Source organism: Bradyrhizobium sp. PUT101 (assembly GCF_052043945.1).
Taxonomy (GTDB): Bacteria; Pseudomonadota; Alphaproteobacteria; order Rhizobiales; family Xanthobacteraceae; genus Bradyrhizobium.
The window spans coordinates 5101245-5158102 of sequence record NZ_CP197207.1 but is presented as its reverse complement, the minus strand read 5'-3'; the positions used below and the strand labels follow the sequence as shown (position 1 = coordinate 5158102).

General features: G+C 64.4%; 50 protein-coding genes (2 of these 50 cut by a window edge). 27 read left to right on the top strand and 23 right to left on the bottom strand.

Annotated features, from left to right (window positions below; all coding sequences use genetic code 11):
* On the bottom strand, positions 1–663 hold the 5' portion of the coding sequence (locus tag ACSHT2_RS24830) for a L,D-transpeptidase (RefSeq protein WP_319338840.1). 138 nt of this gene lie to the left of the window's left edge; 663 of the gene's 801 nt are visible here — the first part of the coding sequence; its start codon is at positions 661–663; its stop codon lies beyond the left edge, outside the window.
* A 314-nt stretch (positions 664–977) separates the two neighbouring features.
* On the opposite strand from ACSHT2_RS24830, the gene ACSHT2_RS24825 reads away from it, so the two are divergent.
* Positions 978–1757 (top strand): protein phosphatase CheZ, encoded by a 780-nt coding sequence (locus tag ACSHT2_RS24825; RefSeq protein WP_440637143.1) that lies wholly within the window; start codon positions 978–980, stop codon positions 1755–1757.
* A 168-nt stretch (positions 1758–1925) separates the two neighbouring features.
* On the opposite strand, the gene ACSHT2_RS24820 is transcribed toward ACSHT2_RS24825, so the two are convergent.
* Positions 1926–2447 (bottom strand): hypothetical protein, encoded by a 522-nt coding sequence (locus tag ACSHT2_RS24820; protein WP_061879002.1) that lies wholly within the window; start codon positions 2445–2447, stop codon positions 1926–1928.
* 316 nt (positions 2448–2763) lie between these two features.
* Between ACSHT2_RS24820 and ACSHT2_RS24815 the strand changes: the two genes are divergently transcribed.
* The 3 genes from ACSHT2_RS24815 (at position 2764) to ACSHT2_RS24805 (ending at position 6202) form a co-directional block, all read left to right on the top strand.
* Positions 2764–3060 carry a co-chaperone GroES gene (locus tag ACSHT2_RS24815; protein WP_025033779.1) on the top strand — a complete coding sequence of 99 codons (297 nt, stop codon included), beginning with the start codon at positions 2764–2766 and terminating at the stop codon, positions 3058–3060.
* Between the two features lie 156 nt (positions 3061–3216).
* Positions 3217–4848: a chaperonin GroEL gene (gene groL / locus ACSHT2_RS24810; protein ID WP_440637142.1), complete on the top strand. Its 1632-nt coding sequence runs from the start codon at positions 3217–3219 to the stop codon at positions 4846–4848.
* A 142-nt stretch (positions 4849–4990) separates the two neighbouring features.
* Entirely contained in the window at positions 4991–6202 is a 1212-nt protein-coding gene (locus ACSHT2_RS24805; RefSeq protein WP_440637141.1) for a hypothetical protein, read from the top strand.
* A 254-nt stretch (positions 6203–6456) separates the two neighbouring features.
* On the opposite strand, the gene ACSHT2_RS24800 is transcribed toward ACSHT2_RS24805, so the two are convergent.
* Positions 6457–6855, bottom strand: coding sequence for an META domain-containing protein (locus tag ACSHT2_RS24800; protein ID WP_440637140.1), 399 nt, complete (start codon positions 6853–6855; stop codon positions 6457–6459).
* A 131-nt stretch (positions 6856–6986) separates the two neighbouring features.
* Positions 6987–8651 carry an L-lactate permease gene (locus ACSHT2_RS24795; protein WP_440637139.1) on the bottom strand — a complete coding sequence of 555 codons (1665 nt, stop codon included), beginning with the start codon at positions 8649–8651 and terminating at the stop codon, positions 6987–6989.
* A 311-nt stretch (positions 8652–8962) separates the two neighbouring features.
* On the opposite strand from ACSHT2_RS24795, the gene ACSHT2_RS24790 reads away from it, so the two are divergent.
* Complete coding sequence (locus ACSHT2_RS24790) at positions 8963–10717, top strand: ABC transporter ATP-binding protein/permease (RefSeq protein WP_440637138.1); 1755 nt, start codon at positions 8963–8965, stop codon at positions 10715–10717.
* Positions 10718–11032: 315 nt separating this feature from the next.
* Here the strand turns inward: ACSHT2_RS24790 and ACSHT2_RS24785 are convergent, their stop codons facing one another.
* The 5 genes from ACSHT2_RS24785 to ACSHT2_RS24765 all read right to left on the bottom strand — a co-directional run bounded on the left by ACSHT2_RS24785 (position 11033) and on the right by ACSHT2_RS24765 (position 17025).
* Positions 11033–12046 (bottom strand): TorF family putative porin, encoded by a 1014-nt coding sequence (locus ACSHT2_RS24785; protein WP_440637137.1) that lies wholly within the window; start codon positions 12044–12046, stop codon positions 11033–11035.
* A gap of 402 nt (positions 12047–12448) precedes the next feature.
* Positions 12449–12835 carry a histone gene (locus ACSHT2_RS24780; RefSeq protein ID WP_440637136.1) on the bottom strand — a complete coding sequence of 129 codons (387 nt, stop codon included), beginning with the start codon at positions 12833–12835 and terminating at the stop codon, positions 12449–12451.
* Positions 12836–12921: 86 nt separating this feature from the next.
* Positions 12922–14244 carry a glycolate oxidase subunit GlcF gene (gene glcF, locus ACSHT2_RS24775; RefSeq protein WP_440637135.1) on the bottom strand — a complete coding sequence of 441 codons (1323 nt, stop codon included), beginning with the start codon at positions 14242–14244 and terminating at the stop codon, positions 12922–12924.
* Complete coding sequence (locus ACSHT2_RS24770; RefSeq protein ID WP_440642922.1) at positions 14241–15479, bottom strand: FAD-binding protein; 1239 nt, start codon at positions 15477–15479, stop codon at positions 14241–14243. The genes glcF and ACSHT2_RS24770 overlap by 4 nt, the downstream gene beginning before the upstream one ends.
* Positions 15480–15531: 52 nt before the next feature.
* A complete protein-coding gene (locus tag ACSHT2_RS24765) occupies positions 15532–17025 on the bottom strand; it encodes an FAD-linked oxidase C-terminal domain-containing protein (protein ID WP_440637133.1) in 1494 nt (497 codons plus the stop codon).
* 259 nt (positions 17026–17284) lie between these two features.
* Here ACSHT2_RS24765 and cycA point away from each other — a divergent pair, with 259 nt between their 5' ends.
* Positions 17285–17680 (top strand): cytochrome c-550 CycA, encoded by a 396-nt coding sequence (cycA, locus tag ACSHT2_RS24760; protein ID WP_440637131.1) that lies wholly within the window; start codon positions 17285–17287, stop codon positions 17678–17680.
* Between the two features lie 118 nt (positions 17681–17798).
* Here cycA and ACSHT2_RS24755 read toward each other — a convergent pair whose 3' ends face one another.
* Complete coding sequence (locus ACSHT2_RS24755) at positions 17799–18755, bottom strand: alpha/beta fold hydrolase (RefSeq protein ID WP_440637130.1); 957 nt, start codon at positions 18753–18755, stop codon at positions 17799–17801.
* Positions 18756–19075: 320 nt separating this feature from the next.
* On the opposite strand from ACSHT2_RS24755, the gene ACSHT2_RS24750 reads away from it, so the two are divergent.
* Positions 19076–19258, top strand: a complete 183-nt coding sequence (locus tag ACSHT2_RS24750; protein ID WP_028180446.1) for a hypothetical protein — start codon at positions 19076–19078, stop codon at positions 19256–19258.
* A 12-nt stretch (positions 19259–19270) separates the two neighbouring features.
* Here ACSHT2_RS24750 and ACSHT2_RS24745 read toward each other — a convergent pair whose 3' ends face one another.
* The 3 genes from ACSHT2_RS24745 to ykgO all read right to left on the bottom strand — a co-directional run bounded on the left by ACSHT2_RS24745 (position 19271) and on the right by ykgO (position 20569).
* Positions 19271–19531, bottom strand: a complete 261-nt coding sequence (locus tag ACSHT2_RS24745) for a hypothetical protein (protein ID WP_440637128.1) — start codon at positions 19529–19531, stop codon at positions 19271–19273.
* Between the two features lie 173 nt (positions 19532–19704).
* Entirely contained in the window at positions 19705–20337 is a 633-nt protein-coding gene (locus ACSHT2_RS24740) for a tetratricopeptide repeat protein (RefSeq protein WP_440637127.1), read from the bottom strand.
* Positions 20338–20443: 106 nt separating this feature from the next.
* Complete coding sequence (gene ykgO, locus ACSHT2_RS24735) at positions 20444–20569, bottom strand: type B 50S ribosomal protein L36 (RefSeq protein WP_006611362.1); 126 nt, start codon at positions 20567–20569, stop codon at positions 20444–20446.
* Positions 20570–20874: 305 nt separating this feature from the next.
* Between ykgO and ACSHT2_RS24730 the strand changes: the two genes are divergently transcribed.
* Positions 20875–21759 carry an amidohydrolase family protein gene (locus tag ACSHT2_RS24730; RefSeq protein ID WP_440637125.1) on the top strand — a complete coding sequence of 295 codons (885 nt, stop codon included), beginning with the start codon at positions 20875–20877 and terminating at the stop codon, positions 21757–21759.
* 144 nt (positions 21760–21903) lie between these two features.
* Here ACSHT2_RS24730 and ACSHT2_RS24725 read toward each other — a convergent pair whose 3' ends face one another.
* Positions 21904–22638 (bottom strand): SDR family NAD(P)-dependent oxidoreductase, encoded by a 735-nt coding sequence (locus ACSHT2_RS24725; protein ID WP_440637123.1) that lies wholly within the window; start codon positions 22636–22638, stop codon positions 21904–21906.
* Positions 22639–22798: 160 nt separating this feature from the next.
* Between ACSHT2_RS24725 and ACSHT2_RS24720 the strand changes: the two genes are divergently transcribed.
* From ACSHT2_RS24720 to ACSHT2_RS24710, 3 genes are read left to right on the top strand one after another with little or no spacing between them, the layout of a single operon-like run.
* Positions 22799–23158 (top strand): winged helix-turn-helix transcriptional regulator, encoded by a 360-nt coding sequence (locus tag ACSHT2_RS24720; protein WP_440642921.1) that lies wholly within the window; start codon positions 22799–22801, stop codon positions 23156–23158.
* Between the two features lie 57 nt (positions 23159–23215).
* On the top strand, positions 23216–23947 hold the full coding sequence (locus ACSHT2_RS24715; RefSeq protein WP_440637121.1) for a haloacid dehalogenase type II: 732 nt from the start codon (positions 23216–23218) through the stop codon (positions 23945–23947).
* Positions 23948–23988: 41 nt separating this feature from the next.
* A complete protein-coding gene (locus tag ACSHT2_RS24710; RefSeq protein WP_440637120.1) occupies positions 23989–24456 on the top strand; it encodes a YbaK/EbsC family protein in 468 nt (155 codons plus the stop codon).
* A gap of 106 nt (positions 24457–24562) precedes the next feature.
* On the opposite strand, the gene ACSHT2_RS24705 is transcribed toward ACSHT2_RS24710, so the two are convergent.
* Together ACSHT2_RS24705 and ACSHT2_RS24700 are read right to left on the bottom strand one after the other, a co-directional pair.
* A complete protein-coding gene (locus tag ACSHT2_RS24705; RefSeq protein WP_440637118.1) occupies positions 24563–24913 on the bottom strand; it encodes a hypothetical protein in 351 nt (116 codons plus the stop codon).
* A gap of 94 nt (positions 24914–25007) precedes the next feature.
* A complete protein-coding gene (locus ACSHT2_RS24700; protein ID WP_440637116.1) occupies positions 25008–25409 on the bottom strand; it encodes a tripartite tricarboxylate transporter substrate-binding protein in 402 nt (133 codons plus the stop codon).
* Positions 25410–25493: 84 nt separating this feature from the next.
* Here ACSHT2_RS24700 and ACSHT2_RS24695 point away from each other — a divergent pair, with 84 nt between their 5' ends.
* Entirely contained in the window at positions 25494–25751 is a 258-nt protein-coding gene (locus ACSHT2_RS24695) for a hypothetical protein (RefSeq protein ID WP_199752229.1), read from the top strand.
* Here ACSHT2_RS24695 and ACSHT2_RS24690 read toward each other — a convergent pair.
* Complete coding sequence (locus tag ACSHT2_RS24690; RefSeq protein ID WP_440637114.1) at positions 25748–26692, bottom strand: LysR family transcriptional regulator; 945 nt, start codon at positions 26690–26692, stop codon at positions 25748–25750. The two genes, ACSHT2_RS24695 and ACSHT2_RS24690, sit on opposite strands and share 4 nt — an antisense overlap.
* A gap of 169 nt (positions 26693–26861) precedes the next feature.
* On the opposite strand from ACSHT2_RS24690, the gene ACSHT2_RS24685 reads away from it, so the two are divergent.
* Positions 26862–27560: a pirin family protein gene (locus ACSHT2_RS24685; RefSeq protein ID WP_440637113.1), complete on the top strand. Its 699-nt coding sequence runs from the start codon at positions 26862–26864 to the stop codon at positions 27558–27560.
* Positions 27561–27697: 137 nt separating this feature from the next.
* The gene (gene wrbA / locus ACSHT2_RS24680; RefSeq protein WP_440637111.1) at positions 27698–28297 is read left to right on the top strand and encodes an NAD(P)H:quinone oxidoreductase; all 600 of its coding nucleotides are present in this window, start codon (positions 27698–27700) and stop codon (positions 28295–28297) included.
* A 406-nt stretch (positions 28298–28703) separates the two neighbouring features.
* On the opposite strand, the gene ACSHT2_RS24675 is transcribed toward wrbA, so the two are convergent.
* Together ACSHT2_RS24675 and ACSHT2_RS24670 are read right to left on the bottom strand one after the other, a co-directional pair.
* Positions 28704–29849 carry a GNAT family N-acetyltransferase gene (locus tag ACSHT2_RS24675; RefSeq protein ID WP_440637109.1) on the bottom strand — a complete coding sequence of 382 codons (1146 nt, stop codon included), beginning with the start codon at positions 29847–29849 and terminating at the stop codon, positions 28704–28706.
* Between the two features lie 121 nt (positions 29850–29970).
* Entirely contained in the window at positions 29971–31323 is a 1353-nt protein-coding gene (locus ACSHT2_RS24670) for an O-antigen ligase family protein (RefSeq protein WP_440637108.1), read from the bottom strand.
* A 314-nt stretch (positions 31324–31637) separates the two neighbouring features.
* Between ACSHT2_RS24670 and ACSHT2_RS24665 the strand changes: the two genes are divergently transcribed.
* Positions 31638–32624 (top strand): glycosyltransferase, encoded by a 987-nt coding sequence (locus tag ACSHT2_RS24665; RefSeq protein ID WP_440637106.1) that lies wholly within the window; start codon positions 31638–31640, stop codon positions 32622–32624.
* Positions 32625–32639: 15 nt separating this feature from the next.
* Here the strand turns inward: ACSHT2_RS24665 and ACSHT2_RS24660 are convergent, their stop codons facing one another.
* Complete coding sequence (locus ACSHT2_RS24660; protein WP_440637105.1) at positions 32640–33668, bottom strand: glycosyltransferase family 2 protein; 1029 nt, start codon at positions 33666–33668, stop codon at positions 32640–32642.
* Between the two features lie 386 nt (positions 33669–34054).
* On the opposite strand from ACSHT2_RS24660, the gene ACSHT2_RS24655 reads away from it, so the two are divergent.
* The 5 genes from ACSHT2_RS24655 (at position 34055) to ACSHT2_RS24635 (ending at position 39994) form a co-directional block, all read left to right on the top strand.
* Positions 34055–34855: a class I SAM-dependent methyltransferase gene (locus ACSHT2_RS24655; RefSeq protein WP_440637104.1), complete on the top strand. Its 801-nt coding sequence runs from the start codon at positions 34055–34057 to the stop codon at positions 34853–34855.
* A 291-nt stretch (positions 34856–35146) separates the two neighbouring features.
* Positions 35147–37519, top strand: coding sequence for an exopolysaccharide transport family protein (locus tag ACSHT2_RS24650; protein WP_440637103.1), 2373 nt, complete (start codon positions 35147–35149; stop codon positions 37517–37519).
* A complete protein-coding gene (locus ACSHT2_RS24645) occupies positions 37512–38315 on the top strand; it encodes a WecB/TagA/CpsF family glycosyltransferase (RefSeq protein WP_440637102.1) in 804 nt (267 codons plus the stop codon). The genes ACSHT2_RS24650 and ACSHT2_RS24645 overlap by 8 nt, the downstream gene beginning before the upstream one ends.
* A 19-nt stretch (positions 38316–38334) precedes the next feature.
* Positions 38335–39327: a UDP-glucose 4-epimerase GalE gene (gene galE, locus ACSHT2_RS24640; RefSeq protein WP_440637101.1), complete on the top strand. Its 993-nt coding sequence runs from the start codon at positions 38335–38337 to the stop codon at positions 39325–39327.
* A gap of 325 nt (positions 39328–39652) precedes the next feature.
* Positions 39653–39994, top strand: coding sequence for a hypothetical protein (locus ACSHT2_RS24635; protein ID WP_440637100.1), 342 nt, complete (start codon positions 39653–39655; stop codon positions 39992–39994).
* Here ACSHT2_RS24635 and ACSHT2_RS24630 read toward each other — a convergent pair.
* Positions 39968–44083 carry a bifunctional diguanylate cyclase/phosphodiesterase gene (locus ACSHT2_RS24630; protein ID WP_440637098.1) on the bottom strand — a complete coding sequence of 1372 codons (4116 nt, stop codon included), beginning with the start codon at positions 44081–44083 and terminating at the stop codon, positions 39968–39970. The two genes, ACSHT2_RS24635 and ACSHT2_RS24630, sit on opposite strands and share 27 nt — an antisense overlap.
* Positions 44084–44378: 295 nt before the next feature.
* Here ACSHT2_RS24630 and ACSHT2_RS24625 point away from each other — a divergent pair, with 295 nt between their 5' ends.
* Genes ACSHT2_RS24625 through ACSHT2_RS24615 form a run of 3 tightly spaced genes read left to right on the top strand, consistent with a single transcriptional unit; the run spans position 44379 to position 47618 of the window.
* Positions 44379–45431, top strand: a complete 1053-nt coding sequence (locus ACSHT2_RS24625; RefSeq protein ID WP_440637097.1) for an Ldh family oxidoreductase — start codon at positions 44379–44381, stop codon at positions 45429–45431.
* Positions 45432–45452: 21 nt separating this feature from the next.
* A complete protein-coding gene (locus ACSHT2_RS24620; protein WP_440637095.1) occupies positions 45453–46820 on the top strand; it encodes an LLM class flavin-dependent oxidoreductase in 1368 nt (455 codons plus the stop codon).
* Positions 46821–46832: 12 nt separating this feature from the next.
* Positions 46833–47618, top strand: a complete 786-nt coding sequence (locus ACSHT2_RS24615; RefSeq protein WP_440637094.1) for a fumarylacetoacetate hydrolase family protein — start codon at positions 46833–46835, stop codon at positions 47616–47618.
* A 29-nt stretch (positions 47619–47647) separates the two neighbouring features.
* On the opposite strand, the gene ACSHT2_RS24610 is transcribed toward ACSHT2_RS24615, so the two are convergent.
* Positions 47648–48103 (bottom strand): Lrp/AsnC family transcriptional regulator, encoded by a 456-nt coding sequence (locus tag ACSHT2_RS24610; protein WP_440637092.1) that lies wholly within the window; start codon positions 48101–48103, stop codon positions 47648–47650.
* A 153-nt stretch (positions 48104–48256) separates the two neighbouring features.
* On the opposite strand from ACSHT2_RS24610, the gene ACSHT2_RS24605 reads away from it, so the two are divergent.
* On the top strand, positions 48257–51706 hold the full coding sequence (locus ACSHT2_RS24605) for an indolepyruvate ferredoxin oxidoreductase family protein (RefSeq protein WP_440637090.1): 3450 nt from the start codon (positions 48257–48259) through the stop codon (positions 51704–51706).
* 76 nt (positions 51707–51782) lie between these two features.
* Positions 51783–53207 carry an indoleacetamide hydrolase gene (gene iaaH, locus ACSHT2_RS24600; RefSeq protein ID WP_440637088.1) on the top strand — a complete coding sequence of 475 codons (1425 nt, stop codon included), beginning with the start codon at positions 51783–51785 and terminating at the stop codon, positions 53205–53207.
* On the opposite strand, the gene ACSHT2_RS24595 is transcribed toward iaaH, so the two are convergent.
* Positions 53202–54113 (bottom strand): LysR family transcriptional regulator, encoded by a 912-nt coding sequence (locus ACSHT2_RS24595; protein ID WP_028180577.1) that lies wholly within the window; start codon positions 54111–54113, stop codon positions 53202–53204. The genes iaaH and ACSHT2_RS24595 overlap by 6 nt on opposite strands.
* 140 nt (positions 54114–54253) lie before the next feature.
* Here ACSHT2_RS24595 and ACSHT2_RS24590 point away from each other — a divergent pair, with 140 nt between their 5' ends.
* Both ACSHT2_RS24590 and ACSHT2_RS24585 read left to right on the top strand, forming a co-directional pair.
* Complete coding sequence (locus tag ACSHT2_RS24590; protein ID WP_440637086.1) at positions 54254–55405, top strand: HlyD family secretion protein; 1152 nt, start codon at positions 54254–54256, stop codon at positions 55403–55405.
* Positions 55406–55507: 102 nt separating this feature from the next.
* On the top strand, positions 55508–56858 hold the 5' portion of the coding sequence (locus ACSHT2_RS24585; RefSeq protein WP_440637084.1) for an MDR family MFS transporter. 257 nt of this gene lie beyond the right edge of the window; 1351 of the gene's 1608 nt are visible here — the first part of the coding sequence; it begins with the start codon at positions 55508–55510; the stop codon falls past the right edge of the window.

Genomic DNA, 56858 nt, shown 5'->3' with positions numbered 1-56858 from the left:
CGTCGAGCCGAGATACATCGCGCGGGCGCCAAGAGGATTTTCCGGGCCGCCTTCCATGTGCCGGGGCAGATCGGGACGGCGCGCGAGCATTTCCTTCGGCGGCGTCCAGTCCGGCCATTCGCGCTTGGCGGTGATCGACTTCACCCCGGACCAGGTGAAGCCGGGACGGCCGACGCCGATGCCGTAGCGCATCGCCCTGCCGTTGCCCTCGACGAGATAGAGGAACTTGTTCGGCGTATCGACCACGATCGTGCCGGGACTTTCGTTGCCGTTATAGTCAACGAGTTGTTTCTCGAATCTCGGATCGAACGGACGCTGCCGCGGGTCGACCGCCTCTTGCTGGAGAGCTGCACCTTGCATCTGCGGCTCGCCCATCGGCGGCAGGCGGCGCTGATCGTAATAGGCCGGCTGCTGCTGATACACCGGCTGCTGCGGCGCGTAGGCCGGACCGCGGCCGGGACCGTCGCCGAACAGGAACTCGATGAAGCCGCCACCCATGTTCGAATTGGAAGCGACGCGCACCGGCGCCGGCGGCACCTGCGGCGCGTAGAGCACCGCGGGCGGATCGTTCGGCACGCTGTTGTCGAAGGCGCTGGCGTCGTTGGCGCCGGCCATGAAGGTGCAAGCGCTGCCGAGCAGCGCGACAGACATTTTCTTGAACATCGACGTACTCTGTACTGTTTCGTCTAGATCACATGCGCCGTGGAAGCTGCCTGGCTGATCGGCGCCCGCGACGTGGTCAATAAAGAGCAAAAGCCGTTGCGTTTGGTAAACGGATCAGGCGTTTGGATTCACCACGTCGCAAGTGACGGCGCAATTTGGCGATCAACGTTTATTTTCCATGAATGCCGCGCGTCCATGGTTAATCGCTTCTTCGCGCAGCGTCGCGCGCAGCCGCCCCGCAGTTCCCGCTGTGAACTTCGTGTTAAATCGCTTCTGCCTACAAAGACGCGTGAATGAGGTGGGGGAGTATCCTGATGGCTGTTCACCGCAAACGTTTTCGTGTCGAGGATATCGTCGGTGGCGAGATGCCCATTCTAGACGTAACTGAAGAGGCCCCCCCGATGCATAGCGAGATCATGGCCGAGCTGCGCGCGATCCGCGCACAGATGGCGAAGGGTACTGCACCGCTGTCCGGCAGCGCAGCCATGGCGGCGATCGATGCCTCGACGGCCCACGAGCTTGCCGAAGCGCGCACCATGCTGGAGACCTACCGGGCACAGATCGAGCAGTGCGAGAAGCTGAAGGTCGAGCTCGACCTCATCCACGACGCCATCGACCGCACCAAGCGCGAGATCGCGACGCTGCACGGCAAGAGCTTCGACGGCGGCGAAATGGCCAAGGTCAATGGCGAGCTCGGCGCGGTGGTCGGCGGCACCGAGCAGGCGACCCAGCAGATCCTCGAGGCCGCTGAATCGATCGACCAGGCCGCCAGCGCAATGTCCAAGGTGGACTCGGCCGATCAGCAGAAGCGACTGGCCGACGACATCCAGGAACGCGTCATCTCGATCTTCGAAGCCTGCAACTTCCAGGACCTGACCGGCCAGCGCATCAGCAAGGTCATGACCACGATGAAGTTCATCGAGCAGCATATCAATGCGATGATGGAGATCTGGGGCGGCGTCGACGCCATCAAGGCCCATGTGCCCGCGCATGTCGACAACCGCAGCGAGGACGAAAAGCTCCTCAATGGCCCGAAGCTCGCCGGCGACGTCGGCCATGCCTCGCAGGACGATATCGACGCGCTGTTCGACTGAGCGGCCACGAATTGCGGAAAAACAAAACGCCGGCGGGAGCCGGCGTTTTTCGTTTGGCCATTCCGGGGCGATGCGTCAGCATCGAACTGTGGTGCGCGGTTGCGTACCTGAGAAGTTCGAGGTCCCGGGTTCGGTCCTGCGGACCGTCCCGAAACGACAATCAGAACATCACGCTCGCGGCGCGCAGCGGACGTAGACCATGTTGCCGTAGCGGGTGGCGGCGTCCTTGTCGATGAAGCGGGTGATCAGGACGCGGCCGTCGAAGGAGATGATCTCGCGATCCTGCTCGCCAGGGGTCGGCCCCGCCGGTCCGATGTAGTTCTTGCCGCTCGGCGAGCCCTTCAGCCGCAGTTCCTGCGGCGTCGCCTGGTCGGCCAGATGCATGATCACGCCGCCGGAGGAGCCGGCGGTGATCACATAGGGGTTCTTGCACTGCGCCCGGGCGGCAGCCTCGGTGCGGGCGCGGTCGGCCGGGTTCTGGAACGAGGCGAGACCCCAGCGGCCGACGATCTCGTCGGCGCGGATGGTGGCCGGCATTTCCGGAGCTGTGCCGGGTTCGGCCTCGGGCGGCGGAGAGGACGACGAGAAGGACGGCAGGCTCATGCCGCCGCCGCAGGCGCCCAGCAACAGCGCCAGACAGGAGGCTGCCGCCAGATTGGCAACCGTGCGCGCGTGAGCTGAACTGATCATGGCATTCCCCCGAACAAGACGACGGCCGCACCCCTCCCGCAGCCAAGCGCAAAACCGCTGCCGGAGCAATGACGTCCTTCTGTACGCCGACGCCCCGAACAAGTTTCCAATGCCACCATCCTATATCCGCCTCAACAATCGCTTAACCACCTTTGCTTGACAGGATCGCGGCCAAGCCATATTTCCGGGCCCACTATTAGCACTCGGAAAGCCCGATTGCTAAGCGCGCCGTTCGATCCCTCAGGGAGAGGGTGGACGGACGCGCCGCCCCACCGACTTCCACCACTTCCGAAGCGAGCCTCCAAAGGGAAACGTCATGGCTAAATCCAAATTTCGTCCGCTGCATGACCGTGTCGTGGTCAAACGTATCGACGCCGAGGAAAAGACCAAGGGCGGCATCATCATTCCCGACACCGCCAAGGAAAAGCCGTCGCAGGGCGAAGTCGTCGCCGTCGGCCCCGGCGGCCGCGATGAGACCGGCAAGCTGATCCCGATCGACCTCAAGGTCGGCGACCGCGTGCTGTTCGGCAAGTGGTCGGGCACCGAGGTCAAGATCGACAATGAAGAGCTCCTGATCATGAAGGAGTCGGACATCATGGGCGTGCTGGCCTAAGGCCATCTGCCTGAACGGCCGCTGAATGCCATCTCGTCATGCCCGGGCTTGCCCCGGGCATCCATCACTTTTCGCAAGATGATCGATTGCCGGGTCAAGCCCGGCAATGACGAAGAGAAGCGGCAGGAACAACACGAAACACGAGGGATTGCAGACATGGCTGCCAAAGACGTCAAGTTTTCCGGAGACGCGCGCGATCGCATGCTGCGCGGCGTCGACATTCTCGCCAACGCCGTCAAGGTGACGCTCGGCCCGAAGGGCCGCAACGTCGTCATCGAGAAGTCGTTCGGCGCGCCCCGCATCACCAAGGACGGCGTCACCGTCGCCAAGGAGATCGAGCTCGAGGACAAGTTCGAGAACATGGGCGCCCAGATGCTGCGCGAGGTCGCCTCCAAGACCAACGACACCGCCGGCGACGGCACCACCACCGCGACCGTCCTGGCCCAGGCCATCGTGCGCGAAGGCGCCAAGGCGGTTGCCGCCGGCATGAACCCGATGGACCTCAAGCGCGGCATCGACACCGCGGTCGCCGCCGTCGTCAAGGACATCGAAAAGCGCGCCAAGCCGGTCGCCGCCTCCTCCGAGGTCGCCCAGGTCGGCACCATCTCGGCCAATGGCGATGCCGCCATCGGCAAGATGATCGCTCAGGCGATGCAGAAGGTCGGCAACGAGGGCGTCATCACCGTCGAGGAAAACAAGTCGCTCGACACCGAGGTGGACATCGTCGAGGGCATGAAGTTCGACCGCGGCTATCTCAGCCCCTACTTCGTCACCAACGCCGAGAAGATGACCGCCGAGCTCGAGGACGCCTACATCCTCCTGCACGAGAAGAAACTCTCGGGCCTGCAGGCCATGCTGCCGGTGCTGGAAGCCGTGGTGCAGTCGGGCAAGCCGCTCGTCATCATCGCCGAGGACGTCGAGGGCGAGGCGCTGGCCACCCTGGTCGTCAACCGCCTGCGTGGCGGCCTCAAGGTTGCCGCCGTGAAGGCGCCGGGCTTCGGTGACCGCCGCAAGGCCATGCTGGAGGACATCGCGATCCTGACCGGTGGCCAGCTGATCTCCGAGGAGCTCGGCATCAAGCTCGAGAACGTCACGGTGAAGATGCTGGGACGCGCGGGCAAGGTGGTGATCGACAAAGAGAACACCACGATCGTCAAGGGCGCCGGCAAGAAGCCCGACATCGAGGCGCGCGTCGGCCAGATCAAGGCCCAGATCGAGGAGACCACCTCGGACTACGACCGTGAGAAGCTCCAGGAGCGCCTCGCCAAGCTTGCCGGCGGCGTCGCGGTGATACGCGTCGGCGGCGCCACCGAGATCGAGGTCAAGGAGAAGAAGGACCGCGTCGAGGACGCGCTGAACGCCACCCGCGCTGCGGTGCAGGAAGGCATCGTCCCCGGCGGCGGCGTCGCGCTGCTCCGCGCCAAGAAGGCGGTGGGCCGTCTCACCAACGCCAATGACGACGTCCAGGCCGGCATCAACATCGTGCTGAAGGCGCTGGAAGCCCCGATCCGCCAGATCTCCGAGAACGCGGGCGTGGAAGGCTCGATCGTCGTCGGCAAGATCCTGGAGAACAAGTCCGAGACCTTCGGCTTCGACGCCCAGAGCGAGGACTATGTCGACATGGTCGAGAAGGGCATCATCGATCCCGCCAAGGTGGTGCGCACCGCGCTCCAGGACGCCTCCTCCGTGGCCGGCCTGCTGGTGACCACCGAGGCCATGGTCGCCGAGCTGCCGAAGAAGGAAGCTCCGCCGGCCATGCCGGCCGGCGGCGGCATGGGCGGCTTCTAAGCCTCCGTTCCATCGCAGTATTGCGAAGGCCGCCTCCGGGCGGCCTTCTTTTTTGCCGACCCTGCCTCTCCGCTTTCCAATTCAACCGGCAGCCAAAAACCACTACGGTGGCGCCGATTCTGATTGCTCGAGGTCTTCGTCGATGCGCGCGCTTCTGGTTTGTTCGACTGCCCTTCTGGCGGCTCTGCTCGCCGTCTCGCCCGAGTTCGCCTCCGCCCAGATGAAGCTGTCGCCGAAGGCGACAGTGCCGGGCGGACCCGAGACGCGCTATTTCACGTCGATCGACGGGCTGATGGACGGCAATGCCGACGTGATCCTGAAGGAGACGCGCCAGGGCAGGACGGTCACCGCGGCGGTGCTCGACGTCTGCTACCCGATCGCGAAGAATTCCGACCGCAAGGACCGCTTCGTCGTCAATCTCCAGGTCGCCGGCCAGACGCTGACGGGAACGACGCAGAGCCTTGGCGAGAAGTCGCCGGTCAGCGTCAAGCTGCTGCGCAAACAATCCGGCGACACCTTCGAATTTCGCGGCCAGATCGCGATCGGCCAGGCGGTGACCGAGGTCACCTCCCCCGACAATTCCGATCTCAGCGAGAAGGAATTTCTGGACAGCCAGACCTCCGACGACGGCATCACGCCGCAGCCGAAGGATTTCACCGACGTCTCGCCGGAAGCAATCGCAGTCAAGGTCAAGCTCGACGCTGCGACCGACTTCCTGAAGAGCCTGAAGGGCCAGGAGGTCGAGGTGACGCTGGCGAGCCTCACCGTCGGCTGCGACGCACTGCGCGCAGGCGAGCAGACCATCAACATGTCGGTCGATCCCGAGCGCGCGGGAGCGCTGCTGTCGAAATTCAAGGCGATGCCCGGCGTCACGGCCGCAGGCTGGACCGCGGGCATGATCGAGATGGACCGCACCATCCGCTTCCCCGCGGCAGACTGGCGCGAGGGTGACAGGATCAACAAGGGCAAGCTTGCAACTGCGGTGGCAAGCGTGCTGAGCAGGACGCTCGCGGCAAAGCCGGTCTCGCAAAACTTCAACCCCGCGACCGGCAAGCTCAAGCTGGTGTTCAAGCGGCCGAATCAGGATTTTCCGACGCTCGAGCTCACCGACACAATCGAGGTCGCCGGGCTCCTATCGCCCGACAAGCCGGGCACCACCGACAAGCTCATGCTCTGGATCGGCAGCCCCGCGACCACGACCGCCGACGAGAGCAGCGGTGCCAAGCTCAATCTGTCCGACGATGCGAGCCTGGACGAAGAAGGCGATCTGCCTGACGACAACGGGGCGATCGAGGCGCTCGCAACCGAGCTGAAGGGCCAGCGCTGGGACGCCGACAAGTCGGTGTGGAAGTAGGCTTCTCGTGCCACGGACGTAGCGCGAAGCGCTGCGAGCCGGGGCCCAGAGGCCGCAAGCGGAATCGCGGAGAGAAAACTGGGTCCCGGCTCTGGGTCGCATCGCTTAGGCGATGCGCCTTGTCCGGGACACGAAAGGAACGTTCGCGAGACCCTAAAGCGCGATGCGATTAGGATGAATCGTCATCGCGCTTTAGGTTGTTGTTTGAGCATGATCTCTTCGGAAAACCGCTGCGCACTTTTCCGGATCATGCCCTAATTCCCGTTGACGCGAAAGCGCAGCGGCTTGGGGCCGAGCAGCGTCAGCACGTCGCCCTGTCGCCTCCAAGTCTCGACGCTGCCGAGCGCGGCCACGAGCTCGTCGTCGGCCTGCACCTTCGCCGGCGGACAGGAACGGTCCTGGATCTGGCCGGGGACGAAGATCACGGTGTTGCCGGCGACCGAGAACTGGCCCTTGCCGCCCTTGCACCAGAGCTCCAGCACGACTTCGCCATGGTCGCCGATCTCGATGTTCGGAATCCGCTTCGAGCCGGGCTGCGGCAATGCTTCGAGCGTCATCTCGGTGCCGAACGGGAATCCGTCCTCGGCACGAGCGAGCGTGGACATCGCGAGCATTGCAAGTGCCGCACACACCAATCGCCTGAGTGAAACCATGAGACCTCTCGACCGACCTGATTTGCGGCACCTTCTATAAGATGGCGGGGCCATTGAGAAGGTTCGCCCAGATGCAAAAATCCCCGCGGGGCGAACCTCGCGGGGATTTGCGTCGAACGAGGCGCTGCCGGCTATTTCAGGACCATCGCCGTGAACGGCCAGACATAGGCCTGCAACGTCACGAGCACACCGACGAGGCACGCCAGCACGATCGAGTGCCAGAACACGAAGCGCAGGATGGTGCCCTCATGCCCGTACCAGTTGGTCGCGGTGGAGGCGACCACGATCGACTGGGCGTCGATCATCTTGCCCATCACGCCACCGGAGGAGTTCGCCGCGCTCATCAGGATCGGGGACAGGCCGAGCTGCTCGGAGGTGATCTTCTGCAGGTTGCCGAACAGGATATTGGACGACGTATCCGATCCCGTCAGCGCCACGCCGAGCCAGCCGAGCAGCGTGCCGAAGAAGGGATAGAGCACACCGGTCGCGGCAAAGGCGAGACCCAGCGTTGCGTCGACGCCGGACAGGCGGGTGAGCGTGCCGATCGCCAGCATCGCCGAGATCGTGATCAGCGAGATCGCGCACAGCCGGATGGTGCGGCCATACTGGGCGATAAGCCCGCCGGGACCGACCCCCATCAGGATGCCGGAGATGATCGCCGCGATCAGCATGCCGGTGCCGGTGAAGGAGAGATAGGTGAAGGCAAACACCGCGCTCTCTTTCGTCGGCCCTGGCGCGACCGGCGGCATCTTGTTGATCATCTGGTGCAGCTCGGGCACGGGATAGTTCCAGACGAAGATCGAGTTCGCCCAGGTCTTGAAGGCGCCGTTGCCCCAGATCAGCATCACGATGCAGACGATGATCCAGGGCAGGAGCGCATTGAAGAGCTCGGCCTGCGTCAGCGGCGTCTTGTCGAGCGGCCTTGCCGCCGCCATCGTCGAGGCCGATTCATCGCGGCCGCGCAGCGCCGGGGACAGCCAAAGCTGCTTCGGTTGCCACACCTTCAGGAACAGGATCAGCGCCCCCATCGAGATCAGCGACGCGCCGATGTCGACGATCCAGGGATTGATGTAGTTCGAGATCACGAATTGCGGGACGGCAAACGATATGCCGGTGACGAGGACCGCCGGCCAGACATCCTTCATGCCCTTCCAGCCCGCAAAGGCCCACACCACCCAGAACGGCACGATGAGCGAGAAGAACGGCAATTGCCGGCCAACCATCGCACCCAGGATGTAGGGATCGAGTCCCGTGACTGAAGCGAGCCCCTGGATCGGCGTGCCCAGCGCGCCATAGGCGACCGGCGCGGTGTTGGCGATCAGCGACAGGCCGGAAGCTGCGAGCGGCGAGAAGCCGAGCCCGATCAGCACGGCGCCGGTGATCGCAACCGGCGTGCCGAAGCCGGAGGCGCCCTCGAAGAACGCGCCGAACGAGAACGCGATCAGCAGCAATTGCAGCCGCCGGTCCTCGGTGACGCCGCCGACGGCGCGCTTGAGCAATTCGAAGCGACCGGTGCTCACCGTCACCTGGTAGAGGAAGATGACGTTGAGGACGATCCAGCCGATGGGGAAGAACCCCGTGACGACGCCCAGCACCGAGGCGCGGATCGACATGTTCGCGGGCATGGTGAAAACGAAGATCGTGATCAGATTGGTCACGATCACGGCAATGACGGCCGCGATATGCGCCTGGACGCGACCGCTCGCGATCAGGACCAGCAGCGTGACGACGGGCACCGCCCCCGCGATGGTCGACAGCACCGGGCTGTTCAGCGGGTCATAGATTTGATTCCACATGGACTTTCTCCCCACGCATGTTGCGGCAGGCGGCCCGCGTGGAGAGCCGTCCTGCTTGACGCTGAAAGTGATAACCCCGAGCTGGACGCCAATTCCTCGCGAATGCAGGCGGTTCCCGTCCGCTCACAAGCTCGCGAAATCCCGCACCACCCTGCCCCCGGCCGTCGAAGCCCATGCTAGGGTTGCGGGCTGCGACAATCCAACGCAAATTGCAGATCTTGCGACTTTAGTCTAGGCGCGCCCGTTTCTGCCATCGCCTCAAGTCTTTGGCTCTGGGCCGCTATGCACATCTCCCGAGGAGACCCTGCTCTGTGAAGAACATCAGCGCCACGCTCGCGATCGTCTGGCGAATCGCCGCTCCTTATTTTCGGTCGGAGGACAAATGGGCGGGTCGGGGCCTGCTCGCCGCCGTCGTCGCGATGGAGCTGGTGCTGGTCGCGATCAATGTGCTCCTCAATCAATGGCAGAACCGGTTCTACAGCGCGCTGCAGGCCTACGATCTGCCCGAGTTCATCAAGGAGGTCTGGATCTTCCTTGGCCTTGCCTTCACCTTCGTCGCACTGGCCGTCTACAAGCTCTACCTCAACCAGTGGCTCCAGATCCGCTGGCGGCAATGGCTGACGCAACATTATCTCGGCGAATGGCTCGACGGCGCCACGCACTACCGCATGCAGCTCAAGGGCGACGCTGCCGACAACCCGGACCAGCGTGTCACCGAGGACGTCAAGACCTTCGTCGAACAAACGCTGACCATCGGCCTTGGCCTTTTGTCCTCGGTCGTGACGCTAGCCTCGTTCGTGGTCATCCTATGGGGGCTGTCCTACAAGGCACCTTTGTACATTTACGGCACCGATATCGTCGTCCCCGGTTTTCTGGTCTGGTGCGCGGTGGTCTACGCGATTGTGGGTACCGCGCTGACGCACTGGATCGGCGCCCCGCTCATCAATCTGAATTTCGAGCAGCAACGCTTCGAGGCCGATTTCCGCTTCAACCTGATCCGCGTGCGCGAAAATTCCGAGCAGATCGCCCTTTTGAAGGGCGAGAGCGCGGAGCGAGGGCGTCTCCTGCAGCGCTTCGGCTTCGTCATCGGCAATTGGTACGAGATCATGCGTCGGAACAAGCGCCTGATCGCGTTTACGGCAAGCTACGGTCAGGCTGCAACGATCTTTCCCTATGTAGTGGTGGCGCCTGCCTACTTCGCCAAGCGCATCCAACTCGGCGACATGATGCAGACTGGCTCGGCGTTCGGCAGCGTGCAGGACGCGCTGTCCTTCTTCGTCACCGCCTATCGCTCGCTCGCCGAATGGCGCGCGGTGATTGCGCGACTCGATGGCTTCGAGATGTCGGTCAGCTCCGCCGCCCATGGCGCAGGGCTCGAGCCGACCATCGATGTTGCGCCGTCGAAGGGCAAGGCCATCGGGCTCGAGCAATTGCTGGTCAAACTGCCGAACGGCACACCTCTGGTCGCAGCCGATGCCTTCACGATCCAGCCGTCGGAGCGCGTGTTGGTGACCGGACCGTCGGGCTCCGGCAAGTCCACTCTGTTCCGGGCTATCGCCGGCATTTGGCCGTTCGGTACCGGCACGGTCGTCATCCCGGAGAAGGCAAAGCTGATGATGCTGCCGCAGCGACCCTATTTTCCGGTCGGCATGTTGCGCGATGCCATCGTCTATCCGGCAGCGAACGGCGTATTCGACGCTGCGCAAGTCCGCGACGCGCTGATCGCGGTCGGGCTGCCTGATCTCTCCGAGCGGCTGGAGGAGGACGGCCATTGGAACCGGATGCTGTCGCTCGGCGAGCAGCAGCGCCTCGGGCTCGCCCGCGCGCTGTTGCATGTACCGGACTATCTGTTCCTGGACGAGGCGACTGCCTCGCTGGACGAGCCGTCGGAGGCCCGGCTTTATCGGCTCCTGGTGGAGAAGCTGCCGCAGGCAACCATCGTCTCGATCGGCCACCGCTCGACGCTCGACGCTTTCCACACGCGTAAGGTGGCATTGGTGAAGGATGGTGCGATCCACGTGGTCGGCGGTGAACGGGCTGCAGCGGAGCCGACCGCGGCGCGCTGAGGCGCGAGCGGAGGCCGCCGGTTCGGCGCGCGCGGCTCGAACGGCCGCGCTCCAACGTTCGTCCCGGCTTGTCCCACCTGCGCAGCCGAAGCCGCTTCTGCGAGGCGAAGACACGGGCATCCACGTCCTTCAGGAGCTCTGCGCGATACGTGGATGGCCGGGACAGGGCTGGACAGGGCCGGCCATGACGATGTGGCAACATCGGGCCCTCACCGCACACGCCACGGCCAAACTCCAGCAGCGTGCTATTGGACCCAAAGCAAAAGGGCGGCAGGTTGCCCCGCCGCCCTCGCTAAAGTCGTTTCGGAAAGAAACTTACTTCAGATTGCTCATCGCCGTCAGGTCGAACGACAGCTTGGCGATGCCGGCCGCGCCGCACCAGTTGGAGCCGACGCCCGACGGATTGATCGGGGTAACGAAGGTGCCCGAGGACGCGCTGATGTTGCCGCGCGCCGAAAAATCGCTCGTGAAGGCGTTACAGTCGCCCTTCGACAGGTCCGTGTCGGAGTAGCGCAGATCCAGCGTCATCACCTTGTAGGTGAAGCCGATGCCGACATTCCAGGTGTTGTAATCGGCATATTTGATGCCGTTCGGGAAAGCCGCCACGCCGTAGAAGCTGTCCGAGGTGCCGAGCCACTGACGGCCGAACTCACCCGACACGTACATGCCGACGCCGCTCGAGCCGAACACGGTGCTGGGCGCGATATATTTGCCCACGATCGAGGTGTAGTTGCCCCAGGCGCCCGAGTTCAGGTAGCTCGGCGTGTAGTATTCGTTGATGCCGAACGACCAGTTCTCGTTCACCGTGTAGGTGAACTTGCCGTAGACTTCGAAGAAGCTCAGGTCCTTCTTGATCACGTTGGTGTTGAGCAGGGCTTTCTCGGCGCAATTGTCGCCTTGGAAGTTGCCGGCAAAGTCGATGCCGTTGCCGCCGAAATAGCAGCTGCCACCCGGATACAGGTAACCCCAGACGCCGATGTCGAAGGCGAACGCACCGAAGGTCGGGCGGATACCACCGTAGATGTCGACTTCGGCCGCGGCGCGGTTCGGGAACGAGATGCTCGAGGCGGACGTACCGACGTAGAGCTGGAGGTCCTTGGTGACGTTGTAGCGCGGCTCGAAATAGGCCGTGACCGACGGCTTGTGGTTCGACTGGGTGATACCGCGGAAGATGTAGTCGCTCATGATCCCACCGCCGAAGGCGATGTCCCAGGGATCGAAGGCCGGCGGCGGCGGGGCCTTCAGCGCTTTCACCCGCAAGTCTGCCGCGAAAGCCGAACCCGTCGTCACCATTGCCAGCGCCGTTGCCAACAAAGCTACTTTTTTCATTTCGATCCCCATCGCCAGTTCTTAGACCCCAGTCGTATCCCGGAAGCCCCCCGGGGCACTCGACCTGATTGCAAATTACATCACTGCGACAATCTGGATTGGCGGATAGGAACCGTGAAGCAAAAAGCGCGGGCATCTGCCGACTTTTTAGGCGTTTTGACCAATTCACGAAAGGTTGTTGGCCTGTGTGGCTTCCCGATCACATTTTTTACATTCCAAAGTGCACAGGAGGCCCGTGAAAGTCCGGGGGTCTTCGGCGGGGTGGCGCCCAGGCCACGAATCGGACGGGCGGGGCAAACAGGCTGAGCCTGAACAGCTTGCGACGATGCAAAAAGGCCGCAGCGCCCAGCGCCGCGGCCTTTCTGATTGCAGATCGCTTCAAGAGGCAACGAGCGGCCGGGCTTACCCCTGCCCCTCTGCCGGCGCTGGTTCCGCAGAAGACGAAGGCATCGCCCAGCTTGTCTCGGAGGCAGGCTCGGGAGCCGGAGCTTCCACCGGTGCCGATGGCTTCGGAGCAGGAGCTGCCTTCGCCTTCTTCGGTGCCGCTCTCTTCGCGGCCTTCTTGGGTGCGGCCTTCTTGGCCGACTTCGCAGCAGCCTTCCTGGCGGCTTTCTTCGGAGCTGCCTTCTTGGCAGACTTCTTCGCAGTTTTCTTTGCAGTTTTCTTCGCAGTCTTCCTGGCAGACTTTTTTGCGGACTTCTTGGCTGCCTTCTTTGCGGTCTTCTTCGCTGCTACGGCCTTCTTCGCTTTTTTGGCCTTCTTGCTTTTCTTCTTCTTCGCTTTCGCCATCGTGGTCCTCCTGTTGCCGCCGAACAATGGTCGATCGGGCGTCGTTCTGCCGTCACCTCCGGACGAAAGCCCGAGCCTTTGAAAGCTCAAACTTGTGCGTTCGGTGTCGGCCGCGACCCGCCCGTAGCCCAATCGAGAAGCTCAATCGTGTGTACGACCGGAACTGACGTGCCACTGGCAATCTGCACCATGCAGCCGATATTGCCCGCGGCAATCATGTCCGGCTTGACGCTCGCGATGTTGGCGACCTTGCGATCGCGCAACCGGCCCGCAAGCTCGGGCTGGAGAATGTTGTAGGTCCCCGCCGAACCGCAACACAAATGGCTCTCGGGCACATCTTTCACCACGAATCCATTCTTGGAAAGCAATTCTTTCGGAAGGCCCGTGATTTTCTGCCCGTGCTGCAACGAACACGCGGAGTGATAGGCAACGACGATGTCGTCCTGTCTCGCAGTCGTCGCGAGTTCGAGGCCGGCGACGTATTCGGTGATGTCCTTGGAGAGCGCCGACACCTTCGCCGCATCGGCCGCGAACGCGGAGTCCTCGCGCAGGAGATAGCCATAGTCCTTGATGACCGTACCGCAGCCGGAGGTCGTCACCAGGATGGCGTCGAGTCCCTCGCCGGCCGCTTCCTTCCGCCACGCCGCGACGTTGGCGCGAGCTCGCGCCAGCGCATCCTGGTCGTTGCCAAGGTGATGGGTCAGCGCGCCACAGCACTGCTCGTCCCGGACCAGGACCACCTCGATGCCGTGGCGGGTCAGGAGATTGATGGCGGCCTGGTTGATGCGCGGCGCCAGCACCTGCTGGGCGCAGCCCTGGAGTAGCGCCACACGTCCGCGCTTCTTGCCGAGCGCCGCGAATACGCTGCCCGCGGCAGGCCCTGCCGGCGGCAATTGGTTCGGGGCCAGCGCCAGCATCGCCTTGATGCGCTGGATCAATCCGGGCGTCGCCGAAGGCCGCGGCGTCGGCAGCAAGACGCCCAGCGGACGGGCCAGCCGCGCCAGCCACATGCTGATGCGGAAGCGCTGCGGGTCCGGCAGGACGAAGGCCAGCACCTGGCGCAGCAGCCGCTCGGCCAGCGGCCGCTGATAACGCTGCTCGATCCGGACGCGGGCCTGGTCGACGAGGTGCATGTAGTTCACCCCCGAGGGGCAGGTCGTCATGCAGGCAAGGCATGACAGGCAGCGGTCGATATGCTTGACCACCTCGGCCGTCGGCGCCTGATCCTTCTCCAGCATCTCCTTGATCAGGTAGATGCGGCCGCGCGGGCTGTCGAGCTCGTCGCCGAGCAGCACATAGGTCGGACAGGTCGCGGTGCAGAAGCCGCAATGGACGCAGGCCCGCAGGATCTTGTCGGCTTCCGCGATGTCGGGGTCGGCGAGTTGCGCGAGCGAGAATTCGGTCTTCATGACGCAGCGCCTCGCGTCAGCCGTCCCCGGTTGAGAATGGTCTTCGGATCGAAGCTGGCACGCACCCGCTCGCTGAGGGCAGCGATCCCGGGCGCCTGCGGCTGGAACACGTCGATCGTGCGCCTGACATCCTCGGCCGCCCGGATCAGCGTGGCGTGCCCACCGACCGCGTTCGTGCGCTCGCGCACGGCCGGGGCATGCGCGTCGGGCTTTGGCGGCACTGCCGCCCAGATCAGCCCGCCGCCCCAGTCGTAGATCAGATCGCCCCCCGTCTCGCGCGCCAATTGCGTGCCGAGTGCCGCGCCCGAGGCCGGCGGACAGACGATCCGCCACACCGGCCAGGCGCCGAGCGCGCCGCTGGCCGCAAACGGCAGCACATCGCGGATCGCGGCCCACAGCGCCGCGGAGGCGGCATCCTCGACCAGCGTCGCGGTTCCGAACGGCGCCAGCAATTCGCGCAGCGATCCGGCTCGGTGTGCCGCGGACGCGGTGATGCCCTCCAGCCGCAGTGCGGTCAGCGCCTCGCCCTGGCCCGCGATGTCGCCAATCCCCTCGGTCTTGGCCCGGAATGCCTGACACGGCAGATGCGCGGCACCGGAGACGTCGAAGGGCGAGCCCAGCGCCGCGGTCATGGCCTTGTTGGCGGCGGCATCGTCGAGCCCGCGCAGCAACAGCGTCCGCTCGGCCTCCGGCTTCGGCATCACCTTGAGCGTGACCTCCGTCATCACCGACAGCGTGCCCCAGGACCCGGCGAGCAGCTTGCAGAGGTCGTAGCCGGTGACGTTCTTCACCACCTTGCCGCCGGTCTTGAAGCTGTCGCCGAAGCCCGAGACGGCGTGCGCCCCGAGCAGATGATCGCGTGCCCCGCCCGCCCGGATGCGCCGCGGCCCGGCGAGCCCGGCCGCGATCATGCCGCCGATGGTGCCAAGCGCCGGCGTGCCGAGCAGCGGCGCGGTGTTCATCGGCTCGAAGGCGAATTGCTGGTTCTTGGCATCGATCAGCGACAGCACGTCGGCGAGCGGCGCCCCGGCCTGGAGCGTGACGATCAGCTCGTTCGGCTCGTAGGAGGTGACGGCATTCAGCGCGGAGACGTCGAGCACGGCGTTGGTTGCCATCGCATGGCCAATGCTGCGCTTGCTGCCATGACCGATGATCTCGAGCGGCTGCTCGTTCGCGATCGCCGCGCGCACCACCTCTTCGACGTCTTTGGCGTCTCTGACCTTGAGCGTATCCACCACTGAGCCGGTATCGAAGTTTACAGGGGAAAGCAATTCGTTCATCGCGTCGCTAGAACCGCGGCAAATCCGGGAACGCCAGCTTGCCGGCATGCACATGCATGCGGCCGAGCTCGGCGCAGCGGTGCAGGGTCGGAAACACCTTTCCGGGATTGAGCAGGCCCTGTGCGTCGAAGGCGCATTTCAGCCGCTGCTGCTGGTTGAGGTCGATCTCGCTGAACATCTCCGGCATCAGATCGCGCTTCTCGATGCCGACGCCGTGCTCGCCGGTGAGCACGCCGCCGAACTCGACGCAGGCGCGCAGGATGTCGGCGCCGAAGGCTTCGGCGCGCTCGATCTCGCCGGGCTTGTTGGCATCGTAGAGGATCAGCGGATGCAGATTGCCATCGCCGGCGTGGAACACGTTGGCGCAGCCGAGCTGGTATTTTTCCGAGAGCTCGCGGATGCGGGCGAGCGCCTTCGGCAGCGCGCCGCGCGGGATCGTGCCGTCCATGCAGAGATAGTCGGGCGAGATGCGGCCGACGGCCGGAAACGCGGCCTTGCGGCCGGCCCAGAACAGATTGCGCTCGGCCTCCGAGGTCGAGATCTGGCAGCTGGTGGAGCCGCAAGCATTCGCGATCGTTTCGACACGCGTGATCAGCTCATCGACCTCGATCTTGGGACCGTCGAGCTCGATGATGAGGAGCGCTTCGACGTCGAGGGGATAGCCGGCATGGACGAAGGCTTCGGCGGCGTGGATCGCAGGCTTGTCCATCATCTCCATGCCACCGGGAATGATGCCCGCGCCGATGATGCGCGCCACGCATTCGCCGGCCGCCTCGACCTCTGCGAAACCGACCATCAGCGCGCGCGCCGTCTCCGGCTTTTGCAGGATGCGCACCGTGATCTCGGTGATGACGCCGAGCAGGCCTTCGGACCCGGTGATGACGCCCATCAGGTCGTAGCCGGAATTTTCCGCCGACTTGCCGCCGATGCGGAGGATCTCGCCGCTCATCAGCACGATCTCGCAACCGAGCACATTGTTGGTGGTCATGCCGTATTTCAGGCAATGCACCCCGCCGGAATTCTCCGCGACATTGCCGCCGATCGAGCAGGCGATCTGGGAAGACGGATCGGGCGCGTAGTAGAAGCCGGCATGCGCGACCGCCTGGCTGATCGCAAGGTTGGTGACGCCGGGCTCGGTGACGACGACGCGGTTGTCGAAATCGATCTCGCGAATGCGCTTGAACTTGCCGAGCCCCAGCAGCACGCCGTCTTCGAGCGGCAGCGCGCCGCCGGACAGCGAGGTGCCGGAGCCGCGCGGCACCACCTTGATGCCTTGTGCAGCACAATATTTCAGGACGAGCGAGACCTGCTCCGTCGTATCGGGCAGCACCACGACCATCGGCGGCTGCCGGTAGGCGGTCAGCCCGTCGGATTCATACGCCCGCATCTCGGCGGCGCTGTCGATCACGCCCTCGCCGGGCACGATTGCCCGCAACGCAGCAATGATCTCCGCGCGGCGCGCGAGCACCGCCTGGTCGCTCGCAGGCATCATGATGGCCATGACATATCCTTCCGGCTCGTAACCCACGATCAATTTGTCGCGGCAAATCAATCACGTCCGCGCCTGTTTGGGTAGGCCATCCGAAAGTCGGATCGACGATGTTCCGCGACTTCGCTCTGGGACAAGTAGGAAATCGTGAAACCTGTCATGGTTTGATGGCTTGTCCAAGGCGATCAGGCCTGCCAAAAGCGGCGGGCCGGCGATTGTCGACAGGCAAGAGACTGACCAGACCAACCAGGGAAGAGACGAAGAGCACCCGATGACAAAACTGACTTTTGGCGCACTGACGATCCTCACCGTGATTGCCACCGCACCCGCCGCGATGGCGCAGGATGTAGCGGCCGGCAAGACGTCGTTCAACAAATGCCTGGCCTGTCACGCGATCGGCGAAGGCGCCAAGAACAAGGTCGGCCCCGAGCTCAATGGCCTCAACGGCCGCAAATCGGGAACCGCGCCGGGCTACAATTATTCGGACGCGAACAAGAATTCCGGCATCACCTGGGACGAGGCCACGTTCAAGGAATACATCAAGGATCCCAAGGCCAAGATCCCCGGCACCAAGATGGCGTTCGCCGGCATCAAGAACGAGACCGAGATCAACAATCTCTGGGCCTTCCTTGCTCAATACGACAAGGACGGGAAGACCAAGCAGTAGACCCGCAAAAGACGGCCGCCAGAGCTTCGGTTCCGATTGAATCAGAACCGAAGCTCCAGCTTCTTGTTTTGACGCGTTTTCTTCACGCGACCCGGTATCCACTTCGCTCGAAAACGCTTCAATCGGCGGCCGCCTGCGCCGGGACAATCCTGCCGATCATCGTCTCGATCTCCGCCTTCACGAGATCCGGCACGGCGTTCTGCACCATGTGGCCGAGATCGGGCAGCACGATCAGCTTCGCATTCCGCACGGTCGCGGCAAAAGGGCGTGCGTGGATGTCGGTCTTCACAGTCTTGTCGGGCTCTCCGGCGATGATCGTGACCGGCACGGAAATCTCGCCATAGCGCGCAACTTGCGCGGCCACCGCTTCCTTCAGCGTCACCAGATCATGGGCGTTGGCGATGAACTCGCGCGGCCGCAGCAGCAGCGGCGTCGCGGAGTCCTTGACGAAGCCGTCCGGCATGATCTGCGGCAGGAAGACGTTGCGCGCGCCGGATTCGGCGAGGGCGTAGCCGAGCGGCAGCGTGATGGTGTAGGCGAGCAGCGGGCCGATCACGGGCGTTGCAATGATCTCGTTGTAGCGGCCGACGCCGCCGCGCCAGGGATGAGTGACGGGCGCGAGCATGACGAGACCGGCAACGCGGTGCGGATGATCGAGCGCGATCCGCGCGCCGAGGGCGCCGCTCCAGGAGTGCACCACGAAAACCGCGCGATCGATCCCGAGCTTATGAAGCGCCTCATCGATCATCCGCGCCTGGATTTGCGGCGTCGAATCTTGCCGCCGCGCACGGGGGCTCCAGCCATGGCCGGGGCGGTCGATCAGAATCACCCGGCGGTCCCCGGCGAGGATGTCGCCGAGCGGCCGCCGCATCGCTTCGAGATTGGAGCTCGCGCCGTGCAGCATCACGATCGGAAGACCCGAATCGCGTGGGCCGATGTCGACGACATGAAGGGTCGCGCCGTCGACCTCGACCATCCGGCCCTGCGGTGGAAAGGTGTGTTGCACGGCGACGATTCCCGCCTGCGTGACCAGTGCCAGCAGAACCAGCGCCGTCACGACTGACATCACGATCATGGGGAGAATCCGGGTGATCCTGGGCACAGGGCAGTTACGGGTCTGATCGGGCAACAGTTTCGCCGTCGGCTTTCCGCGGAGAACACCGGGGCTGTGGATATGTGCATAATTGCAGGACGAAAAAAACTCAACAAAATCAACAACATTAGAAGAGCTTCGCAAGCCCCGAAACAGCTTCATGCAACCGTCATCGCCACTTCCATATAATCGCCATGGTCGGTTCCGCCATCTAGACGCTGGTGGGCCGATCCTCCTCGCAACCTCGGACGATGCGGGAAAGACCGGCAGAATTTGTCCTGGTTTGAACCGGAGAAGTTTCAATGAGCTTCAGATCGAACGACACTGCGATCGACGAAATCGTCGCGAGCTGCAACGGCGACCTGCGCGGTGCCGTGCGGGCGCTGCTCCTGATCAACGAGCATCTCGAGACCGAGCTTGCAAAGGCTTACGCCGCGGCCGCCGACCGCGGCCTCGTCGAGCGCGGCAGCAGCGTCCTGCATTGAGCGCAGGCTAGTCTAGTTCGTACCGCCTTCCGCTTTCTCCTCCTCGGGCGTGACTGCGGGACAGGCGCGGATCGTCGACCGGGCAAGCTTGGCATCGGCCATGGACTTGTAGGGACCGTCGCCGAACCAGATATCGCCGATGATCACGGGATTGCTGGTCACGATGTTGCATTTTCCGGTGGCGCGGTTGCCAACCACCCAGAACAGTCCGTCGGCGAAGCTCGGTGCCCCCGACGCGAGCAGCAATATGGCTGCGACTACCAAACGCTTCATGGCTGTGCTCCTGCCATGCAGGTAGGCCTGCAGCAGGTCCCGCAATAGCCCTAGCGACGCCCCGCTTCGGATCGTGGTTAATCCGGACACGCCGCAACCGCTCGGCAATTGATCAACTTGTCCCTATTGGCTTGAGCACGATCGACCGCTGCAGACCCTTTGCGGCTCATGCCCTAGATGTCGCGACCTTCGACTTTCTCGGTCAGCGCCTTGACTTGATCGGGTATCTTTTCGAGGTGCGGATTGACGGCGAGCGCCTTGCGATAGGCATCAAGCGCGCGCTTCTCGTCGCCGACCTCCTGCATGATCATGCCGAGCCCGGCGAGCGCGCCGAAATGGCGCGGCTCCCGGATCAGCACTTGCTGGATATCCGCGAGAGAGCGGCGATAGTCGTTCTGCATGTAATAGAGCGTCGCCCGCCGGTTCCAGGCCTCGATGTAGTCGGGCCTGAGCTTGATGACCGAATCCAGCAGCTTGATCGCGACATCGATCTTTTTCGCATCGACGGCGGTCTTGGCGCGCGACATCAGAAGCGCCGCGGTGTCGCTCGGGGTCTGGAGCCAGATCGCCCAGATCCGCGCCTCGACATGCTTGGCGCTGACCTCGTCGGGAGCGGCCTTCAGCGCGCCGAACAAGAAATCGAGATTCTTGCTGCGATCGACCTTGGGCAGCTTGGCCGGCGCTTCGGGCAGCTTCTTCTGCTTGCCGGGCGGCTCAACCTGCTGCGCCAGGGCTGGAGCCAAGCCGGCGGCTACAAGCGCAAGGGCCAGACACAAGGTGCGCGCGAAGGGGAATCTCACTGCCATGATGAAAGTCTAAACGCGCAAAGCCGCCCTTGCAAAGCAAAGGCGGCGTCAAACTCATGTGAGCAGTGGTCTTGCGGGGCGCGCGAAGGCGTCCGGCCGGGCGAGATCAGCCCTGCCGCGCCTTGAAGCGGCGCTGCACCTTGTTGATCACATAAACCCGGCCCTTGCGGCGGACCAGGCGGTTGGCGCGATGGCGACCGCGCAGCGATTTCAGCGAGTTACGGACCTTCATGGCAGAATCCTGAACGTTCGAAAGGCCGTGTTCGGCACTACCGTTTCGGCACGCGCGAATGTGGCAAAATGAGATTTTTCCCGCTGGCGGACCGACCGCCCGGGACGGGGCGGTTCTTAAGGCATGGCGGGCGGTGATGTCAATGTTAACCGCCCCGTTCCGGGCCAGCAAAATCGTGAAAACAACCCCATGCACAGTAGAAACGGCCGGATCGGCCCGATCTGCCCGACCGATAACCTGCGGCAGCGCCTTGCCAATTTCGTTATATCATATAATCAATTCGGCAACCCGTCGGGAGGAAACCCATGCCGAAACTGAAGCTGCCGAACATCGACGATGTCGTCGCCATCGACATCCACACCCATGCCGAGGAGCCGTGCGGCTGCCATCCCGACGATGGCTATGACGATTTCCAGGCGCAGATGGCCGACTACTTCAAGTCGCCGAACAAGCACCCGCCGACCGTACCGGAGACCGCGGCCTACTACCGCTCCAAGAACATCGCCGCCGTGATCTTCCCTGTCGACGCCGAGCGCGAGACCGGCTTCCGCCGCTACAACAATTACGAGATGCTGGAGGTCGCTTCCGAGCATCTGGACGTCCTCATCCCCTTCGTCTCGATCGACCCGCACAAGGGCAAGCTAGGGGCACGCGAGGCGCGCAAGCTGATCGAGGAATACGGCGTGCGCGGCTTCAAATTCCACCCGACCATGCAGGGCTTCTACGCCAACGACCGCATGGCCTATCCGCTCTATGAAGAGATCAACAATGGCGGGGCGATCGCGCTGTTTCACACCGGCCAGACCGGCGTCGGCTCGGGCATGCCCGGCGGCATGGGCATGCGGCTGAAATATTCCAACCCGATGTACATGGACGACGTCGCGGCCGATTTCCCCGACCTCAAGATCATCCTCGCCCACCCCTCCTTCCCATGGCAGGAGGAGGCGCTGTCGGTCGCGACCCACAAGCCGAACGTCTATATCGACCTCTCGGGCTGGTCGCCGAAATATTTCCCGCCGATCCTGGTGCGCTACATCAACTCGATCCTGCAGGACAAGATGCTGTTCGGCTCGGACTGGCCGGTGATCACGCCGGACCGCTGGCTGTCGGACTTTGCCAAGATCGACATCCGCGACGAGATCCGGCCGAAGGTCTTGAAGGCCAACGCGCGCAAGCTGCTGGGGATCTAATGGCGGCATGAGTTTGGGTTGAATTGATGCCGGGCGCCGAGTTCACCTCTCCCATAGGGAGAGGTGAACCCGAACGACCGACCGACTCGCCGCGGCGCATTGAGGGCTTCGATTCCGCGGACCGAAGCCCTCACGACGGCGGCGTCAGACCTGCGCAAGGCCTCCATCGACGAAGACCTCGCCGCCGGTCATGAAGCTGCTGTCCGAGGACGCCAGGAACGCGGCCACGGCCCCGGTCTCGCTCGGGTCGCCTACGCGCCCGATGGGGGTCGAGCTGCCGAGCGCATCAAATGCTTCCTCGCCCACGACCTCCAGCGCCAGCTCAGTCTTGGTCGGCCCCGGCGACAGCACATTGACGCGGATGCCCGTGCCGCGCAGGTCCAGCGCCCAGCTGCGCGCCAGATTGCGGATCGCGGCCTTGGTCGCGCTGTAGATGCTGAATTGCGGCGTCCCCATCACGCCCGTGCTCGAACCGGTCAGGATGATCGACGATCCCTTCCGCATCAGCGGCAGAGCTTTCTGCACCGTGAAAACCAGCCCTTTCACATTGACGTCGAAAATCTGATCGTAATGCTCGGGCGTGATCTCGCCGAGCGGCGCAAACGCTCCGGTCCCGGCATTGGCGAATAGGACGTCGACGCCGCCGCGTTCGGCCTTGACCGTCGCGTATAGCCGGTCGAGGTCGGACGGATCCGTGACCGAGCCTCTTACGGCGCGCGCCGAGGACCCGAGCTGCGCGAGGGCAGCGTCGAGCGGCTCCTGCCGTCGCCCGAAGATGTAGACGAACGCGCCCTCATCGACGAACCGTTTGGCGGCTCCGAACCCGATGCCGGTTCCACCGCCTGTCACCACCGCCGTCTTGCCTTGTAGTTTGCTCATGATGTGCTCCTTCATTGAGGTTGCACTGAGCTGGCGGCGTACCCACCTATTGACAAGTATGCACCTTTTGGTAAGTGCCCGAAAAATGTCGTCAGATCGTTCAGACCTCATCTCCCCGCCGGCGCAGGCTCAAGCAGACGTCCCGCGTTGCACGCCGAATCTGCCCGGCTTCACGTGCGGCTTGGATGCGACCTTGCGGGTCATCTCGGGCAAATGGAAACCGCTGATCCTGTACTTCCTCGCCCAGGACGGCCCGACCCGCTACGGCGAGCTCCGGCGAGCCGTGCGCGACGTCAGCGACAAGGTGCTGATCCAACAGCTCAAGGAGCTGGAGGCTGACGGTCTCGTGAAGCGGACCGACTACAAGGAGGTGCCGCCGCGTGTGGACTATAGCCTCACGCCTTTGGGCCGCAGCCTGGCCCAGGCCCTCGTGCCGCTCTGCTCCTGGGGCACGGAGCATATGGCGGAGGTCAGCCAGGTCTTCGCCGAGCGGGCGACCTGGAATACAAAACGACAGTAAGCGGTCCGCATCGGTATAGTTGGTCCGCGCGCCTGCAACGATCCAAGGGAGCGGGTCATGAGCATGAAAGCCGTCGTCTTCGACGCCTACGGAACGCTGTACGACATCCAGTCGGTCGCCAATATCACCGAGGATGCGTTTCCGGGCTATGGCGAGATCATCACGCAGGTCTGGCGCATCAAGCAGCTCGAATACACCTGGCTGCGCTCGCTGATGCGGCGCTACCAGGATTTTGCCGTCGTCACCCGCGACTCGCTCGCCTATACGCTGCGAATACTGGGGCTCGCTTACGAGAGCGACGCATTCGAGCGTGTGATCGAGAAATATCTGCACCTCGATCTCTATCCGGACGCGACGGCAGCGCTCACGGCACTGAAGCCGCGCAAGCTCGCCATCCTTTCCAACGGCAGCCCGGATATGCTCAATGCGCTCGTGCGCAATTCGGGCCTCGATGCCCTGCTCGATGCCACCATCAGCGTCGACGCGAAGAAGATTTTCAAGCCGAGCCCGCAGGCTTATGAGCTGATCGGCGAGGTGCTCGGCACCGCGCCGAACGAGGTACTGTTCGTCTCATCCAATCCCTGGGACGTGGCTGGTGCGAAATCGTTCGGATTGAACGTTGCCTGGATAGAGCGTGTGACGCCCGAAGCCATGGCGCTGGCTTGCGTCGAGAACGAACTCGTGGCACCGCTCACCATGTTCAAGGCGATCCGCACCCAGATGGACGAGCTTGGTTTTGCGCCGGACCACCGCGTCCGCTCACTCTCCGAGCTGCCAAGAATCGCGTAAGGGTCGCCGCCCGCCTGTGAGATTGCAATGAGCTGCCCGGAATGAGCCTGGAATCCGTTCGCGCCTTCTTCGCCGAAAAAGCCCCCGATATCTCCGTCATCGAATCCCCAATCAGCTCCGCGACCGTGGCGCTGGCGGCCGAAGCCTATGGTGTCGAGCCGGGACGGATCGCCAAGACGCTGTCGTTACGGATCGGCGATCGCGTGATCCTGATCGTCGCCGCCGGCACCTCGCGCATGGACAACAAGAAGGTGAAGGCGCAGTTCGGCGGCAAGCCGAAGATGCTGGGTCTGGAGGAAGTCGCCGACATCACAGGGCACGAGGTCGGCGGCGTCTGCCCCTTCGGCCTGAAATCGCCGCTGCCGATCTATTGCGATGTCTCGCTGAAGGCGTTCGATGTCGTGGTTCCGGCCGCAGGCTCGACCCACAGCGCGGTGCGGATCACGCCTGATCGGCTGGCCGAGCTGGTCGCCGCCGAATGGGTCGATGTCTGTGAGCACCGCCCCTAAATCGCGATGAGATGAGGACGAATCGTCATCGCGCTTGAGCTCGTTGTTTGAGCACAATCCCTTCGGAGAATCGCCGCGCACTTTTCCGGATCATGCTTCCGAGCGGCTAGTCATCCTCGTCGTAAGGCTGCGGCTGTGCGGGCGGAGGTGGCGGCGCCGCGTTGTAACGCGGTGGCGTATCGACGCGATTGCGCGGCACCGGCTGTTGTTGCGGCATCTGGTTGTTGGACTGGAACACTGCGCGGCAGCCGCTTGAGAGCTGCGGTGTGTTCTGCTGCAAACAAGCCGTGATGCGATTCACATCGGGAATCTGGTCGCTGCACAGACGCCACACATCGGGCGTGCAAGCCATCTGCTGTTCCATCGTGCCGCGGTATTCTTCGGCGAATGCTGCGCCCTGCGCGACGATGCCGCCAACCGCAAGCGCCACACCCAGCGCAATCCGCTCTGCTCGCATGTCTCGGTCCTTCTCGAATCCGACAAATCTCTTCAATCAATGAGGCGAGAGCCGGATCTGGACCAACAAAAAAATGTGAAAGGACTGAAGGAACCTATTCCACCTTACCGATCTTCTTCACCGCCGCGATCAGACGCGAGCTGTCGGCAGCAATGAACTGCGAGAAGGCCGGCGCGTCCTGATAGGCAACGAGACTGCCCGAGGTTTCGAACGCCTTGAGGACATCAGGACTCGTCATCACCTGCGCCATTGCCTCGCGCAGACGGGCCGCTATCGTGCCGGCAGGGCGCTCTGCGCGAACAGCCGCCCGGATGTCCATCTCGACATCCTTGTAGCCGAGCTCCCGGAAGGTCGGCACGTCGGGGACGCTCACGATGCGATGCGCGCCGCAATTGCCGAGCACGCGCAGCTTGCCGTCGTCGACCTGCGGCTTCGGTGCCTTCCCCTGATTTTCTTTGCTGCGTTGATAGCCTAACCTGCCAAGCGGCAAGAACAAGACGTTTACGATGCGTTAGCCATGTCCGGTCCGGGGCCGGGAACGCATGTCCGGACCCGCTGTTGCACTCCCAGGGAGAGAGTGATGCGCAATCCTGGAACCATCGACGTCGCTCTGGACGAGATGCTGGTCAATCTTGCCGCAATCGTGTTGCGGCTTTCAAGACCGGACGTGACGCGAACGCCGGACGCGCGGCGCGCACTGGCGCAATCCGTCCATCAATACGCCGCCTGCGCAGCACGCTCGAGCGATCCGCGCGTTCACGAGTTGAAGATGCAGCTGGAGGAGACGCTGAGGCCGAACTTGCGAATTGTCGCAAGCGATGGCGTGGAGGTGTCTTAGTCGGGATTACGCGAGATGGCACCCTTCTTCGACCGCCGCTTGCAGATGCTGGGCAGCTCCGCCGCCAGGAAATCGCCGAGCGCTTCGACGCGCGCGGGACGGGGGCCGCCGGGCGGCGTCACCAGGTGCACGGCGCCTTCGGCCTGCGTCCAGTCCTTCAGGATGACTTCGACCTCGCCGGAGGCAATGGCTTCGCCGACGATGAATTCAGGCAGCTCGGCGATGCCGAGGCCGGCGATCAGTGCCGGCATCACGGCTTCGCCGTTGTTGACGCGAAGTTGTCCTCCCGGGCGTACGCTGGCCTGCTCACCGGCGGAATTGGTGTAGTGCCAGATGTTGGGCGTCGAGAGATAGGCGTAGCTGAAGCACTTGTGCTGGGCGAGATGCATCGGATGCGTCGGCCTGCCGTGGCGTTTCAGATACGACGGCGCGGCGACCGTGTAGCGCGGCATGGTGAAGAGCCGCCGCGCGATCAGCGAAGAGTCCGGCAGCCGCGCGATCCGCACCGCCATGTCGAAACCCTCGCCGATCAGGTCGATGGTCGCATCGCTCAAATGCAGATCGACCGAGACTTCCGGATAGGCTTCGAAGAACTCCGGCAGCAGCGGCGCCACGGCCTTGATGCCGAATGTCATGGGGACGGCGAGCCGCACCAGCCCGCGCGGCGCGACCGATTGCGCCAATGCCTCGTTCTCCGCCGCCTCGCCGTCGGCCAGCAACCGCGTCGCGCGGTCGGCGAGCTTGTGCCCGGCATCGGTCAACGCGAGCCGGCGCGAGGTGCGGTTGAACAGCCGCGCGCCGAGCCGCTCCTCCAGCCGGGTCACTGCCTTCGAAACCGTCGCCTTGGACATCGCGAGCTCGCCCGCAGCCCCCGCAAACGACCGCAATTCCACGACTTTTGCGAAGATCGCGAGCGCCTCGAAATCGGGGAGTTTTGCCATGGGCGCGGCCTCACGAGGACGGATAAGGAAACAATGAGTTTCAACAGTTTCTATTTCTATACCACATAGACAGGCTTATCCAAGGGTCATCAGAAATTCAGGACTCGATGTCGATGGCGGGTTCGCGCTGATCGGAACCGCGGCTCATTCACGTCAGGGAATTGCACAGATGATCGAACTCAGACCTTTCGCAAAGCTCGGCGGCGCCGATCACGGCTGGCTCAAGGCCAAGCATCATTTCTCCTTCGCCAGCCACTATGACCCGAACAACATGGGCCACGGCGCCTTGCGGGTGTGGAATGACGACGAGATCGCACCGAACACCGGCTTTCCCGCCCATCCCCACGCCAACATGGAAATCATCACCTATGTGCGCGAGGGCGCAATCACCCATCAGGACAGCCTCGGCAACGAGGGCCGGACTGAAGCGGGCGACGTGCAGGTGATGAGCGCCGGCAGCGGCATCCGCCACTCCGAGTACAATCTCGAGCCGACCAGGACGCGGATCTTCCAGATCTGGATCGAGCCGACCGCGCGAGGCGGCCAGCCGACCTGGGGCTCCAAACCGTTCCCGAAGGCGGACCGCTCCGGCAAGCTCGTCACCATTGCGAGCGGCTTCGGGGACGATGCGGACGCACTGCCGATCCGCGCCGATGCGCGGGTGCTCGCCACCACGCTGAAGGCCGGCGAGAGCGCCGCGTACGAACCGCAGCAGTCGCGGCACCTCTACCTCGTGCCTGCGGCGGGTTCCGTCGAGATCAACGGCGTACGCGTCAATGCCCGCGACGGCGCCGCGATCCGCGACGAGGCCAAGCTGAAGATCACGGCGCTCGAAGACTCCGAGCTCGTGCTCGTCGACGCGGCCTAACTATCTCTTCGTCATGGCCGGGCTTGTCCCGGCCATCCACGCCGATCCGCGTCGAACAAGAACGTGGATGCCCGGGACGAGCCCGGGCATGACGTCCCCCAATAACCAGCCGTCAAACCCGCCCAACGGAGACCACCATGACCAAAGTTCTCGTCCTCTATTATTCCGCCTATGGCCATATCGAAGCCATGGCCAATGCCGTCGCCGAAGGCGCGCGCGAAGCCGGCGCCACCGTCGACGTCAAGCGCGTGCCGGAGCTGGTGCCGGCCGAGGTCGCGAAGGCCTCGCACTACAAGCTCGACCAGGCCGCGCCGGTCGCCAGGATCGAGGATCTCGCCAATTACGACGCGATCATCGTCGGCACCGGCACCCGCTTCGGCCGGATGGCCTCGCAGATGGCGAACTTCCTCGACCAGGCCGGTGGGCTCTGGGCCAAGGGCGCACTGCACGGCAAGGTCGGCGGCGCCTTCACCTCCACCGCGACCCAGCACGGCGGCCAGGAGACCACGCTGTTCTCGATCATCACCAACCTGCTGCATTTCGGCATGGTCGTGGTCGGCATGAATTACGGCTTCGCCGGCCAGATGAAGCTCGACGAGGTCACCGGCGGCGCACCCTACGGCGCGACCACCATCACCGGCGGCGACGGCAGCCGCCAGCCCAGCAGCAACGAGCTCGCCGGCGCTCGCTATCAGGGACGCCAGATCGCGGAAACCGCGAAGAAGCTGCACGGCTGAGCTACGCGTTTCAGCCTTGCATGGCTGATACGACGTGGGCGGCATTCTCATTCGGGATTGCCGCCCCATCTGCGGCTAAAGCGCGATGAGATCAGGACGAATCGTCATCGCGTTTTGCGTTGTTGTTTGAGCATGATCTCCGCGCAAACGCGTTCCGCGTCTGTCGCGCGGGAAAGCCGCTGCACTTTTCCGGATCCTGCTCCAGGATATTCGACCAAGAACGATACGAATGGCCTTCGAACTCTTGTTGATCGCACAGATGATCCGCAAACCCGCACAGGTGCTTGCGCGCCGCTGGTATTGTCGCAGCCTATTCCGCGCCTCGCGCGGCCGGCTTCGCTGCGCCAATTGCACGGGATCGTGAAGCCTGTTCGGACGACAAGAACGCGGCACCCTGCGGCACTTTTTATCGCACTCCCTTGCCCATCGCCCGCGCCGCGAGGGCGGCGAGCTTCGGATAGCGGCGCAGGCCCTGCGCGGCATGATCGCGCCATGCGTAGGGCAAACCGCGCCAGGACAGCGCAACGCTGACATCGGTCAGCGGCACCCTCTCGGCGCCGAGGCGCCGCTTGTAGTCCTGATTGCCGATGCTGAGGTCGAAACGGCGCAGGCCCTGCGCATGCAGCGCGGCCATGGTGCGCTCGGTGACGAGCAGACCCGGCGAGCAGCTCGACCATGAATCGCTGGCGTGACTGATGCGCAGCAGGACATAGGTCGCGCCGTGCCTGACGCCGAGCGCGGTGGCGACGATGCCCTCGTCGCACACCAGCGCCGAGACCATGGCATAACCTTCCGCGACGCCCCGGCGGACGACCTCGCGATAGAACCGCGCATGGGTCTCATCGTTGAGGACGAAGGGCGAGCCGAGCTTTTGCATGCGCGCCTGCTGCTGGACATCCATCACGTCCAGCAGTTCATGCGCACGCGCGACATCCGCGGCGATCTCGAATCGCGCGCCGGCATGACGGCTGAAGACCCGCCAGCAGCGCGGCATCTGCAGGCGCTTGATCGAGGCCTGGTAATCGCGATAGTCACCGCCCATCAGCACGAGATTGCCATTGAGCGAGGAGGATCCGATCCGCCCAAGCGACACCAGCGGATTGGGCTTGTCTCCGACCTGCGCCGGCATCTTCCTCAGGCGGAGCAGATCGAAGCAGTCGGGCAGCGCGCGCAACGCGTCGATCAACGCTTTGTTGATCGCATCCGTCGCCCCCGCGTCCAGCGCGGTATCGAGCGCCAGGATCGGCGCATTGTTGTCGGAGACGCCGAGGTCTGCGAACTCGACGATGCGGATGCCGCGCCTGATATGGCTGATCATCGGCACAATCGCGATGTCCTTGCCAGTGGCGACATCGGAGATCACGGCGATCAGCGGGGCGACGTCCTGAAACGACTCGTACCAGGCGTCGAGCCAGTAGACATGCTGGAACGCGGTGCGGAGCCCGGCGCTCATGCGCGAGGCCACGTGCCGCCAGTCACGCACGAAATCGATTGCGATTCCCGACGTGCTGGACACCTGGCCGTCTAGTTGCTCGACGCTGAGAAACGTCATCCGCTTGGCGTACGATTCCTGAATGTTTCCAGATAAATTATGTTTTGCTGTGGTCCACAAGCAACGTCGCCGCTTATCGTTAAGCCGGCGTCACCTGGACCGGCCTGACTGCGACAAGCTGTCAGCGTCTCGGCTCTCTCTGCTCGACGCATTGGAACCTTGCCAGGAAGTGCAGGCCGGCCACGGCGAGAGCGAACATGAACCAGATCGGATTCTGCCGGTCGAGCAGGAACGTCTCGGTGGCTCCGTAGTACAGGCCGAACAACCATACGGTGAGGAACAGCTTGGCCAGTGCGCCACTGCGGCTGCGAGCCTGCGCCGTCTGAAAGTTGTTGAGCGGTGCGAGCACAAAGACGAGAACGACCAGCAGCAGGCCCGGCAGGCCGATTGTGACCGCGAGGTCGAGATAGCTGTTGTGGCTGTGGGCCGCGGTGGTTGCCCATTCGGCACCTTGCGCGGTCTGACGTGCCGTCACGTCGTCCCAGAACGCCGCATAGCCGTGGCCGATGATCGGCTTCTCCGCGACGGCCGCGAGCGCGAACTCCCAGATCGCGGAGCGGCCGGTGAAGGTAGGATCGAGCGGAAGCAGCCGCGTCATGCCGCCGAGCGCCGGGCTCATGACGCTGCCGACGGTCAACAGGTTCATCGCGATCAGCGGCACGAAGCAGATGATCCGCTTCAGCCACAGGCCTGGCGTGACATAGACCAGCGAGGCGAGCGCGTAGATCGCCAAGCACAGCACCGAGGACGTCTTGCCGCCGGTGAAGATCAGGAAGATGCCGGCCAGCGCTGCGATCGCGGGCCCCATCACGAACGAGCCCACGGCGGACAGGTAGATGCCGACATAGACAAGGATGGTCATCACGGGCGAGGCGACGTTCTTGTGGCCAAAGCTGCCGCGCCAGTCGCCGGCAAGTTGCGGCTCGGTGATGTCGAGGGCCGTGTGGATCGAATATTGCGGCGCGAGGACGACACCGAGATAGCAGAGCGCGAGCAGCACGAGCGCGGCGATACCCAGGCAAAGGTTGAAGCTGCGCTGCGTCGGCGGCAGCAACGGCAGCAAGACGGCGAGCGACGTCACGCTGGCCGCGAGCACGAACCGCTGGAGCGAAACGCCGCGGCTCTCGGAGAAGACGATGTTGACCACCAGCCAGCCCACGAGGCAGAGATGAAGCGGCGTCAGCAGGCTCTTCAGTGCAGGCGCATCCGAAGCAGCGACGCACAGCACGGCGACCGCAGCCAGGAGGCCCCAGGAAACATAGGTCAGCGCCATTCGTCCGCCGACGACGGTGGTGACGTCGGGGTTGCGCAGGTCGGGGAACGGATCAAGCGTCACCAGCACCAGCAGCAGCGCCCCGATCGCGACGAGGCAGCGCGCCGCCTGCAAGGCATTGAGCCCCGCAAGGCCGTCGCGCAGGACATGGCCCAACGATCTCGCCTCGATCTCAGTCATGTCTGCGGCGCTGCGGTCCAAACTGCAATCCATGAGCAAGTGGTGGGCGGGGAGCTCCAAGTTCTAGCTCGCCCCCGTTAACCATCCGTCAACCAGCATCCCGACGATGGCGGACACTGGTGCAGCCGAACTGCGGCCGCACTCTTCCAGATCTGCCATCGGCTCGATGGCACCGGCTTAACGCTAATACACGAAACCGGCGCCGCGCAGACCTTCGTGGCAACGGCTTGACCGTAAAGCGAGTATCATCCGCCGGCAGCCGGACTTGCGATCGTCAGCGTTGCCAACGCGGCCGACAGGTCTCGGTTAACAGATCATTAATGACGAGCCGTAGCTTGAGCATCGCTGAAGACGTTCTCGAACTGCCAGCTGCCCCCCGCGCGGAGGCGCCAGCGCGCCTCCCGCTTCAGGTCGGCTCGACTACGTCGGTGTCCGTCGTCATTCCCGCCAAGAACGCTGCAGCCTATGTCGGCGAAACGCTCGCCAGCGCTCTGGCGCAGCGCGAGGTGACCGAGGTGATCGTCGTGGACGACGGCTCGACCGACGAAACCGTTGCGATCGTCCGGGCCGTGCGAGACGCGCGGTTGCGCCTGATGCAGAACGATTCCGCGGGTGTCTCGGCGGCGCGCAATCTCGGCGCCCGGCATGCGAGCGGCGAGTGGCTGCTCTTCCTCGATTCCGATGACCGCTTGCGTCCCGGCGCGGTGGCGGCGCTCCTGTCGGCGGCGCGCGGTGCTCCGCGCGCTGTTCTCGTCTACGGAGACTACAACACGATCGATAGCGAAGGACGGCAGATCGGCCGGCGCGACCTGTTGAAGGGACGCCGCAAGCCGTCCGGCGACGTGCTGGCGCAGCTCGCGGCCGGGAACTTCATCGTCAACGGTGGCATCGTGCTCACCCGTGCGAACGCTTTCCGCGCCGTCGGCGGTTTCGACGTCTCGCTCAGATATTGCGAGGACTGGCATTGCTGGTGCCGCCTTGCAGCGATCGGCGAGTTCGAATTCGCGCCGAAGCTTCTGCTTGACTATCGCCTGCATACGGCCAACACGATGAACGCGGCGGTGTGTACCCCGCAGGATTTCCTGCCGGCGGTCGCGCGGGTTTTCGATGACGGGCTGATCCTGGCGAGGCTCCCCGTTGGCGCGGCAAGCGGGCTGCGCCGGGCTGCCGAGATTCATCTCGTCACCTATTCGGCGATGCAGGCGGTTCGCTTCGGCAGATATCGCGAAGCCTTCGCCTATCTCGCGATGATCGGCCGGCGGTCGCTCAGATCGCTGGCACGCGCCGCAATCAGGGTCACTCTCGCCCGTTTCGGCATCTAGCCCGTCGCCGCATCCTCAAGACGCGATCTTCGAGGCTTCATAAGGCTTCGGCTCGAGGCCGAAGGCTGCCAGGGCGGCGCCAAGCGCAACCATCACGGGATGCATCGCGACGACTGCCTTCGACGACCTCTGCAAGGCTGCGGCGCGAACCAGCGACAGCGGCACCCGCCCAAGCATCTGCGCGAACACCCGCGCACGCGCCGCCGTGTTCTGCGCGGCCTTGTACTGCACACGATAGTTGATCGCACCGATGCGCAGGCCGCGCTTTGCGATCCAGCCCAGGCTGGTGCGGTTGTGCGGCACGGTCTCGGTGATGACGGCGTCCGCCGTCCAGTGGAACAGCATGCCGGCGTCACGGCACCGCACGAAGAAATCACAATCGCCGCCGCCGAGGAAATTGAAGCGCAGGTCGAACGCGGGACGATCGAACCGCTCGAAGGCGGCACGCGTGATCAGACAATTGCCGCACCCGTAGATCAGCGGCACCGCGCCGCTGTAGTCGTAGGCGGGACAGAAGGCCGGATGACGCGAAAGCCAGGGCTTGCTGTCGTCGTCGAAGACCGGCAGCACCGGCCCACCTACCACGTCGGCACCGGTCGCCTCCGCAGTGCGGACCATCAGTTCGAGCCAGTCGGGCGAAGCGATCTCGTCGTCGTCGATCATCAGGAAACGAGTCGCGGCGGGAAACAGCCCCTGCGCCGTCTCGAATGCAGCATTGATCGCCTGGCAGTTCCCCTGCCGCTTCTCGATGAGGCAAACGCCCTGGAGCCGTCCTGCTGCCAGAAACTCTGCAGCAACCGGCGCGCTTTCGCGCCGGATGGCATCGTTCTCGACCATGACGACGGCGAAGGAACGCGGGGTGCGCTGGTTCGCCAGCGATTCCAGCGTCAGCCGCAGGTGCTGCGGACGGCGGAAGCAGGGGATGCAGACGACGATGCCAACCGACAGGTCGATGACGCCGGAGCTCGCCGCGATCTCCCGGTTGGGATCGCGCACGGCATCCGAGATGCGTGTGGCGGACAGGTCTGTCGGGATCAATGTCATGACGTTCTAGATGTCCGAGATGTATTGAAAAAGCCCTGCTTCGATCGCGCGGATCGACCTCGTCCCGCGATGGCACGTCGCCGCGGGACAGATGCGTGCCAAAATGAACGGTCCGCGCACGGCGATCTCCAGCCATCCTGGCACAACGCTATGCACTTAACCGCCTTCGCGTGTTTCTGCCGCAGAACCTCGCATGCGTGCTAGTGCAATTCGCGGTCCAGTGTGCCGACAAGGTCTCAACATGAACAATGCCGTAGTTAACGCCTATACGCATTAACCCGACCGTAAGCACTGCGATCAGTGAGACGGCGCGGCATCGGATTTGCTCTTCGGGCGAGCGAGTCTTTTCCTGTAAAATTGAATAGAACAAGCGCGGTCAGAAAATCATGAACAAGCCAGCCACGATCGACTTCGCGACAGCCACGGCAATCAATGTCTCCGCGTCCACACCACCCACCCAGGCGCTGCACGATCTGGTCCCCGGCGAAGCCCGCGACAGCCTGCTCGCCGTCCATGACGTGCTGTGCCGCGAGCTGCCGCGGGACCGGCTCGCCATCTATGAGGCCGGCGGCGGCTCGTGCAGCGTTCTGCCACCGGAATTGCTGAGCCGCAGCAAGGTCACCGTCGTCGACATCGACGAGGAACAGGTCCGCAACAACACCTACGCCGACGAGGCGATCCTCGGCGACGTCCAGACCTACCGCTTCGGGCGCGACACCTTCGATCTCGTGATCTGCTACAACGTGATCGAGCATCTGCCGAACGTCGATGCCGCGCTCCTGAACTTCCGTGACGCGCTCAAGCGCGGCGGGATGATCCTGATCGGCGCGCCCAATCCGCGCTCGCTCTCCGGTGTCGTCACCAAATATTCGCCGCACTGGTTTCACGTCTGGTTCTACCGGCACATCCGCGGCATCAAGGATGCCGGCCTGCCCGGCGAACCACCGTTCCCGACGTTCTTCCATCCGCTGGTGACGCTGCCCCGGCTGGAAGCATTCGCGACCGCCAACGGCCTCGAGATGATCTATCGTCGTGAGGTCGAGAGTCCGCGCTATCCCGAGATGCGCCGGCGCAAGCCGTTGTTCGCGGCCCTGGTCGACGCCGGCGCCGCGGTGCTGAACGCCGTGCTCCCCCGCGGCACCGACGTCCGTCGCGGCGACTATCACGTCATCCTGCGGAAGAGCTGACCACCGTGACGCCTGCCCGGCCCATCACTGGACGAGCGACGGCTCGCGGCCACGCTGCGCGCGGTAACGAATCGTTAATCCCTGGAAGACTCCGGTATCGCGAGCTTCACAAGGACGCGCCGATGGGCGGCATGCGCTTAAACGCTTTGTTTGCCATTTCGGTGAATAGTCCCTCAGTGAGTATGGTTAATTTTCCCTGTTGCGTTGATTGGGCACCCATATCCCGGGTGCGTAGCGTAAAGCGAAGAGTAGCCCCTCAGCCCGCGGCAGTTGGAATGAAAGCTGGGGATCATGCTTGACTATAACCAGCCGATCGATCGGACCGGACCGGAGGCCTCGCAACGGAAGCCTCAGGCCGGCTTCAACGTGCTCGAGCTCGCCAATCTGCTCTGGCGGCGAAAGGTCGCGATCGCCGCGGCCGCCCTGCTTGGTGCGACGCTCGCAGTCGTCGTCGGCAAGAGCGTAACGCCGCGCTACACCGCCACCGCTCAGCTCTATGTCGACCCGCGCGAGCTTCAACTCGTCGACCGCGAGCTCACGCCCCGTGCCCAGGACGTCTCCGGCATGTCCATGGTGGTGGAGAGCCAGGCGCGCCTGATCACCTCCAACAGCGTGTTGCTCCAGGTGATCCAGCAGGCAGGTCTCGACAAGGATCCGGAATTCGGCGGCGGGGGCGGCACGAGCCTGATGTCGTCGCTGCTCGGGCTGATCGGCCTGCACCCCCGCGCACCTTCCGCCGCGGAGAAGAACGAAGTGCAACTTGCTGCGCTCGACGCATTGAACAAGCACATCACCGTCCGCAAGACCGAGAAGAGCTTCATCGTCGACATCGAGGTCTGGTCGACGGATCCCGCGAAAGCGGCGATGCTGGCCAACACGCTGACCAATGCCTACCTCGCCGAATCCCGCAACTCGCAGGCATCGGCGGCACGGCGCGCCACCAACGATCTCTCCAGCCGCCTGAAGGAGCTGCGCGAGCGGCTGCGCAACGCCGAGACTGCGCTTGCCACCTACAAGGCCCAGAACAATTTCGTCGGCACCCAGGATGCGCTGATCAGCGACCAGCAACTCTCCACCAGCAACCAGCGGCTTTCCGCGGCCCGTGCGGCGACGATGGATGCGCAGGCACGGCTCGATCAGATCGAGGCGAGCCGGCGCGCGGCCACGGATGCAGGTGCGATCCCCGAGGCGCTGCAATCGCCGACGATCGCGAATCTGCGCGCGCAATATGCCGACGCCCGCAAGAAATATGCGGAGCAGGCCGGCGAGCTCGGGCCGCGACATCCGGCGCTGCGCCAGACCGAGAAACAGGTCGAGGACCTCAAGCGTACCATCAACGAAGAGATCGACCGCTTCGCCCAGTCCGCCAAGAACGATTTGACGCGTGCCCGCGATTTTGAAGCTTCCCTCAACCGGGCGCTGGAAGCGCAGAAGCGGCAGAGCGTCCAGCTGAGCCAGGCCGGCGTGCGCCTGCGCGAGCTCGAACGCGAGGTCGATGCCAGCCGCGACGTCTATCAATCCTTTCTCAAGCGCTCGCGCGAGACCGAGGAGCAGGAGAGCCTGAACACTTCGGCTGCCCGCGTCATCGGCGAGGCGACGGTGCCCCAGCGGCGCTCGTTCCCGCCCGCGATGAGCTTGTTCGCCATGATCGGCTTCATCTTCGGGGCGATCGCGGCCTCAAGCTGGTTCGTCGCGGTCGAGATCCTGTTCACCGGCGCGACCGCACCAGCGCCGACGCCCGCGCGTCCACAGCGCACGCCGGCGCCGGATGCCATGCGAGCTCCGCAGCGCGCGCCCCCTCCAGAGGCTTCGCCGCCTCAGCCGGCCTCGCGAATTCCGGAAGTCGAACAGGTTCCGCCGGAACTTGCCGCGCCCCCGCTGCAGCCTTCAATGGTCGAGCAGCCCCTGATCGAAAAGCCGCTGATCGCACGCTTCCAGGAAGCCGACGTCATCCACACGCTCGGCGCCATACTCGCTACGGGCGGCGGCGTCGACCTCACACGGCTGGGCTGGCCAACGCTCCGCCCCGGTTTTCCCCTGACGACACTGCTCAACGCCTGGCGCGACATGCGCGCGGCGGTAGCCCGTCGCGCCGGCGGCAAGGCGATGCCGGTCATCGCGCTCGTCGGTGCCGGCGAGACCACCGGGCGTAGCGTGACCACGCTGAATTTCGCGCTGGCGGCTGCGCGCGACGGCGCCCGCGTGCTGATGATCGATGCCGACCATCGGGCACGCTCGCTCTCGAACAAGCTCATCCGTCCCAGCAAGAGCGAACCGAGCAGGCTCGGATGGCTCTCGATCGGCAACAAGGACGCACGCGAGATCAAGACGGTCAACGGCATCTCCGTACTGCCGGCCGCGGAAGGCGATGCCGGCAAGGCTGCCGCCGCGATCCGCAAGGCGATTGCGCAGGCCCGTTCCGCCGGCGGCTATGATCTCGTGATCCTCGACGGCCCGGCGATGCCGCTGTCGGCCGGCGACTGCAAGCTGCTCGACGACACCGATTCGCTGGTGGCCGTTCTGCCGACCAGCCTCGACGTCAACGACAGCCTGGAAGAGATCCTGGCTGCGCTCGGCCCCGCCGAGCGCAAGCTCGTCGGCGTCGTGCTCGAGGAGCTCACCCCAGCAATCCAAACGCGCCAGCGAGGCAGACAATATGCTTGAGCGCCGCGTCAACCTCGACGGACGGGCAGCGACTGCCGACGTGCCGAGAATCACGGTCGGCGGGCTTCGTATGGCCGCGCTCGACCTGGAAGCCACCGCCGATTTCATGATCGAGGCGACCGATCCTGATAGTCGCATCGGCCGGCCGCTGTTCCTGACCTCGGCCAATGGCGAGGTGCTGGCGCGCTGCTCGACCGAACCGCAGACGGAGCGCCTGTTCCGCGCCGCCGACCTGATCAACGCCGACGGTCAGCCGCTGGTCGCGGCCTCGAAGCTTCAATCCTGGTTCCCGCTGCCGGAGCGCGTTGCGACCACGGACCTGTTCCACATCGTCGCGCGCAAGGCGGAAGCGATCGGCCGCACGTTCTATATGTTCGGCGCAAGCGAGGCCGAGAACGCTGCTGCGGTCGAGAACGTCCAGAAGATGTATCCACGCCTCAAGATCGTCGGGCGCAGCCACGGCTATCTGCGAGGCGAGGCGCTGCGTGCGAAGGTCGAGGAGATCAACGCCCTGGCGCCGGACTATCTGTGGGTCGCGCTCGGCGTGCCCAACGAGCAGGCATTCGTGAAGGAGTTTACGGCGCATCTGACCAATGTTGGCGTCATCAAGACATCCGGCGGCCTGTTCAACTTTTTGTCCGGGAGCCGTTCCCGCGCTCCGCAATGGATGCAGAAGATCGGACTCGAATGGGCCTGGCGCACCTTGCTCGAGCCACGCCGTCTGCTCTGGCGCTATTTGACCACCAACCCCCGCGCGCTCTATCTTCTCCTCAGCCGCAACCGTCCCATCCGCTAGAAGAAGAGCAGAAGACGACATGACCGACCGACCGACCGTCCTCGTCACCGGGGGCGCGGGCTATATTGGCTCGCATGCGTGCCGCGCATTGACCGCCGCCGGCTACCAGCCCGTCGTTTATGACAATCTCTCGACAGGTCACCGCAGCTTCGTCTCTGGCCCGCTGGTAACGGGCGATCTGCTCGACGGCGCGGCGCTGGCGCGCGCCTTCGCCGACCACAAGGTCACGGCAGTGATGCATTTCGCGGCAGCGAGCCTCGTCGGGGAGTCCATGATCGACCCGCAGAAATACTACATCAACAACGTCCAGGGCACGTTGTCGCTGTTGCAGGCCATGCGCGACGCGGGCTGCCGTCGCATCGTGTTCTCCTCGACCGGCGCCGTCTATGGCAACGCCGATTCCAAGGAGCTGCCGGAAGACTTTCCTTGCGCGCCGATCAATCCGTACGGCGCATCGAAGTTGATGATCGAGCGCATGCTCGCCGACTACCGCACGGCCTACGGCTTCGGTGCGTTCTGCCTGCGCTATTTCAATGCCAGCGGCGCCGATCCGGCCGGCGGCATCGGCGAGTTGCGCGACAACGAAACCCATCTCATTCCGCGCGCCATGATGGCGCTTCAGGGACATGTCGACTTCGCGGTGTTCGGCGACGACTACGACACGCCCGACGGCACCGCGATCCGCGACTACATCCACGTCACGGACCTTGCGGCCGCGCATGTCGCGGCACTGAAGCTTCTGGAACAAGGGCATGCCGGCGGCAGCTTCAACCTCGGCACGGGCTCCGGATTTTCCGTGCGCGAGATCCTCGATGCGATCAGGCAGGAGACCGGGCGCGAGGTGCCGCACACAGTCAAGCCGCGCCGCGCCGGCGATCCCACCTATCTCGTCGCGGATCCTTCTGCTGCGAGAAAGGTGCTGAATTTCGTGCCGCGTCACTCCGACCTGCCGACGGTCATCCGCACGGCCTGGGCCTGGCACCAGAAGGCGCATCCGTTCAGGTCGCGCTAAAGCATGATCCGGAAAAGTGCGCAGCGGTTTTCCGAAAAGATCATGCTTAAACAACAACCTAAAGCGCGATGACGATTCATCCTAATCGCATCGCGCTTTAGGCAACCGTATTGCACCTTGCCGGCGGGGACCTTAAGCCGCTAAAGAGAATGAAGAGACTATGAAAACCCGCGTCGGCCGCTTTTCCGGCCGCCGGATGCTTGTGGTATGGCCGCCGATGGAGCGGCATACGTGGCTGCGCGACGCGCCATTCTTCAAAGCTTCAAGACCACGACCGGGTGCGCGCATCGGCCTGCTTTCAGGCGCGACAAGGAGCACGGAGCGAATGCATCAGGCCGCAAGCCTGCAATTCGAGCGCGTGGTGAACGAATTCGCCCGCTGGCTCGCCGTGCCCGAGGACGAACGGTCGCCCGCGCCGGCCTGGTGGTGGGGACCCGCGATCGCGGTGCGCGATGCGCACCAGCCGATGCCAGGTGCGTGGTCGTGCACGCTCGGCCTCGGCGACGGATCGACCTTTGCCGACGGAGCGTGCCTGCTTCTCGCCCTGTTCGAGGATCAGACCTCACTGCCGTGGCCGGACGATTTTCCGCGCAAGGCGGAACGCGAGGATGACGAGACCCGTGAGCTGCACCCGCAGCCGTCAGACGACAGCGCTTTTCAACCGTAACGCCGCGGCTTCCTCGGCGACGGGATCCCGCTCCGGCTGGAGCGGCGGCGCGACGGGCAGCACCATCGGCCGCAGCAGTTCCACGATCTGCCGCGCCGGCAGCGGCTTGGAGATGAGGAAGCCCTGCATCTCGTCGCAGCCATGGGTCCGCAGGAACGCCTCCTGCTCGGCATTCTCGACGCCTTCGGCGACGACGGTCATGCCGAGTGCCTTGCCCATGCTGATGATAGCCTGTGCGATCGCCTGATCCTCCGAATCCTGCGGCAGGTCGCGCACGAAGGAGCGGTCGATCTTGATGGTGTCGATCGGAAAGTGCTTCATCAGCGACATCGACGAATAGCCGGTGCCGAAATCGTCGATGGCCAGACGGATGCCGCGGCTCTGGATGGAGTCGAGCACCTTGAGCGCGCGACCGACATTGCGCATCATCATGCTCTCGGTGACCTCCAACTGCAGCAGCACCGGCGACATGCCGCTGGCGGCCAGCGCCTCGTCGACGTCCTGCAACAGATGTTCGTCGGCAAACTGCCGCGGCGACAGGTTGACCGCCATCGACAGCGGCAACAGGCCGCGGCGCTGCCAGGCCATGGCCTGCGCGCAGGCCTCATTCAGCACCCAGCGGCCGATCGGCACGATCAGCCCGGTTTCCTCCGCAAGCGGAATGAATTGCGCCGGCGAGACATTGCCGAGATCGGGATGCGCCCAGCGCAGCAGCGCTTCGACGCCCGTTATCTGGCCGGTCTCCATGTCGACCTTGGGCTGGTAGTTCAGCGAGAACTGCCCGCGCTCCAGCGCGCGGCGTAGTGCGCTCTCGAGCGACAGCCGCTCGATCGACTGCGTCTTCACTTCGTTGGAGAAGAAGCGATAGCCGTTCTTGCCGTCCTCCTTGGCGAGGTACATCGCCATGTCGGCATTCTTGGTCAGCGTCTGCGCGTCGGAGCCGTTGGCCGGATACATCGCAATGCCGATGGAGGCCGTGGTGTGACACTCGTGCCCCGCCAGCTCCATGGGCTCGGCGAGCGCCGCGAGCAGCCCGGTCGCGATGCGCTGGACGTCGTCAATCTCGCTGCACCGGTCAAGGATCACCACGAACTCGTCGCCGCCGAGCCGCGCCACCACGTCGCTGGCCCGCAGCGCGCCGCGCAACCGGTTCGCCACCTCGAGCAGGAGCAGGTCGCCCGCTTCGTGCCCCAGCGAATCGTTGATGACCTTGAAACGGTCGAGATCGATGAACAGCACCGCAAAGCGGTGATCGTGGCGCTGCGCGGTGTCGATCGCCGCGTGCAGCAGCCCGTTGAAGGTCTCGCGGTTCGGCAGATCCGTCAGGCTGTCGTGCGAGGCGAGATACTCGATCCGCTCGTCTGCCTGCTTCTTCTCGTCGGCGCGATCGAAATTCTCCATTGCGAAGGAGACGTTGTCGGCGAGGCGCTGCAACAGCTCGACGAATTCGGGCGTGAAGCTGGCCGGCTCGGTCGACATGTAGATCATGACACCGACGGCCTGGTCATGCGCGATGAGCGGAAACGCTGCGCCCGACCGCGCGCCGTCCCCACGCACGATGGCGTGGAAGACACGGACGCGAGCGTCGTTGAGATAATCGTTGATGATGCAGGGCTGCCGCGTCCGGAACGCCGTGCCGCTCATGCCGCGCCCCTCGGGCCGCTCGGGATCGACGGAGAGACGGACGTTGCGCGTGGTGTCGGCGGACGGGCCGGCGGCGGCTACGATCTCGAGCTGGTCCGTGCCGGCCCTTGACAGCGCAATCGTGGTCGAGGTGAACTTGGCACCGTTCGATGCCGCAAGGCATACGAGGTCGAACAGCTCGGCACGCGACTTTGCCCGCATGATCGCCTCGTTGGTCGCACTCAGAGCCGCGAACATGCGCGTCAGGCGCTCCTTCTGCGCTTCGGTCCGGACCTTCTCCTCGGCGCGATCGAAATTGTCGAGTGCAAAGGAGACGTTTTCCGCCAGGCGTCCGAGCAGCTCGACCAGATCGGGCGTGAACGTATCCTCTTCCAGCGCGAGAAAGAGCAGAATGCCGACCGGCTTCTCTCCCGCCCTCAGAAGCGGGAAGCTCGCAGCAGCCCGCGTTCCATCCTCGATGGCCTTTGTGCGCCAGTATGCCGACCGCGGCTCGTTCAGATAGTCGTTCATGACACTGGGCCGGCGGGTTCGGAGCGAGGTGCCGATGATGCCCTCGCCCTCGGGATGGCCGGCGGAAATGTTACAGCTGCGTCCAGCCATGCGCTCCTGCAGGCGCCCCTTGACCGCAACGACTTGAACGACCTCTCGTTCTTCATCGATGATGCCGATGGTCGCCGAGGCGAAGAGATCGCCGAGCACGGCCGCCTGGCAGGCAGCCTCGAACAGCTCCTCGCGCGACTTGGCGCGCATGATGGCTTCGTTGGTTGCGCTCAGCGCCTCGAACATGCCGCTCAGACGATTGCGCTGCTTGTCCGCTCGCGCCTTCTCGTCGGCGCGGTCGAAACTTTCGAGTGCGAAGGCGACGTTGGCCTGAAGCTTGCGCAGCAACTCGACGAGTTCCGGCGTGAAGGTGCCGCGCTCCGGAGAATTGAACAGAAACACGCCCTCCACCCGGTCGCCATTGAACAGCGGCAACGCCGCGGAGGATGCGATGCCGTTGCGGCGGGCGCTGGCCTGCCATGGCGCGATGCGATCATCGGCGAGCACGTCGTTGCTGACGGCGGGCTGGCGCGTGCGGAACGCCGTGCCCGTCAGTCCGCGCCCTTCGGGCACCCGGTCGGAGGTGGCGAACGTGAAGTTGCGAACCTGATCCGCATTCGGTCCGTAGCAGGCGACGACGCGCAGCAACTCGGCCCGATCGTCGACCAGCGCGATGGTGGCCGAGGTGAACTTGGCTCCCTTCGCGGTCGCCTCGCAGACGAGGTCGAACAGCTCGGACCGCGACCGCGCACGCAAGATCGCCTCGTTGGTGGCGCTGAGCGCCGCATACATTCGCGCCAGGCACTCTTCTTCCGCGGCGATCTGGGTTTTCTCGGCCTCGCGGCCGAAATTCTCGATCGCGAACGAGACGTTCTCCGTCATGCGCAGCAGCAGCGCGACGATCTCCTCGTCCTTGGCCCAGGAACGGCTGATGAAGAACAGCAGCACGCCGACGCTCTCGCCGTACCTGATCAGCGGCGCGACGACGCACGCGGCAACGCCGGTGTTGACGTTGGCCTGCTCCCATGGCGAGCCCCTGGTGCGGCTGGCGAGATCGTCCTCGACGATGGCTTTCTGCGTCCGGAACACCTCGCCGGAAATGCCCTTGCCATAGGGATTCTCCGGATCGATCGAATAGCGCGCCTGGGTGACCAGCTCGAGGTTCTGCCCGGTGGCAGCGACAGGCTTCATCCAGTGCGAATCCGGCTCGCGAAGCAGGACGATGGTCGCCAGCGACTTGCCGCTGTGGACCGAGGCATCGCACACGAGCTGATACAGCTCCTGCTCGGTCTTGGCGCGCAGGATGGCCTCGTTGGTGGCGCTGATCGCACCGAACATCCGGTTGAGCCGCCGTGTCGCCCGCTCACTCGTCTGCCGCGCGGTCTCGCGCGCGAAGTTGTCCAGTGCGTAGGATATGTTCGCCGACATGCGCTCGAACAGCGACACCATCTGCTCGTCCAGCGAATTGGCTTCGCTACGCGTCACAAACAATACGCCGACGCTTTTGCCGTTGCAGAGCAGCGGCAGCGCCGCGGCCGCGCCGATATGGGCCTTGGCGGCGCCCTCGCGCCACGCCAGGGAGCGCGAATCGTTCAGATAGTCGTTGCTGATGCACAGCTTCTGATCGCGAAAAGCCTCGCCGCCGACGCCAGATCCTTCAGGTGTGCCGGCTTCCGTCGTGATCACAATCGAGCGGAGCCGCAGAATGTCATCGCCGCAGCCGGCCGCGAAGCGCAACCGCGGTCCGTCCGGCTCCACCAGGAACACGGCAACGGCCAGAAAATCCCCGCTCGAAAATCCGGCGTCGCAGACCTTCTGGTACAGCTCGTCCGGCGATCTCGCGTAAAGGATCGCTTCATTGATGGCGCTCAACGCCGCAAAGGTGCGCGCGAGTGTCGTCGGCACGATCTCAGCTCCCGGGCATTTCTGCCTATTTCTCCCGGTGACTTTATCAGCGGCGATCGCCTAAGTGGTCGTTATTGCGCACTGCAAACCGTCGATCAAAGTGAACGAGCAACGAACGAGCAACGCACAACTGCCGGAAATGCCGCCGCGCGGGTCGAATCTTCGACCAAAGGCGCGTTCTCTTTACGAATTTGCAGCCCTGTGTTGGTTTACAGGAGATTGATATCGCTCCTGCGCTTTGAGACGATGGCACCCAACAAGCAGCCTGTTGAGGGCAGCAAGCCGAGGGAACGCCATGCCGATCGTCAAGGCCGATCGCCTCACGCGCGTCAGCGCCGCCCTGCTCCGCGCCGCCGGAGCATCCGAGGAAGAGGCCGATGCGGTCGCTATCGGCTGCGTCAACGCCAATCTCGCCGGCCATGATTCCCACGGCGTGATCGCCGTTCCCACCTATATCGACCGCATCAAGGCCGGTCACATCGTTCCCGGTGCCAAGTGGACCATCGTCCAGGAATCCCCGACCACGACCGTGATCGATGGCCATTGGGGCTTTGGCTTCCACGTCAACGCCAAGGCGATGGCGCTGACGATCGAGAAAGCGAAGACGGCGAACGTCGCCGCCTGCACCGTGTTCCGGCAGAGCCATGTCGGGCGCCTCGCCGCCTACCCCTTGATGGCGATGCGCGAAGGCATGATCGGGATCGCCACGGCGGACTCCGGCCGCTCGCCGAAGCACGTCGCCCCGTTCGGGGGAAAGGAGGCGCGGCTCGGCACCAACCCCATCTCGATCGCGGTGCCGTCCGATCTCGATACGCCGTTCTACCTGGACATGGCGACCTCCGCGGTTGCAGCTGGCAAGGTCCAGCTTGCGGTCGCCCGTGGCGAGGAGATTCCGACGGGGTGGATCATCGATGCCGAGGGACGGCACACGACCGATCCGACCCAATACCGCAAGGGCGGCGCGCTGCTGCCGCTCGGCGGCACCGAGGGCTACAAGGGCAGCGGCCTCGCCGCGATGGTCGAGGTGCTGTGCGGCCTGCTCACAGGTCTCGGCTTCGGCGTCGAGCCCACCGGGCGACACAATGACGGATGCTTCATGGCGGTGTTCAATGTCGCCGCGTTCCGGCCGCTGAAGGAGTTCAAGCGCGAGGTCGCTGAATTCGCGCATTACCTCAAATCGACGCCGCCGTCCGAGGGCAGCAAGGGCGTCTACTATCCCGGTGAGATCGAAGGCTTGCGCGAGCAGCAGCGCCTGCGCGACGGCATCGAGATCGAGGATGCCACATGGGAAAAATTGCGCGCTCTGGCGCGCGGGTACAGGCTCGACACCGTGCTCGATCTGGCCTGACGGCATCAGGAGAACAGCAGCATGACGCGGCAGATGGTATTGGTCGGCTTCCTCCAGGCGCAGAATTGCACAAACCTGCCGAGTTCCTGGCGGCATCCGGACTCGCGCAACGACTCGATGTCGGCGGACTATTACCAGGAGATCGCCAGAATCCTCGAGGCCGGCAAGTTCCACATGGCCTTCTTCGACGACCGCCTGGCGATGCCGGACCGCTACGGCAACGACCACGCCCACACCGTCGAATACGGCATCCGCTGCGTGAAGATGGATCCGCTGATCGTGCTGACCACGATGGGCATGGTCACCGAGAAGCTCGGCCTTGGCGCGACCTGCTCGACCACCTACTACGAGCCTTTCGACGTCGCGCGCCGCTTCGCAACGCTCGACCTGATGTCCGGCGGGCGCGCCGGCTGGAACGTCGTCACCTCGCTCAACGACGGCGAGGCGCTCAACATGGGGCGCGACTCCCACCCCGAGCATGATTCCCGCTACGACCGCGCCGACGAGTTCATGGAGGTCGTGCTCGGCCATTGGGACACTTGGGAGGACGGCGCGCTGATCATGGACAAGCAAAGCGGTCGCTTCGCCGATCCGACCAAGGTGAAGCGGCTCGACCACAAGGGACCGGCCTTCAGGTCGCGCGGGCCGTTCACCGTTCCGCGTTCGCAACAAGGCCATCCCGTGATCATCCAGGCCGGCGCCTCGGGCCGCGGCCAGCGCTTCGCTGGGCGCTGGGGCGAGGTGATCTTCACCGCCGCGCGCAATCTCGCTGCCGCCAAGGACGGCTATGCGGCCGTGCGCAACGAAGCGGCGACGGCCGGCCGCGACCCTGACCAGATGTTCCTGTGCAACCTGACGACGCCGGTCTGCGCCGCAACCAAGACTGAAGCCGAAGACAAGATGGCGCTGATCGACAAGCTGCCACTCCAGATCGACGCGCTGTCGCTGCTCGCCGAAGCGCTCAACTACGATTTCGCCTCCAAGGATCTCGACGAGCCACTGACGACGGAGGAACTGAAAGGCATGCAGGGCATCCTGGGCATCCGCGACGGCGTGCTGAAGGCGTCAGGCAAGAGCAACCCGAGCGCGCGCGACTTCGTCACCTTCTCCGGCCGCGGGCAAGTGCAGGACGCGATGGTCGGCGGTCCCAAGGAGATCGCGGACAAGCTGGAGGAGATGTTCGTGGAGCGCGGCTGCGATGGCTTCGTCATCGCCGCAACCTACGTGCCCGGCTCCTACGCCGATTTCGTCAACCATATCGTACCAGAGTTGCAGCGTCGCGGCCTGTTCCAGACGGACTATCGCGGCAAGACGCTACGGGAAAATCTCGGGCTTGAGCGGCCGGCTGCCGGCGCCTGGAAGGTGCAGCCGCGCGAGGCTGCGGAATAACGAGGACATGACATGCGCTGGCTGAAATTCACCGCCTCGGGCAAGACGTCCTGGGGGATCGTTGAAGGCGACCGGGTGATCGCGGTCGATGGCGATCCCTTCGCCGGATGGCAGCGCACCTCGCGGATGCTGCCGTTGTCCGAGGTCAAGATCGAATTGCCGCTGATCCCGCGCACCTTTTATTGCGTCGGCTTGAACTATCTGAAGCACCTCAAGGAAGCCGCCGACAAGCGCGGCGAGGTGCCGGCCGTCCCGGACAGGCCCGAGATCGGCTATCGCGCGCAGAACGCGCTGATCGCGCATGACGAGGAGGTCGTGATCCCCTCCTTCGCGACGGACAAGATCCATTATGAGGGCGAACTCGTCGTCGTCATCGGCAGGAAGGTGAAGCATCTCACCGAGCAGAACGCGATGGATTGCGTGTTCGGCTACACCATCGGCAACGACGTCAGCGAGCGCAGCTGGCAGAAGGCCGATCGCAGCCTGTGGCGCTCCAAGAATGCCGACACGTTCAAGCCGATGGGGCCGTGGATCGAGACCGAAGCCGATCTCGAAAAGATGGAAACGATCGTTCGCGTCAACGGCAAGGAGACCAACCGCTTCGCGACCGCCGACATGATCTTCGGCGTGGTGCCCTTCCTGGTCGAGTTGACCAGGTATTTTACGCTATGGCCCGGCGACGTCATCTGGATGGGCACCGACGGCGCGTCGCCGGATATCAAGCACGGCGACGTCGTGGAGGTCGAGATCTCGGGCGTCGGGACGTTGCGGAACAGATTTGTGCGGGAGGAGCGGTAGTCTGACTACCCTGCGGCACTTCCCGCAAGTCAGAACGGCAACGCGACGCCCGTCTTGATCTCCTTCAGCACGACATTGCTGCGGACGTAGCGGATGCCGGGGATGCGGAACATGAACTCGTCGAGGAAGCGGTTGTAGGCCGCCATGTCCTGCACGACGACGCGCAGATGATAATCGGCGTCGCCCGTGGTCGCAAAGCACTCCAGCACCTCGCGGCGCTTCGTGACCCTGGCCACGAACTCGTCGACGAACTTCGCGTCATGCCGCTCCAGCGAGACGTGGAGAATGGCCGACATCGCAAAGCCCGCCTGCTCGCGTGCGACCAGCGCCGCATAGCCCCGGATGACGCCGCTCTCCTCCAGGGCCCGCACCCGGCGCCAGCAGGCCGAGGTGGACATGCCGACCTCATCGGCGAGCTGCTGGTTGGTGGCGCGGCCGTCCCTCTGGAGGTGCTGGAGAATCCGGGTGTCCTGCTCTTCGATCATGCGCGCCTCTCAACGCGACAATGTCTACCAAATTCAGGCGTAAAGTGCAAAATTCTACCAAATTATCATCCCGCTTGGGGTAAATAGGTAAGATCTACCGGCGGCCCGGGCATAACCTTCCATCATCCGGCAGGATGCCGCGCGAGGTCCGCCATGGACGCCATTCCGTCACTCGACACTTACGAGCTCTCCGACCGCTACGAGCGCGAGGAGGGCCGCGTCTTCCTTACGGGCACGCAGGCCATCGTCCGCATCGCGCTCGACCAGGCGAGACGCGACCGCGCGAACGGGCTCAATACCGCCGGCTTCATCTCCGGCTATCGCGGCTCGCCGCTCGGCGGCGTTGATCTCGAACTGTGGCGCATCCAGGAACGGCTCAAGCAGGACCGCATCGAATTTCTTCCGGCCGTCAACGAAGACCTCGCGGCGACAGCGGTGCTGGGCTCGCAGCAAGTCGAAACGCAAGCCGACCGCGAAGTCGATGGCGTGTTCGGGCTGTGGTACGGCAAGGGCCCCGGCGTCGATCGATCCGGCGATGCGCTCAAGCATGGCAACGCCTATGGCTCCTCGCCGCATGGCGGCGTGCTGGTGGTCGCCGGCGACGACCATGGCTGCGTCTCCTCTTCGATGCCGCACCAGTCCGACGTCGCCTTCATGAGCTGGTTCATGCCGACGCTGCATCCGGCAAGCGTCGGCGAATATCTGGCGTTCGGCGAATATGGCTATGCGCTGAGCCGTTTCTCCGGCATGTGGGTCGGCTTCAAGGCGATCTCGGAGATCGTGGAATCAGGCGCCTCGGTCGCGCTGCGCCCGCCGCGAGCCTTTCTCACGCCCGACTTCACGCCGCCGCCCGGCGGCCTGCACTATCGTTGGCCCGACCTGCCGGGCCCGCAGATCGAGGAACGGCTGGAGGCGAAGAAGCACGCGGTCTACGCCTTCGCCAAGGCCAACCCGATCGACCGTCACATCTACGACATTCCGAACGCCACCTACGGCATCGTCACCACTGGCAAGGCGCATCTCGATCTGATGGAAGCACTGCGGCTGATGGGCCTCGACGAAGCGGCCTGCCGCAGCATCGGCATCGACGTCTACAAGGTCGGCATGGTCTGGCCGCTGGCGCTGCATGACGCCATGGATTTCGTGAAAGGCAAGCGCGAGATCCTCGTGGTCGAGGAGAAGCGCGGCATCATCGAGAGCCAGTTCAAGGAATATTTTTACGACTATCCCGGCGCCAAGCCCGAGCGCATGGTCGGCAAGCACGACGAGCGAGGGGCAAGGCTGATCTCCTGGATCGGCGAGTTGTCGCCGCGGGCGCTCGCTTCCGTGCTGGCGCGCCGGCTCGACCCAATGTTTCCGGGCCTCAATCTCGCCGCGCGCGCAGCCGCCTTGATGCCGGAAGCGGCGCGCACCATCAATGTCAGCGGCGCGTCGCGCACGCCCTATTTCTGCTCGGGCTGCCCGCATAACACGTCTACGAAGGTCCCGGAGGGATCCAAGGCCCTCGCCGGCATCGGCTGCCACTTCATGGCGAGCTGGATGGACCGCGAGACCTCCTCGCTCATCCAGATGGGCGGCGAAGGCGTGAACTGGGCGGCATCGTCAAGATTCACCGGCAACAAGCACGTTTTCCAGAATCTCGGTGAAGGCACTTACTACCACTCCGGCTCGATGGCGATCCGGCAGGCGATCGCGGCCAAGGCCAACATCACCTACAAGATCCTGTTCAACGATGCCGTCGCGATGACGGGCGGCCAACCGGTCGACGGCCCGGTCAGCGTCCATGCCATCGCCCACAGCGTCCGCGCCGAGGGCGTGGCGCGTATCGCGCTGGTGTCGGATGATCCCGCACAGTTCTCGTCGGCCGACCTGCCGACCGGTGTCACCATCCACCCCCGCGAGGAGATGGATACCGTGCAGCGCGAGCTGCGCGACGTCTCCGGCGTGTCCGTCCTGATCTATCAGCAGACCTGCGCCACCGAGAAGCGACGCCGCCGCAAGCGCGGGCAGATGGCCGATCCCAAACGCTTCGCCTACATCAACGACCTCGTCTGCGAAGGCTGCGGCGACTGCTCGGTCGAATCCAACTGTCTCAGCGTCGAGCCAAAGGAGACGCCGTTCGGCCGCAAGCGTCAGATCAACCTGTCGACCTGCAACAAGGATTTTTCCTGTCTCAACGGCTTCTGCCCGAGCTTCGTCACCGTCGAAGGCGCGACGCGCCGGAAGAAAAGCGCAAGCCGGATCGACGCGGTCGGCCGCGCGGCCACGCTACCCCTGCCTGCGCCCCGAACGCTCGACCGCCCCTATGATCTGCTCGTGACCGGCGTCGGCGGCACCGGCGTGATCACGGTTGGCGCGCTGATCGGCATGGCCGCGCACCTCGAACGCCGCGGCGTCTCGGTCCTCGACTTCACCGGCTTTGCGCAGAAATTTGGCCCCGTGCTGAGCTACATCCGCCTCGCCGCGAGCCCCGACGTGTTGCATCAGGTCCGCATCGACCAGGGTGCGGCGGACGCGCTGATCGGCTGCGATCTCGTCGTCAGCTCCTCGCCAAAGGCGTCCGGAACCTACCGGAAAGGCACGCTCGCTGCGCTCAACACGGCGGAGATGCCGACCGGCGACGTCGTCCGCTTCCGCGACGCCGATCTCGCCTCGCCCGCCCGCCTGCGTGCGATCGGCCGCGTGATCGGCGAGAGCAATCTCGGCGCGATCAACGCGAATGGGCTGGCCGAACGGCTGCTCGGCGATGCCGTCTATGCCAACATCATCATGCTTGGCTATGTCTGGCAACGCGGACTCGTGCCGGTCTCGCTGCAAGCGCTATTGCGCGCGATCGAGCTCAACGGCGTCGCGATCGAACGCAACAAGCAGGCCTTTGCCTGGGGCCGGATCGCCGCGGCCGATCCGGTTTCTCTGCCGAACGCGGACGATGCGCCCAAAGCCGAGACGCTCGACCAGCTCATTGCCCGGCGCTTCGATTTCCTCACGGCCTATCAGAACGCGGCCTATGCGGCGCAATACCGGGCGATCGTCGCAAGAGTCCGCAATGCCGAAGCCGGCCTGAACAGCGAGGCGCTGACCGAGGCCGTCGCGCGCAGCCTGTTCAAGCTGATGGCCTACAAGGACGAGTACGAGGTGGCGCGGCTGCACATGCAGAGCGGCTTCCTCGACGAGCTGAAGCGCGAATTCGAGGACGGCTTCAGCATCCAGTATCACCTCGCCCCGCCGTTCCTGCCATCGCGGCGCGACGCACGTGGACGTCCGCGCAAACGCGCCTTCGGCCAGTGGATCCAGATGCCTCTCAACATGCTCGCGCGCTTGAAGTGGTTGCGCGGGACGCCGTTCGATCCATTCGGCTACGCCGCGGAACGGCGAGCCGAGCGGGAGCTGATCGCCTGGTATCAAGGCCTGATCGAGCGGATGCTCGGCGGGCTCGATACGGCGAGTCTTCCGGATCTCGTCGCGATTGCAAGGGCCCCCATGGATATCCGCGGGTATGGGCCGGTCAAGGACGCCGCGATCGCGAAGGTGAGGTCCGAGATCGAGCGGCTGCTCGCCGAACTCCCCACGCCATCGCCGGCAAGGATGCGCGCCACCGGTTGACGCGGCGCCGGCGAGGCTTCAGCCTCTGAGCCTGGAGGGACGCCCTGATGGCGCTCCCGCGATCGGGTGAAGCATCATGGATTTCGACCAGCTGACACTGACCGAGGCCGCGGACGGCCTCAGCGCCGGGAAGGTCACGAGCACCGCACTCACCCGGGAAGCTCTCGCCCGCGCCAGGGCCAACGCCGACCTCAATGCCTTCGTTACTCTGGACGAGGCCGGCGCCTTGAAGGCCGCCGCAGCGTTCGACGCGAAGGGCGACAGGAGCAAGCCGCTCGGCGGCGTGCCCGTCGTGATCAAGGACAATATCGAGGTGGCCGGGCTGCCCTGTAGTGCCGGCACCCCGGCGCTGAAGGATTACATTCCAAGGGCCGATGCACCTGTCGTGGCAAAGTTGCGCGCCGCGGGAGCGATCATCGTCGGCAAGACCAGCATGCACGAACTGGCCTTCGGCATCTCCGGCTACAACACCGCGTTCAAGACCGGCGCCGAGTTCGGCGTGCGCAATGCCTATGACCGCGCGCGGATCGCCGGCGGCTCCTCGTCCGGGACGGGCGCCGCGATCGGCGCGCGAATCGTCGCGGGCGGGCTCGGCACCGACACCGGCGGATCGGTGCGCGTGCCGGCTGCCCTGAACGGGTGCGCCTCGCTGCGGCCAACGGTCGGGCGCTATCCGCAAGACGGCATCGCGCCGATCTCGCACACCCGCGACACCGCGGGGCCCATGGCCGCAACCATGGCCGATGTCGCGCTGCTCGACCGCGTCATCGCCGGAGGCGATCCGGTCCTGCCTGCGGATCTCAAGCTGGTCCGCATCGGCATTGCCAAGGCGATGCTGGCCAATCTCGATGGCGATACCAAGGCCGCCTTCCATCAGGCAGTCGCGCTGATGAAGGCTCAGGGCATGGTCGTGGTCGAGATCGAGATGCCCCAACTGGTGGAGCTCAACGGCCAGGTCAGCTTTCCAGTCGCGCTATACGAGGCTTATGACGATCTGGTCGCCTATCTCGCACACACCGGCACCGGCCTCAGCATCGAGACGCTGGCGAAAGACATCTCGAGTCCCGACGTGAAGGGCACCTATGATGACCTCGTCATCCCGCGCAAGCTGCCGGGCCCCGACAACACGCTGATTGACGCCAAGCCGATATACGATGCCGCGATCAAGATCGCGCGCCCGGCGCTCCAAACGCTGTACGCCCACACGTTTTCCGCGAACAGGCTCGACGCCATCGCTTTCCCGACAACGCCGCGCGTCGCGATTGCCTCCAACCCTGACTCCAGCAGCCTCGAAAACTTCGGACTCTTCATCCAGAACACCGATCCCGGCAGCAATGCCGGTATTCCCGGAATTCAGATCCCGCTCGCGCTCGGCGGCACCAGCCAACTGCCGATCGGGATCGAATTGGACGGCCCAGCAGGAAGCGACCGGCACCTGCTTGCCATCGGAATGGCGCTGGAAATCATGTTCGGACGACTGCCGCCGCCGCGTCGCTCATGAATAGGGGTTGATCAGCTTCTGCTGCTCGGCGCTGTGGTGCGCGAGCAGGTCGATGAAGGTCCTGACCTTCGCCGACAGATGATGGCGATGCGGATAGACCGCGTTCATGGACAGCTCGACCGTCCGATATTCCGGCAAGAGGCGCACGAGGCGGCCGGTCTCGAGATCGTCCTGAATGAGAAAGCCCGCCATCAGGCAGACAGCGGCGCCCTCCAGCGCGACCTTCCGCAGCGCTTCTCCGCTATTGGTGACGAAGCTGCCCGAGATGCGAACGGAGGCCGGAGTGCCTTTGCGGTCAAGGAAGCGCCATTCGTCGCCAAACGGATAGTTCAGGTGCCGGCCGCAATTGTGTCCGGTGAGCTCGTCGAGCTTCTGCACCCGGCCGTGCTTCTCGAGATAATCGTGCGAGCAGCACAGCACGTGACGCCAGGTGGCAAGTCTCCGCACGATCAGGCTCGAATCCGGCGGCGGGATCATGCGCAGGGCAACGTCGTACCCCTCCTCGATGAGATCGACATCGGCCTCGCCCATGCGCAGATCGATCCTGAGTTCCGCATAGGTCGACAGCAGCTTCGCCACGATCGGCGCGACAAGCGGCACCATGTGCGTGGCGACGTGAATGCGCAGCGTGCCGCGGGGCACCGACTGCAATTCGCTCGCGATGTCGTCGGCCTGTTCGAGATCTGCGAGAATCTGGGTTGAGCGATCGTAATAGGCCTTGCCGATTTCCGTGAGGCTCACCTTCCGCGTGGTGCGGTTGAGTAGCCGCACCCCAAGCCGGTCCTCCAGCGCCTGGACGTGGTTGCTCACCATGGTCGTCGACATGTTGAGGCGGCGCGCGGCGGCGGAAAAGCCGCCGTTCTCGACCACGTGGACGAAGGCGGTGAGGCTGGTGAAGCGATCCATGGCCCAAAGCTCCAATTATCCGCGATTACTGGATAATGCTTCAAATAATTCCGGGATTATCACAACGGTCGGGACAACGCATCTTCTCCTCATCAATGCGCGCGCCCTTCGAATGGGCGACCGGGAATTCCGAGGATGTCATGTCGAACGCTTCTTATGTCTCTGAAACGGCTGCAAAAATCGGCCCGCGGCTGTCTCGACGGACAATCAATCGGGCGGCCATCGGCCTGGCGCTGATCCTCGGCATCGCGGTGGCCGGCGACTATGGCTACGACTATTTGAAGACCGGCCGGTACCTCGAATCCACAGACGACGCCTATGTGAAGGCCGATTCCACGATCGTCGCGCCGAAGGTCTCCGGCTATATCGCCAAGGTGCTGGTCGGCGACAACGAGAAGGTCAAGGCAGGCCAGCTGCTGGCCAAGATCGACGACCGCGATTTCAGGACAGCGCTCGATCAGGCCCGCGCCGACGTCGAGGCTGCCGAAGCCTCAGTGCGCAACATCGATGCCCAGCTCGAGCTGCAACAGCCGATCATCGAGCAAAGCACGGCTGACGTCGCTGCTGCGGACGCCAACCTGAAATTCGCACAAGAGGAGCGCGCCCGCTACGACGACCTCATGAAGTCGGGCTCCGGCACGATCCAGCGCGCGCAGCAGACCGACGCGGCGCTGCGCGCCAGCAGCGCGCAATTGCAGCACGCGAAGTTCGGCCTTCTGGCTGCGCAGCGCAAGATCGACGTGCTCACCAGCCAGCGCGCCCAGGCCGCAGCCCAGCTCGAACGCGCCCGTGCGGTCGCGCAGCAGGCAACGCTGAACCTGTCCTATACCGAGATCACCGCGCCGGTGGATGGCACGGTCGGCGCCCGCAGCTTGCGCGTCGGCCAATACGTGCAAGCCGGCACGCAATTGATGGCCGTGGTGCCGCTCGATGCGGTCTATGTCGTTGCCAACTTCAAGGAGACCCAGCTCACACATGTGCGGCCCGGCCAGCCGGTCGAGCTGTACGTCGACAGTTTCCGCAATCGGGCCCTGCACGGCCATGTCGACAGCCTGTCGCCGGCGAGCGGGCTGGAATTCGCATTGCTGCCGCCCGACAACGCCACGGGCAACTTCACCAAGATCGTGCAGCGCGTTCCGGTGAAGATCGTGCTCGACGACCACAGCCTCACCGGCCTGCTTCGCCCCGGCATGTCCGCGGTGCCGACCATCGACACCAAGGCGACCGTGCTGGCCGAACGCGAGACGGCCAGGCGTCTCGCCGACAACATGCTCCGGCCGAACGGCGGCTGACCCGCCGCCGGCAGGTTTGTCAAACCCTGCCGGAAGATCGTTCCAGAACGTCGTCGATTGTCGAAATCCGCATCCTGTCTCCGTACCCGAGACGAGGCTTCCATGAGCACGCTTCAACCCACCCTCGACGCCACATCCGCCGCCGCCATTCCCGCCCCCGCCGCTCCGTCGATATCGGCCAAAACCTGGATCGCGGTGATCGGCGCAACGCTTGGCGCCTTCATGGCGGTGCTGAACATCCAGATCGTCAACGCCTCGCTCGCCGACATCCAGGGCGCGATCGGCGCCGGTATCGACGACGGCGGCTGGATCTCGACCTCCTATCTAATCGCCGAGATCGTGGTGATCCCGCTGTCCGGCTGGCTGGCGCAGGTGTTCTCGATCCGCATCTATCTGCTCACCAACGCGATCCTGTTCCTGGTCCTGTCCGCGGCCTGCGCGCTGGCGCATGATCTGTCGCAGATGATCGTGCTGCGCGCCATCCAGGGCTTCACCGGCGGCGTGCTGATCCCGATGGCCTTCACGTTGATCATCACCCTGCTGCCGCGCGGAAAGCAGCCGGTGGGCCTTGCACTGTTCGCGCTGTCGGCGACGTTCGCACCGGCGATCGGCCCGACCATCGGCGGCTATCTGACCGAGAATTTCGGCTGGCAGTACATCTTCTACGTCAACCTCGTGCCGGGCGCGATCATGGTCGGCATGCTTTGGTACGCGCTCGAGGCCAAGCCGATGAAGCTCTCGCTGCTGCGCGAGGGCGACTGGGCCGGCATCGTCACCATGGCAATCGGCCTATCGGCGCTCCAGACCGTGCTCGAGGAGGGCAACAAGGACGACTGGTTCGGCTCACCCTTCATCGTCAAGCTGTCGGTGATCGCGGCGGTGGCGCTGACCGCCTTCCTGATCATCGAGCTCACGGTGAAGAAGCCACTCCTGAATCTGCGCCTGCTGGTACGCCGCAATTTCGGCTTCGGCATGCTCGCGAACTTCCTGCTCGGTATCGCGCTCTACGGCTCGGTGTTCATCCTGCCGCAGTATCTATCACGCATCCAGGGCTACAATGCCGAGCAGATCGGCATGGTGCTGGCCTGGACCGGACTGCCGCAGCTGCTGCTGATCCCGCTGGTGCCGCGCCTGATGCAGCGCTTCGACGCGCGGATCATCATCGGCATCGGCTTCGTGCTGTTTGCGGCGTCCAACTTCATGAACATCTACATGACCAACGACTACGCCGCCGACCAGCTGCTGTGGCCCAATGTCGTTCGCGCGATCGGGCAGGCACTGGTCATGGCGCCGCTGTCGGCGGTGGCAACCGCCGGCATCGAAGCCGAGAATGCAGGCTCGGCGTCGGGCCTGTTCAACATGATGCGCAACCTCGGCGGCGCCGTCGGAATTGCGATCCTGCAGACCGTTCTGACCAAGCGCGAGCAGTATCACTCCAACGTCCTGATGCAGT

Coding starts and splice junctions, on each gene's coding strand:
- groL (WP_440637142.1), top strand. CDS start 3,217: ATGGCTGCCAAAGACGTCAAGTTTTCCGGAGACGCGCGCGATCGCATG.
- ACSHT2_RS24795 (WP_440637139.1), bottom strand. CDS start 8,651: ATGTGGAATCAAATCTATGACCCGCTGAACAGCCCGGTGCTGTCGACC.
- ACSHT2_RS24825 (WP_440637143.1), top strand. CDS start 978: ATGGCTGTTCACCGCAAACGTTTTCGTGTCGAGGATATCGTCGGTGGC.
- ACSHT2_RS24645 (WP_440637102.1), top strand. CDS start 37,512: ATGCTTGAGCGCCGCGTCAACCTCGACGGACGGGCAGCGACTGCCGAC.
- ACSHT2_RS24705 (WP_440637118.1), bottom strand. CDS start 24,913: ATGCGAGCAGAGCGGATTGCGCTGGGTGTGGCGCTTGCGGTTGGCGGC.
- ACSHT2_RS24740 (WP_440637127.1), bottom strand. CDS start 20,337: ATGGCAGTGAGATTCCCCTTCGCGCGCACCTTGTGTCTGGCCCTTGCG.
- cycA (WP_440637131.1), top strand. CDS start 17,285: ATGACAAAACTGACTTTTGGCGCACTGACGATCCTCACCGTGATTGCC.
- ykgO (WP_006611362.1), bottom strand. CDS start 20,569: ATGAAGGTCCGTAACTCGCTGAAATCGCTGCGCGGTCGCCATCGCGCC.
- ACSHT2_RS24650 (WP_440637103.1), top strand. CDS start 35,147: ATGCTTGACTATAACCAGCCGATCGATCGGACCGGACCGGAGGCCTCG.
- ACSHT2_RS24725 (WP_440637123.1), bottom strand. CDS start 22,638: ATGAGCAAACTACAAGGCAAGACGGCGGTGGTGACAGGCGGTGGAACC.
- ACSHT2_RS24780 (WP_440637136.1), bottom strand. CDS start 12,835: ATGGCGAAAGCGAAGAAGAAGAAAAGCAAGAAGGCCAAAAAAGCGAAG.
- ACSHT2_RS24620 (WP_440637095.1), top strand. CDS start 45,453: ATGACGCGGCAGATGGTATTGGTCGGCTTCCTCCAGGCGCAGAATTGC.
- ACSHT2_RS24605 (WP_440637090.1), top strand. CDS start 48,257: ATGGACGCCATTCCGTCACTCGACACTTACGAGCTCTCCGACCGCTAC.
- ACSHT2_RS24635 (WP_440637100.1), top strand. CDS start 39,653: ATGCATCAGGCCGCAAGCCTGCAATTCGAGCGCGTGGTGAACGAATTC.
- wrbA (WP_440637111.1), top strand. CDS start 27,698: ATGACCAAAGTTCTCGTCCTCTATTATTCCGCCTATGGCCATATCGAA.
- ACSHT2_RS24655 (WP_440637104.1), top strand. CDS start 34,055: ATGAACAAGCCAGCCACGATCGACTTCGCGACAGCCACGGCAATCAAT.
- ACSHT2_RS24785 (WP_440637137.1), bottom strand. CDS start 12,046: ATGAAAAAAGTAGCTTTGTTGGCAACGGCGCTGGCAATGGTGACGACG.
- ACSHT2_RS24710 (WP_440637120.1), top strand. CDS start 23,989: ATGAGCCTGGAATCCGTTCGCGCCTTCTTCGCCGAAAAAGCCCCCGAT.
- ACSHT2_RS24745 (WP_440637128.1), bottom strand. CDS start 19,531: ATGAAGCGTTTGGTAGTCGCAGCCATATTGCTGCTCGCGTCGGGGGCA.
- ACSHT2_RS24625 (WP_440637097.1), top strand. CDS start 44,379: ATGCCGATCGTCAAGGCCGATCGCCTCACGCGCGTCAGCGCCGCCCTG.
- iaaH (WP_440637088.1), top strand. CDS start 51,783: ATGGATTTCGACCAGCTGACACTGACCGAGGCCGCGGACGGCCTCAGC.
- ACSHT2_RS24615 (WP_440637094.1), top strand. CDS start 46,833: ATGCGCTGGCTGAAATTCACCGCCTCGGGCAAGACGTCCTGGGGGATC.
- ACSHT2_RS24800 (WP_440637140.1), bottom strand. CDS start 6,855: ATGGTTTCACTCAGGCGATTGGTGTGTGCGGCACTTGCAATGCTCGCG.
- ACSHT2_RS24820 (WP_061879002.1), bottom strand. CDS start 2,447: ATGATCAGTTCAGCTCACGCGCGCACGGTTGCCAATCTGGCGGCAGCC.
- ACSHT2_RS24755 (WP_440637130.1), bottom strand. CDS start 18,755: ATGATCGTGATGTCAGTCGTGACGGCGCTGGTTCTGCTGGCACTGGTC.
- ACSHT2_RS24685 (WP_440637113.1), top strand. CDS start 26,862: ATGATCGAACTCAGACCTTTCGCAAAGCTCGGCGGCGCCGATCACGGC.
- ACSHT2_RS24690 (WP_440637114.1), bottom strand. CDS start 26,692: ATGGCAAAACTCCCCGATTTCGAGGCGCTCGCGATCTTCGCAAAAGTC.
- galE (WP_440637101.1), top strand. CDS start 38,335: ATGACCGACCGACCGACCGTCCTCGTCACCGGGGGCGCGGGCTATATT.
- ACSHT2_RS24765 (WP_440637133.1), bottom strand. CDS start 17,025: ATGGCCATCATGATGCCTGCGAGCGACCAGGCGGTGCTCGCGCGCCGC.
- glcF (WP_440637135.1), bottom strand. CDS start 14,244: ATGAAGACCGAATTCTCGCTCGCGCAACTCGCCGACCCCGACATCGCG.
- ACSHT2_RS24590 (WP_440637086.1), top strand. CDS start 54,254: ATGTCGAACGCTTCTTATGTCTCTGAAACGGCTGCAAAAATCGGCCCG.
- ACSHT2_RS24815 (WP_025033779.1), top strand. CDS start 2,764: ATGGCTAAATCCAAATTTCGTCCGCTGCATGACCGTGTCGTGGTCAAA.
- ACSHT2_RS24715 (WP_440637121.1), top strand. CDS start 23,216: ATGAGCATGAAAGCCGTCGTCTTCGACGCCTACGGAACGCTGTACGAC.
- ACSHT2_RS24595 (WP_028180577.1), bottom strand. CDS start 54,113: ATGGATCGCTTCACCAGCCTCACCGCCTTCGTCCACGTGGTCGAGAAC.
- ACSHT2_RS24805 (WP_440637141.1), top strand. CDS start 4,991: ATGCGCGCGCTTCTGGTTTGTTCGACTGCCCTTCTGGCGGCTCTGCTC.
- ACSHT2_RS24730 (WP_440637125.1), top strand. CDS start 20,875: ATGCCGAAACTGAAGCTGCCGAACATCGACGATGTCGTCGCCATCGAC.
- ACSHT2_RS24660 (WP_440637105.1), bottom strand. CDS start 33,668: ATGACATTGATCCCGACAGACCTGTCCGCCACACGCATCTCGGATGCC.
- ACSHT2_RS24750 (WP_028180446.1), top strand. CDS start 19,076: ATGAGCTTCAGATCGAACGACACTGCGATCGACGAAATCGTCGCGAGC.
- ACSHT2_RS24675 (WP_440637109.1), bottom strand. CDS start 29,849: ATGACGTTTCTCAGCGTCGAGCAACTAGACGGCCAGGTGTCCAGCACG.
- ACSHT2_RS24695 (WP_199752229.1), top strand. CDS start 25,494: ATGCGCAATCCTGGAACCATCGACGTCGCTCTGGACGAGATGCTGGTC.
- ACSHT2_RS24610 (WP_440637092.1), bottom strand. CDS start 48,103: ATGATCGAAGAGCAGGACACCCGGATTCTCCAGCACCTCCAGAGGGAC.